General features: G+C 51.3%; 57 protein-coding genes and 2 riboswitches (2 of these 59 running past the window's edge). Of the genes, 37 read left to right on the top strand and 20 right to left on the bottom strand.

All coding sequences use genetic code 11. The features are described 5' to 3' along the window. Nucleotides 1-272: the 5' portion of a TonB-dependent receptor domain-containing protein gene (locus tag ACIDE9_RS12385; protein ID WP_411995056.1), read on the bottom strand. 1,621 nt of this gene lie to the left of the window's left edge; only the first 272 of its 1,893 coding nucleotides appear in the window; it begins with the start codon at nucleotides 270-272; its stop codon lies beyond the left edge, outside the window. A 145-nt stretch (nucleotides 273-417) separates the two neighbouring features. Continuing rightward, a riboswitch (cobalamin riboswitch) is annotated at nucleotides 418-630 on the bottom strand. A gap of 90 nt (nucleotides 631-720) precedes the next feature. On the opposite strand from ACIDE9_RS12385, the gene ACIDE9_RS12390 reads away from it, so the two are divergent. From ACIDE9_RS12390 to ACIDE9_RS12400, 3 genes are all read left to right on the top strand, one after another. Then, nucleotides 721-957: a hypothetical protein gene (locus tag ACIDE9_RS12390; RefSeq protein WP_411995057.1), complete on the top strand. Its 237-nt coding sequence runs from the start codon at nucleotides 721-723 to the stop codon at nucleotides 955-957. A gap of 2 nt (nucleotides 958-959) precedes the next feature. Beyond that, nucleotides 960-1,262: a cell division protein ZapA gene (locus ACIDE9_RS12395; protein ID WP_194740282.1), complete on the top strand. Its 303-nt coding sequence runs from the start codon at nucleotides 960-962 to the stop codon at nucleotides 1,260-1,262. Nucleotides 1,263-1,668: 406 nt separating this feature from the next. Next, nucleotides 1,669-2,565 (top strand): SGNH/GDSL hydrolase family protein, encoded by an 897-nt coding sequence (locus ACIDE9_RS12400; RefSeq protein ID WP_411995058.1) that lies wholly within the window; start codon nucleotides 1,669-1,671, stop codon nucleotides 2,563-2,565. A 35-nt stretch (nucleotides 2,566-2,600) separates the two neighbouring features. Here ACIDE9_RS12400 and ACIDE9_RS12405 read toward each other — a convergent pair whose 3' ends face one another. Then, nucleotides 2,601-2,960: a DUF2237 family protein gene (locus tag ACIDE9_RS12405; protein WP_411995059.1), complete on the bottom strand. Its 360-nt coding sequence runs from the start codon at nucleotides 2,958-2,960 to the stop codon at nucleotides 2,601-2,603. 68 nt (nucleotides 2,961-3,028) lie between these two features. Here ACIDE9_RS12405 and ACIDE9_RS12410 point away from each other — a divergent pair, with 68 nt between their 5' ends. From ACIDE9_RS12410 to ACIDE9_RS12420, 3 genes are all read left to right on the top strand, one after another. Next, nucleotides 3,029-3,493: an EVE domain-containing protein gene (locus ACIDE9_RS12410; protein ID WP_411995060.1), complete on the top strand. Its 465-nt coding sequence runs from the start codon at nucleotides 3,029-3,031 to the stop codon at nucleotides 3,491-3,493. Nucleotides 3,494-3,554: 61 nt separating this feature from the next. Then, a complete protein-coding gene (locus ACIDE9_RS12415; protein ID WP_411995061.1) occupies nucleotides 3,555-4,727 on the top strand; it encodes a diguanylate cyclase in 1,173 nt (390 codons plus the stop codon). A 414-nt stretch (nucleotides 4,728-5,141) separates the two neighbouring features. Further along, nucleotides 5,142-6,149 carry a trypsin-like peptidase domain-containing protein gene (locus ACIDE9_RS12420; protein WP_411995062.1) on the top strand — a complete coding sequence of 336 codons (1,008 nt, stop codon included), beginning with the start codon at nucleotides 5,142-5,144 and terminating at the stop codon, nucleotides 6,147-6,149. Nucleotides 6,150-6,231: 82 nt separating this feature from the next. On the opposite strand, the gene ACIDE9_RS12425 is transcribed toward ACIDE9_RS12420, so the two are convergent. Next, the gene (locus ACIDE9_RS12425) at nucleotides 6,232-6,381 is read right to left on the bottom strand and encodes a hypothetical protein (protein WP_154650038.1); all 150 of its coding nucleotides are present in this window, start codon (nucleotides 6,379-6,381) and stop codon (nucleotides 6,232-6,234) included. Nucleotides 6,382-6,606: 225 nt separating this feature from the next. Continuing rightward, nucleotides 6,607-6,689: riboswitch (S-adenosyl-L-homocysteine riboswitch) on the top strand. Between the two features lie 92 nt (nucleotides 6,690-6,781). Here ACIDE9_RS12425 and ahcY point away from each other — a divergent pair. From ahcY to metF, 3 genes are all read left to right on the top strand, one after another. Beyond that, on the top strand, nucleotides 6,782-8,191 hold the full coding sequence (gene ahcY / locus ACIDE9_RS12430) for an adenosylhomocysteinase (protein WP_194752722.1): 1,410 nt from the start codon (nucleotides 6,782-6,784) through the stop codon (nucleotides 8,189-8,191). A gap of 88 nt (nucleotides 8,192-8,279) precedes the next feature. Continuing rightward, nucleotides 8,280-8,630: a phage holin family protein gene (locus tag ACIDE9_RS12435; protein ID WP_411995063.1), complete on the top strand. Its 351-nt coding sequence runs from the start codon at nucleotides 8,280-8,282 to the stop codon at nucleotides 8,628-8,630. 33 nt (nucleotides 8,631-8,663) lie between these two features. Next, nucleotides 8,664-9,500, top strand: a complete 837-nt coding sequence (metF, locus tag ACIDE9_RS12440; protein WP_411995064.1) for a methylenetetrahydrofolate reductase [NAD(P)H] — start codon at nucleotides 8,664-8,666, stop codon at nucleotides 9,498-9,500. Between the two features lie 56 nt (nucleotides 9,501-9,556). Here the strand turns inward: metF and ACIDE9_RS12445 are convergent, their stop codons facing one another. The 3 genes from ACIDE9_RS12445 to ACIDE9_RS12455 form a co-directional block, all read right to left on the bottom strand. Next, complete coding sequence (locus ACIDE9_RS12445; protein ID WP_194740291.1) at nucleotides 9,557-10,024, bottom strand: DUF494 family protein; 468 nt, start codon at nucleotides 10,022-10,024, stop codon at nucleotides 9,557-9,559. Between the two features lie 65 nt (nucleotides 10,025-10,089). Next, nucleotides 10,090-11,205, bottom strand: a complete 1,116-nt coding sequence (gene dprA, locus ACIDE9_RS12450) for a DNA-processing protein DprA (protein WP_411995065.1) — start codon at nucleotides 11,203-11,205, stop codon at nucleotides 10,090-10,092. Nucleotides 11,206-11,217: 12 nt separating this feature from the next. Next, complete coding sequence (locus ACIDE9_RS12455; protein WP_194752726.1) at nucleotides 11,218-12,252, bottom strand: LysM peptidoglycan-binding domain-containing protein; 1,035 nt, start codon at nucleotides 12,250-12,252, stop codon at nucleotides 11,218-11,220. 169 nt (nucleotides 12,253-12,421) lie between these two features. Here ACIDE9_RS12455 and def point away from each other — a divergent pair, with 169 nt between their 5' ends. From def to ACIDE9_RS12490, 7 genes are all read left to right on the top strand, one after another. Then, entirely contained in the window at nucleotides 12,422-12,937 is a 516-nt protein-coding gene (gene def, locus ACIDE9_RS12460; RefSeq protein WP_194740294.1) for a peptide deformylase, read from the top strand. Nucleotides 12,938-12,952: 15 nt separating this feature from the next. Next, nucleotides 12,953-13,873 (top strand): methionyl-tRNA formyltransferase, encoded by a 921-nt coding sequence (gene fmt, locus ACIDE9_RS12465; protein ID WP_411995066.1) that lies wholly within the window; start codon nucleotides 12,953-12,955, stop codon nucleotides 13,871-13,873. Nucleotides 13,874-13,967: 94 nt separating this feature from the next. Further along, nucleotides 13,968-14,840, top strand: coding sequence for a zinc metalloprotease HtpX (htpX, locus tag ACIDE9_RS12470; RefSeq protein WP_194752728.1), 873 nt, complete (start codon nucleotides 13,968-13,970; stop codon nucleotides 14,838-14,840). A gap of 115 nt (nucleotides 14,841-14,955) precedes the next feature. After that, nucleotides 14,956-16,245 (top strand): 16S rRNA (cytosine(967)-C(5))-methyltransferase RsmB, encoded by a 1,290-nt coding sequence (rsmB, locus tag ACIDE9_RS12475; protein ID WP_411995067.1) that lies wholly within the window; start codon nucleotides 14,956-14,958, stop codon nucleotides 16,243-16,245. Continuing rightward, nucleotides 16,223-16,798, top strand: coding sequence for a DUF4390 domain-containing protein (locus ACIDE9_RS12480; RefSeq protein ID WP_194752730.1), 576 nt, complete (start codon nucleotides 16,223-16,225; stop codon nucleotides 16,796-16,798). Before rsmB ends, ACIDE9_RS12480 begins: the two co-directional genes overlap by 23 nt. Before the next feature lie 4 nt (nucleotides 16,799-16,802). Beyond that, nucleotides 16,803-18,965 carry a sensor histidine kinase gene (locus tag ACIDE9_RS12485; protein WP_194752731.1) on the top strand — a complete coding sequence of 721 codons (2,163 nt, stop codon included), beginning with the start codon at nucleotides 16,803-16,805 and terminating at the stop codon, nucleotides 18,963-18,965. A gap of 9 nt (nucleotides 18,966-18,974) precedes the next feature. After that, complete coding sequence (locus ACIDE9_RS12490; RefSeq protein WP_411995068.1) at nucleotides 18,975-20,237, top strand: sigma-54-dependent transcriptional regulator; 1,263 nt, start codon at nucleotides 18,975-18,977, stop codon at nucleotides 20,235-20,237. 62 nt (nucleotides 20,238-20,299) lie between these two features. Here ACIDE9_RS12490 and ACIDE9_RS12495 read toward each other — a convergent pair whose 3' ends face one another. Next, nucleotides 20,300-20,680 carry a DoxX family protein gene (locus tag ACIDE9_RS12495; RefSeq protein WP_194752733.1) on the bottom strand — a complete coding sequence of 127 codons (381 nt, stop codon included), beginning with the start codon at nucleotides 20,678-20,680 and terminating at the stop codon, nucleotides 20,300-20,302. 101 nt (nucleotides 20,681-20,781) lie between these two features. On the opposite strand from ACIDE9_RS12495, the gene ACIDE9_RS12500 reads away from it, so the two are divergent. From ACIDE9_RS12500 to ACIDE9_RS12510, 3 genes are read left to right on the top strand one after another with little or no spacing between them, the layout of a single operon-like run. Then, a complete protein-coding gene (locus ACIDE9_RS12500) occupies nucleotides 20,782-21,222 on the top strand; it encodes a GNAT family N-acetyltransferase (RefSeq protein WP_194740302.1) in 441 nt (146 codons plus the stop codon). A gap of 47 nt (nucleotides 21,223-21,269) precedes the next feature. Next, complete coding sequence (gene fae, locus ACIDE9_RS12505) at nucleotides 21,270-21,812, top strand: formaldehyde-activating enzyme (RefSeq protein ID WP_411995069.1); 543 nt, start codon at nucleotides 21,270-21,272, stop codon at nucleotides 21,810-21,812. A 58-nt stretch (nucleotides 21,813-21,870) separates the two neighbouring features. After that, complete coding sequence (locus ACIDE9_RS12510; protein ID WP_411995070.1) at nucleotides 21,871-22,278, top strand: RDD family protein; 408 nt, start codon at nucleotides 21,871-21,873, stop codon at nucleotides 22,276-22,278. 9 nt (nucleotides 22,279-22,287) lie between these two features. Here ACIDE9_RS12510 and lptG read toward each other — a convergent pair whose 3' ends face one another. Next, nucleotides 22,288-23,382 carry an LPS export ABC transporter permease LptG gene (lptG, locus tag ACIDE9_RS12515; protein WP_411995071.1) on the bottom strand — a complete coding sequence of 365 codons (1,095 nt, stop codon included), beginning with the start codon at nucleotides 23,380-23,382 and terminating at the stop codon, nucleotides 22,288-22,290. Continuing rightward, nucleotides 23,379-24,488 carry an LPS export ABC transporter permease LptF gene (gene lptF, locus ACIDE9_RS12520; RefSeq protein WP_411995072.1) on the bottom strand — a complete coding sequence of 370 codons (1,110 nt, stop codon included), beginning with the start codon at nucleotides 24,486-24,488 and terminating at the stop codon, nucleotides 23,379-23,381. Before lptF ends, lptG begins: the two co-directional genes overlap by 4 nt. Before the next feature lie 88 nt (nucleotides 24,489-24,576). On the opposite strand from lptF, the gene ACIDE9_RS12525 reads away from it, so the two are divergent. From ACIDE9_RS12525 to ACIDE9_RS12535, 3 genes are read left to right on the top strand one after another with little or no spacing between them, the layout of a single operon-like run. After that, complete coding sequence (locus tag ACIDE9_RS12525; RefSeq protein ID WP_411995073.1) at nucleotides 24,577-26,058, top strand: leucyl aminopeptidase; 1,482 nt, start codon at nucleotides 24,577-24,579, stop codon at nucleotides 26,056-26,058. Between the two features lie 6 nt (nucleotides 26,059-26,064). Next, entirely contained in the window at nucleotides 26,065-26,487 is a 423-nt protein-coding gene (locus ACIDE9_RS12530) for a DNA polymerase III subunit chi (protein WP_411995074.1), read from the top strand. A gap of 22 nt (nucleotides 26,488-26,509) precedes the next feature. Continuing rightward, complete coding sequence (locus ACIDE9_RS12535; protein ID WP_411995075.1) at nucleotides 26,510-27,448, top strand: hypothetical protein; 939 nt, start codon at nucleotides 26,510-26,512, stop codon at nucleotides 27,446-27,448. Nucleotide 27,449: 1 nt separating this feature from the next. Here ACIDE9_RS12535 and xth read toward each other — a convergent pair whose 3' ends face one another. After that, a complete protein-coding gene (gene xth / locus ACIDE9_RS12540; protein WP_411995108.1) occupies nucleotides 27,450-28,220 on the bottom strand; it encodes an exodeoxyribonuclease III in 771 nt (256 codons plus the stop codon). 196 nt (nucleotides 28,221-28,416) lie between these two features. Between xth and ACIDE9_RS12545 the strand changes: the two genes are divergently transcribed. After that, nucleotides 28,417-29,613, top strand: coding sequence for a CynX/NimT family MFS transporter (locus ACIDE9_RS12545; RefSeq protein ID WP_411995076.1), 1,197 nt, complete (start codon nucleotides 28,417-28,419; stop codon nucleotides 29,611-29,613). A gap of 196 nt (nucleotides 29,614-29,809) precedes the next feature. After that, on the top strand, nucleotides 29,810-33,523 hold the full coding sequence (locus ACIDE9_RS12550; protein ID WP_411995077.1) for an EAL domain-containing protein: 3,714 nt from the start codon (nucleotides 29,810-29,812) through the stop codon (nucleotides 33,521-33,523). A 29-nt stretch (nucleotides 33,524-33,552) separates the two neighbouring features. Here the strand turns inward: ACIDE9_RS12550 and ACIDE9_RS12555 are convergent, their stop codons facing one another. The 5 genes from ACIDE9_RS12555 to dapF form a co-directional block, all read right to left on the bottom strand. Further along, entirely contained in the window at nucleotides 33,553-34,005 is a 453-nt protein-coding gene (locus ACIDE9_RS12555) for a YiiD C-terminal domain-containing protein (protein WP_411995078.1), read from the bottom strand. A gap of 99 nt (nucleotides 34,006-34,104) precedes the next feature. After that, nucleotides 34,105-34,689: a superoxide dismutase gene (locus ACIDE9_RS12560; protein ID WP_411995079.1), complete on the bottom strand. Its 585-nt coding sequence runs from the start codon at nucleotides 34,687-34,689 to the stop codon at nucleotides 34,105-34,107. Nucleotides 34,690-34,857: 168 nt separating this feature from the next. After that, nucleotides 34,858-35,739, bottom strand: a complete 882-nt coding sequence (gene xerC, locus ACIDE9_RS12565; protein WP_411995080.1) for a tyrosine recombinase XerC — start codon at nucleotides 35,737-35,739, stop codon at nucleotides 34,858-34,860. A gap of 81 nt (nucleotides 35,740-35,820) precedes the next feature. Further along, a complete protein-coding gene (locus tag ACIDE9_RS12570; RefSeq protein ID WP_194752746.1) occupies nucleotides 35,821-36,474 on the bottom strand; it encodes a DUF484 family protein in 654 nt (217 codons plus the stop codon). Between the two features lie 21 nt (nucleotides 36,475-36,495). Further along, nucleotides 36,496-37,326: a diaminopimelate epimerase gene (dapF, locus tag ACIDE9_RS12575; RefSeq protein WP_194752747.1), complete on the bottom strand. Its 831-nt coding sequence runs from the start codon at nucleotides 37,324-37,326 to the stop codon at nucleotides 36,496-36,498. Nucleotides 37,327-37,492: 166 nt separating this feature from the next. Between dapF and metK the strand changes: the two genes are divergently transcribed. Continuing rightward, the gene (gene metK, locus ACIDE9_RS12580) at nucleotides 37,493-38,656 is read left to right on the top strand and encodes a methionine adenosyltransferase (RefSeq protein ID WP_411995081.1); all 1,164 of its coding nucleotides are present in this window, start codon (nucleotides 37,493-37,495) and stop codon (nucleotides 38,654-38,656) included. 133 nt (nucleotides 38,657-38,789) lie between these two features. After that, on the top strand, nucleotides 38,790-40,019 hold the full coding sequence (locus ACIDE9_RS12585; RefSeq protein ID WP_194752749.1) for an HD-GYP domain-containing protein: 1,230 nt from the start codon (nucleotides 38,790-38,792) through the stop codon (nucleotides 40,017-40,019). Nucleotides 40,020-40,083: 64 nt separating this feature from the next. On the opposite strand, the gene topA is transcribed toward ACIDE9_RS12585, so the two are convergent. From topA to ACIDE9_RS12605, 4 genes are all read right to left on the bottom strand, one after another. Beyond that, nucleotides 40,084-42,699 (bottom strand): type I DNA topoisomerase, encoded by a 2,616-nt coding sequence (gene topA, locus ACIDE9_RS12590; protein ID WP_411995082.1) that lies wholly within the window; start codon nucleotides 42,697-42,699, stop codon nucleotides 40,084-40,086. 110 nt (nucleotides 42,700-42,809) lie between these two features. Then, complete coding sequence (gene ttcA, locus ACIDE9_RS12595) at nucleotides 42,810-43,754, bottom strand: tRNA 2-thiocytidine(32) synthetase TtcA (protein WP_194752751.1); 945 nt, start codon at nucleotides 43,752-43,754, stop codon at nucleotides 42,810-42,812. Between the two features lie 62 nt (nucleotides 43,755-43,816). Beyond that, nucleotides 43,817-44,140, bottom strand: a complete 324-nt coding sequence (locus ACIDE9_RS12600) for a hypothetical protein (RefSeq protein WP_411995083.1) — start codon at nucleotides 44,138-44,140, stop codon at nucleotides 43,817-43,819. Between the two features lie 4 nt (nucleotides 44,141-44,144). Then, nucleotides 44,145-44,897: a pteridine reductase gene (locus tag ACIDE9_RS12605; RefSeq protein WP_411995084.1), complete on the bottom strand. Its 753-nt coding sequence runs from the start codon at nucleotides 44,895-44,897 to the stop codon at nucleotides 44,145-44,147. A gap of 42 nt (nucleotides 44,898-44,939) precedes the next feature. On the opposite strand from ACIDE9_RS12605, the gene ACIDE9_RS12610 reads away from it, so the two are divergent. Together ACIDE9_RS12610 and trmB are read left to right on the top strand one after the other, a co-directional pair. Continuing rightward, on the top strand, nucleotides 44,940-46,109 hold the full coding sequence (locus ACIDE9_RS12610) for a class I SAM-dependent methyltransferase (RefSeq protein ID WP_411995085.1): 1,170 nt from the start codon (nucleotides 44,940-44,942) through the stop codon (nucleotides 46,107-46,109). A gap of 673 nt (nucleotides 46,110-46,782) precedes the next feature. Further along, on the top strand, nucleotides 46,783-47,493 hold the full coding sequence (gene trmB / locus ACIDE9_RS12615) for a tRNA (guanosine(46)-N7)-methyltransferase TrmB (RefSeq protein WP_411995086.1): 711 nt from the start codon (nucleotides 46,783-46,785) through the stop codon (nucleotides 47,491-47,493). A gap of 45 nt (nucleotides 47,494-47,538) precedes the next feature. Here trmB and yihA read toward each other — a convergent pair whose 3' ends face one another. Beyond that, nucleotides 47,539-48,174, bottom strand: coding sequence for a ribosome biogenesis GTP-binding protein YihA/YsxC (gene yihA / locus ACIDE9_RS12620; protein WP_411995087.1), 636 nt, complete (start codon nucleotides 48,172-48,174; stop codon nucleotides 47,539-47,541). Between the two features lie 112 nt (nucleotides 48,175-48,286). Between yihA and ACIDE9_RS12625 the strand changes: the two genes are divergently transcribed. The 9 genes from ACIDE9_RS12625 to ACIDE9_RS12665 all read left to right on the top strand — a co-directional run. Then, nucleotides 48,287-48,916, top strand: a complete 630-nt coding sequence (locus tag ACIDE9_RS12625; protein WP_411995088.1) for a c-type cytochrome — start codon at nucleotides 48,287-48,289, stop codon at nucleotides 48,914-48,916. Nucleotides 48,917-49,140: 224 nt separating this feature from the next. Then, entirely contained in the window at nucleotides 49,141-51,057 is a 1,917-nt protein-coding gene (locus ACIDE9_RS12630; protein ID WP_411995109.1) for a cytochrome c biogenesis protein ResB, read from the top strand. 21 nt (nucleotides 51,058-51,078) lie between these two features. Beyond that, nucleotides 51,079-52,218, top strand: coding sequence for a c-type cytochrome biogenesis protein CcsB (gene ccsB / locus ACIDE9_RS12635; RefSeq protein ID WP_411995089.1), 1,140 nt, complete (start codon nucleotides 51,079-51,081; stop codon nucleotides 52,216-52,218). 193 nt (nucleotides 52,219-52,411) lie between these two features. Next, nucleotides 52,412-53,053: a type II secretion system protein gene (locus tag ACIDE9_RS12640; RefSeq protein ID WP_411995090.1), complete on the top strand. Its 642-nt coding sequence runs from the start codon at nucleotides 52,412-52,414 to the stop codon at nucleotides 53,051-53,053. Nucleotides 53,054-53,182: 129 nt separating this feature from the next. Then, a complete protein-coding gene (locus ACIDE9_RS12645) occupies nucleotides 53,183-53,986 on the top strand; it encodes an ABC transporter ATP-binding protein (RefSeq protein ID WP_194740326.1) in 804 nt (267 codons plus the stop codon). Next, entirely contained in the window at nucleotides 53,986-54,780 is a 795-nt protein-coding gene (mlaE, locus tag ACIDE9_RS12650) for a lipid asymmetry maintenance ABC transporter permease subunit MlaE (protein WP_411995091.1), read from the top strand. Before ACIDE9_RS12645 ends, mlaE begins: the two co-directional genes overlap by 1 nt. A gap of 36 nt (nucleotides 54,781-54,816) precedes the next feature. After that, the gene (mlaD, locus tag ACIDE9_RS12655; protein ID WP_194740328.1) at nucleotides 54,817-55,362 is read left to right on the top strand and encodes an outer membrane lipid asymmetry maintenance protein MlaD; all 546 of its coding nucleotides are present in this window, start codon (nucleotides 54,817-54,819) and stop codon (nucleotides 55,360-55,362) included. Nucleotides 55,363-55,388: 26 nt separating this feature from the next. Then, a complete protein-coding gene (locus tag ACIDE9_RS12660) occupies nucleotides 55,389-55,991 on the top strand; it encodes a phospholipid-binding protein MlaC (RefSeq protein ID WP_194752760.1) in 603 nt (200 codons plus the stop codon). A gap of 37 nt (nucleotides 55,992-56,028) precedes the next feature. Continuing rightward, nucleotides 56,029-56,140 carry the 5' portion of a lipid asymmetry maintenance protein MlaB gene (locus ACIDE9_RS12665; protein ID WP_411995092.1) on the top strand. Its footprint extends 182 nt past the window's final position, so the window shows 112 of its 294 coding nt (coding positions 1-112); it begins with the start codon at nucleotides 56,029-56,031; its stop codon lies off the right edge, out of view.

Raw genomic sequence — 56,140 nt, forward strand, 5'->3', positions numbered from 1 at the left:
CCCATGCCGCCATTGGTGGAAATCTGCAAGCCGGGCTGTAATCTGAGTAGGTCCGGCAGCGAGCTGCCTTTCACTCTTTCAATCTCGTCACGCGTGATCACTGTGATGTCACCAGTCGCCGTCTTGGTTGAAACTGGTATTCTTGCTGCGGTCACGCTCACTTCGTCCAATGACAGTGAGGCGAGATTGGAGGTGTTTTCAGAAAAAACCTCTTGAGCCAAGGACATGGCTGGGTAAAGGGCGATGAGTCCCAAAATGATTTTTTTATTCATATTTGTTTCCGATAATGCATACGACCCCGCATGCAGAACATAAAGTGGAAACCTGGGATGTGTATTGACGACTAAAAGGCAAGCAGGCACTTCAATTAAATCGAAGTGCCATTTTTTTAGAGTCACCGTCACCCCGCGGTATTTCCATGCGATTTGGTTGCGAGGCCGGTCTCCGGGCTTGCAAGTTTTGATCTATCGCCTTCCCGAGTTTGAACTCAGTGGCATGTGGATAGACCCGCACTTGCTTACCGTTGCGGGGGCAGCACAGGAATTGCGAATATTAGGTCCGCGCACCTGTTTCCCAGTTTCACCTTGCCTGTAGAAATACAGCAAAGGCACCTGACAACTGGTTGCTATTTTAGTCTAAAGCCTGCTTTTTTGCCAGCAAGCCTACTTTCGACAGCAATGCTCAAATTATCAATTTACTTTGAAAAAACGCGCTTAGCTATTGACCACACTCATTTTTTTAAAAGATAATGGGCTGATGGATGCCGATTTAAAAAGTCTTGAAGAGCGTGTGACGAAGCTGATTGCTTTGTGCGGCCAGCTGCGTGACGAAAATGTGGAGTTGCGTCAGGAGGTCACACGGCTGCATCAGGAGTCGCAATCACTCAAAGTCAATATGACGCAAGCCAGTGTACAACTGGAGCGTTTGTTGTCGGCGTTGCCTGAGGAAGGTCGTTAGTCATGGCAAGTAATCCGATTGATATCGAAATTATGGGCCGCGCGCTCAGCGTGACTTGTACTGACGAAGAGCGTGACAGTTTGTTGCAGGCGGTTGGCTATCTTGATGGTAAAATGCGCGAAATTCGTGATGCTGGCAAGATGGTGAGTGTGGAGCGGATTGCGATTATGGCGGCACTCAATATTACGCATGAGTTGCTGAATACGCGTAGCGGCGGTGTGGATGTGGGCGATGTGAAAAAACGCATTTCAACCATGCAGCAGCAGATTGATGATGTATTATCCGGCCAGCATAAACTGTTGTAATCCGCTTCAATTCACAAAATTTTCATCGTCATTTTTACTAATTGGCGTATCATAAAAACGGTGTGCTAAGGCGTTGCCTGAGTCTAAAATTCCTTGAACTAGTCTTTGTTATAGGTTTCGGCTCATCAGGTGCTGTGCGATCGCACTAAGTTGGGTGGTCTTTTAAGGCTCCCTTGGCGTGTGAACCTAATGTACCTTAGGCTGTTACCACCTGAACTTTTTGGTTCAGGATCTCGGCTCAGGTAACCCCTTAGCGCATTGTTTTCCCTTCTCTTTCTGTGGTTCCTCGCCACGTCATTACGTTTCAACTAGCTGTCGTTGTAAAGTTTCTATTGCAATCTTTAATGGATTGATTAAAAATCCAGTTGGTTACATAGATTAACAATTAACACTCAGGGAGTACGGCATGCGTAAGCTATTTTTCTGGTTTTTTGCATTTGCATTGTTTTCTCAGCAAGCGTTTGCTTATAGCGGTATCACTGCGATAGGCGATAGTTTTTTCGACGGTGGTGATCAAGAGACTGCGGTGGTCAGTTATTATAAGTTATTTGGTAGCGGACAGACGGGTGCGCCTTACAGCAACTATCGTTTTACCAATGGTCCAACAGCCGTTGAATATCTTGCGACCGAGTTAGGTTTAAATTCACCCGCTAGTTTTCAAAATTTTGCAGTTGGCGGCGCAACCACTGCGGATATGCTGACGTTTATGACGAGCTACCTGAATACCGTGCCGTCGATTGATGCTGGACATTTATATGTGCTGGATGGCGGCGGAAACGGTATTGAGACATTCTCAGCACAAGACTCTGCACAAAATATGATTGATATGGTGGCGTTATTGCATAGCAAGGGCGCCACTGACTTTTTGGTGTTAGGTTTACCGGCGCTGGTTGATGCGCCACGTTTTAGTGCTGCTGCGCCAGGCGTGGTCCAGTTTTTAGAGGATTACACGCGAGACTATAACGACTACCTGGTTGCGGGGTTAGCAGGGTTGGGGTTGCCAACGACTGCGAACCTGACTTACTTTGATACCAAAACCGAATTGGAAAACGGCATAGCCTTGGCCGTGAGCAATGGATTCACCAATTTAACAGATGCTTGTTATGACGGTGCAACGGTTTGTGCTGATCCAGATAAGTATCTTTTCTGGGATGATTTGCATATGACGACCAAAGTGCATGAATATCTTGGCCAGCGTCTGTTTGCTGCGATTTCACCTGTACCAGAGCCTACACATGCAGGGTTGCTCTTCGCTGGCCTGCTGTTGGTCTTTGCGCGACGCAGTCTGCGTCCGGCCATATAACTGGTTCGCTGCAACAGCGAGTTTGGCTGATCTGCTTATCGCAATGCGTGATACATCAGGTCGGCCAGGCTGACCACTTCCAGGCAACTTTCATCACAAGACTCCAGAATCACTGGCGGCGCATAGCCAGCTTCACTGGCATCTAGCCAACGCCTTGCACATAAGCACCAGCGATCGCCTGCTTTGAGGCCAGGAAATCCATATTCAGGCATGGGTGTGGATAAATCATTGTCTTGTGCCTGTGAGAAGGCCAGGAATTCATCTGTCATTTCTGCACACACGGTATGCCTGCCCAGGTCTTCAGGGTGAAATCCGCAACAACCATCACGCACAAAGCCGGTGATCGGGCGCATGCTGCAGGGAATGAGTAGGGTGCCAAGAACGTTTTTTGCCATGATTGTCAGCTGTACTGTAACTTGGTTTATGATACTGGCATTTGTTAGACATAAGAAGGTTTTCAGGCATGGCGCGTTACTGGTTGATGAAATCCGAGCCCTCGGATGTTTCGATTGATGATTTGGCAGGGTTCCCGAACCAGACGGTGGATTGGTATGGCGTACGCAATTATCAGGCGCGTAACTTTATGCGTGACCAGATGAAATTGGGCGATGGCGTGCTGTTTTACCACTCCAATTGCGAGACCCCTGGGATTGTTGGTCTTTGTGAAGTCAGCCAGTTGGCTTATCCGGACAGGTTCCAGTTTGTCGAAGGTCACAAGTATTTTGATCCAAAATCTACACCGGAAAATCCGCGCTGGGTGAATGTGGATGTCAAGCTGGTGCGCAAAACCCGCTTGCTGAGCTTGAAGGAAATGCGTGAAGCGCCAGAGCTGGCCAATATGCGTACGCTGCAAAAAGGGAACCGCTTGTCGATTACACCTGTCGACCCCAAAGAGTGGGCGTATATTTCGGCATTGCTGGCTAAGTGATGGTTAACCTGATCAGGACAATACCCTAAATTCCAGATGCATTATTCACGTAGAGCCGCTTATGAACAGACAGCGAAAAAATGCCGTGTTGTATATTCTGGTCGCCGGGTTTTTGATTGCTTTTGTCGGCGTATTGCTGTTTGTGTGGATTTACTTTTCCAGCATGCGTGAGATGCACCAAACCACACGCAAGCTTTATGAGCAGCCTTTTGCCGTCGCCAATGCGGCACTTGTTCTGGAGGCGGATCTTTACCAGATACGCGGCAGTTTGTTATATGCCACCCTGATTGAGGCTGATCGCAAGCAACTGGCAACCACGGTGGATTTTATTGCAGTACACGAGCAACTGGCACAGCAAAAAATTGCAATCATTGCCAGCAGTTATTCTGGCGACCAGCAGCAAGTGACACAACTCAAACAGAAACTGGCATCGCTGAATGTGGTGCGTGACCAGATCTTGCAAGCGCTGCAAACCACACGCTATGCGGATGCCAACCGCCTGATAGAAACGCAGTGGACTGAGCGCTTTAATGAGGTGGCAAGCCTGAGTGAGGCGGTGCTTAACAATGCGAATCAACGCGCAACCGAATACGTGAATGAAAGCCAGCAGCGCCTGGAAAAACACACGACGCATGGTTTAACGTATGCCGCATTACTACTCAGCTTATTTTTGGTCGTCGGTGTTTTTGTGGCCTGGCGTATCTATCAGCTGCATATTGAAGCCGACAAGTTTGCGTTTACCGACTTTTTAACCGGTATTGCCAATCGACGGCATTTTATTCACGAGCTTGAATCCGAGATACGGCGCAGTCAGCGCTACGGGTCGGCGTTTGCGTTTGCAATGGTCGATATTGACCACTTCAAGAAAATCAACGATCAGTACGGACATCATGCCGGTGACCTCATTTTGCAGAACTTCTGTTTGCGTTGTGTCAGTGCCTTGCGCACCAGTGATATGGTGGGGCGGCTGGGTGGGGAGGAGTTCGGTATTTTGATGCCGATGACGGACCTGCATGAAGCTGCGCGCGTGATTGAGCGTTTGCGCTCTGAAATAGATCACAGTGTCATGAGTGATCATGGCGAGCAAATTCACTACACGGCCTCATTCGGGCTGGTGTCTACCTCGCAACTCAGCGAGCAACAGGGCTTGGCACATTTGATGAAAATGGCCGATGCCGCCTTGTATGCCGCAAAGCAGCAAGGGCGCAATCGGGTCTTTATCGCCAATCATTAATCCTACGCCATGCTTTAGATTGAATTATCTTGGTGCATGAATACATGAGGTTTTCGCCTCATGCTTATTGATTGTGCATCCAGTTTATTAACGCACCTTAATGGTGCGTTTTGTCTTTTTTGCTTCTTTGGAAATAAGGCTGTTTCCTCTTTTTGTTTGTTGTTTTGCCTTGTTCTGCAATAACATCTGCAATCTTATCTTTTTCAGGATATTTTCATATAAATAATTGATTGTTAATGGATTAATTTAAATTATCCAGGAGGTTTCTCGTCAGGTTGTGCCTATTTTTTTGTGCATGTGGGCGGTGTTTTCAGGGTTGGAATGCATCTTGCTGAAATGAAAGTGCAGGCTTTCCAACGACACACTGCAGATTGCGGAAAACGGCCGATACGCTGTAATAGATTGGAGCACAACATGACAAAGTTATTGATTGGGTTACTGATAGGGTGCTTGAGTGCACCATTAATGGCAGAACCAGCCGATGCACTGGTTCAGGATTTAAACAGTCGTGTGTTGCGTGTCCAGGTCGGTTTGAAAAATGGTCAATACGGCTTGGGTTCCGGGGTGGTGGTGGCTGAAAACCAAGTCGTGACTAACTGCCATGTGGTCGCTAACGCCAGCAGCATCAGTGTGATGAGTGGCGGCGCGGCTTACCATGCGGTCGGCGTGAAGCCGGACTGGGAACATGATGTGTGTATGCTGCAAATGGAAGATTTGCCACTGTCCCCCGTGACCATGAAATCCAGTCGCGAGCTCAAATACGAACAACCCGTCTTCACCATCGGCTACCCCAGCTTTGTGGCTGCGCCTGTCAGCACCAGCGGTGTGGTCAAAGGTTTGTTTACCATGGATGACTCAGTCATTGTGCGGGCAACCAGCACCTTTAGGCAAGGGGCCAGTGGTGGTGGCCTGTTTGATGACAGCGGTGCACTGGTTGGCTTGATTACCCTAAAAAGCCCTGGCAAAGATGCTTATTATTACTACATGTCAGTGGATTGGGTGAAAGCCTTGATCAGTAAACCGGCAGGGCCGATTGTGGTGAAAAGTGAATTGCCTTTCTGGGGTAAACCAGCCGCTGAATGGCCATATTTCATGAAGGTGGTGTTTCCCTACCTGCATAAAGACTGGAATGGCCTGAAAGTGATTGCCGAACAATGGACAGCCCATGAGCCGCAAAACACCGAAGCCTGGTTTTACTTGGCAGCGGCAGAGTATGAAACGAAAGACTTCAGTATTGCCGAGCAGCATCTGCATCGTGTGGTGAGCATGAACGATCAACATAGCCAGGCTTTTTATTACCTGGGCATGATTGCTGAAGCGAGTGGCAAACATGGTGAAGCGATGGCGAGCGTGGATGCGTTAAAACAACTGGATGCAGAGACCGCTGAAGCGCTGACAGTCGCAATGAAGAGCTTGCCTTAACAGGTAACAGCAAAAGAATAGTAGGTTAAATAGAAAAGCGCCCAACCGGGCGCTTTTCTATTTAAATCGGGTGTGCAATCGCTTATGCCACTGCCATGTCTAGTTCTTCCACATGGTAGTAATGTTCATCATCCCACAGGGTGAAATCTTGTGCGGTGTAAATCGCTTCCTGAAAATGATGAAAGGTTGCGATGCAATGATTCTCTTCGTCCATCACTTGATACATTGTCATACGAGCCACCTTTCCTGATGTTGGTTGTCTGAGTATTGCCGTGATGACATCATGGCACAGGTGTATGACAGTGATTTTGCAGAGCAGCAAGGTGTAATGGTGTCAGTTTGAGGAATGGTGTTTTTTGGCGTCTAGCCAGTGTATTTGCGAGGGATTTCGCCCGTTGTTTCGCGCTTGGCACCAGGCGCTTTTTTGTAAAATGCCCGGGTTGGCGTATAATCCGCAACTTCTGAGGAACGCTGCGAGAGTCATCCGACTCCCAGGCTCAGAGCATTTGCTGCAAAGCATCTCAACGGCGTTCACTTTTCACTGTGCGAGCACGGAAAAAAGGTGAACAAACGTTTCCACCGGTTCTTAGAACTTTTCCTGCTCAGTTTTCATCTTTTTAAGGATTTGAAACATGAATACTGTAGCTGATATCAAAGATTACATCGTGGCCGACATGGGCCTGGCCGATTGGGGTCGCAAGGAGATTGCGATTGCCGAAACTGAAATGCCAGGCTTGATGGCGATTCGCGAAGAGTATGCAGCGCAACAACCACTGAAGGGCGCGCGTATTACGGGCTCTTTGCATATGACTATCCAGACCGCAGTGTTGATTGAAACACTGAAAGACCTGGGTGCTGATGTGCGCTGGGCGTCCTGTAATATTTTCTCTACACAAGACCACGCCGCTGCGGCGATTGCTGCGACTGGTACTGCCGTGTTTGCCGTCAAGGGCGAAACACTGGAAGAGTACTGGGATTACACTCACCGCATTTTTGAGTGGGCTGACGGTGGTTATTCCAACATGATTCTGGACGATGGTGGCGATGCCACTTTGTTGCTGCATTTGGGTAGCCGTGCCGAGAAAGATTTGTCTGTGGTGGCCAATCCTACCTCAGAAGAAGAGATTTGTCTGTTTAATGCGATTAAGGCCAAGCTGAAAACAGACCCAAACTGGTATTCAGTGCGTTTGGCGGCGATCAAGGGTGTGACCGAAGAAACCACCACCGGTGTGCATAGGCTGTACCAGATGCATAAAGAAGGCAAACTGGCGTTCCCGGCGATTAACGTCAACGATTCTGTGACCAAGTCCAAGTTTGACAACCTGTATGGTTGCCGTGAATCATTGGTTGACGGTATCAAGCGCGCGACTGATGTCATGATCGCCGGTAAGATTGCCGTAGTAGCTGGTTACGGTGATGTGGGTAAAGGTTCGGCACAAGCCATGCGTGCCTTGTCTGCACAAGTATGGGTGACTGAAATTGACCCGATTTGCGCGCTGCAAGCCGCGATGGAAGGCTACCGCGTAGTGACCATGGATTACGCCGCAGAACATGCGGATATTTTCGTTACCGCGACCGGTAACTACCATGTGATTACGCATGACCATATGGCCAAAATGAAAGACCAGGCCATCGTCTGTAACATTGGCCACTTCGACAACGAAATCGACGTTGCCGGTATTGAAAAATACCAGTGGGAAGAGATCAAGCCACAAGTGGATCACGTGATTTTCCCGGATGGCAAACGTATCATCCTGCTGGCTAAAGGCCGCCTGGTCAACCTGGGCTGCGGTACTGGTCACCCGAGCTATGTGATGAGTTCCAGCTTTGCTAACCAGACCATTGCGCAAATTGAGTTGTTTACGCAAACCGACAAATATCCGGTGGGCGTCTACACCTTACCTAAGCACCTGGATGAGAAAGTGGCCATCTTGCAGTTGAAAAAACTCAACGCGCAATTGACCACGCTGACAGACGCGCAAGCGGCTTACATCGGCGTGAGCAAAAACGGCCCATACAAGCCCGACCATTATCGTTACTAAGCTGTTTGCATAAGCCCCAAATCTGCGTCAGATGTGCTGGCGCGGGTTTGGGTGTACACTCTCCCCATGTTAATCATGGGGAATCAGCATGTTTAAACTATTGGTCGTATGGGTGTTAAATGCCTTGGCACTGATGGCGGTGGCTTATCTGGTGCCAGGCATTCATGTGGCAAATTTTACGGCGGCCTTGCTGGCGGCAGTGGTGATTGGTTTTGCCAATGTGCTGGTCAAACCAATATTGGTGATTTTAGCGTTGCCCATCACCTTGCTGACGCTGGGGTTGTTTTTACTGGTGATTAATGGCTTGCTGTTCTGGTTTGTCGGCCACCTGTTGCAAGGTTTCTCGGTCAATAGTGTGCTGACTGGTGTGATTGGTGCGCTGGTGTATAGCGTGATTGCATGGATATTGAGCGCGATTGTGCTAAATGAAAAAGACTAAGCCTAAGCCTTGGTCGCGCAACATAAATAAAAGATGAAACAAGTGAATCCTAAAACCTCTTACAGTTTTGAGTTCTTCCCGCCTAAAACCGCGGAAGGCATGGCGAATCTGCGTAATGTGCGTGATGAGTTGGCCACATTCTCCCCAGAGTTTTTCTCAGTGACTTTTGGTGCTGGCGGCTCCACGCGTGACCGCACCATGGAAAGCGTGCTCGAGATCCAAGCCGCAGGTTATGGTGCGGCGCCGCATATTTCCTGTATTTCTTCGAGTAAAGAAGAAATACGTGAGTTGCTGCAAGCTTATCAAGCCAAAGGTATCAAGCGTTTGGTGACCTTGCGTGGCGACATCCCTTCAGGTGAGGTGAGCGCCGGTGACTTTAAATACGCTAATGAATTGGTGAGCTTTATCCGCGCCGAAACCGGCGACTGGTTTCACCTTGAGGTAGCGGCATATCCTGAATTTCACCCCGAAGCAGGGTCCGCGCAAAAAGACCTCGACAACTTCAAACGTAAAATTGATGCGGGGGCGGACTCTGCCATCACACAGTATTTTTACAATGTGGATGCGTATTTCCGCTTTGTTGAGGCCGCGCAAAAGCTGGGTGTGACCGCGCCGATTATTCCCGGCATCATGCCTATCTATAATTACACGCAGTTGGCGCGATTCTCTAATGTGTGCGGTGCCGAGATTCCGCGTTGGTTACGTTTGCGTTTAGAAGCTTATGGCGACGACTTGGCGTCGTTGCGGGCATTTGGTGCAGATGTGGTCACAGAGATATGTGCCAAGCTGATAGCGTCTGGGGTGGATAAAATGCATTTTTATACGCTAAACCAGGCCGGTATTATTGGCCAGATTATTCGGCAACTATAACGCGATCAAACAAAAAAGCGCGACCTGTATAGGCCGCGCTTTTTTACGCTGAAAACTTACTGCAGTGAAAGTCCTTGTGGGTTAAACAAGGCGTCTTCGACGAACAGGTAGTCCTGTTTACGTGTTTCATCCCACAGTACCATCATGGTGATCCAGCGGATATCTTCCATGCTCAGTGTTTCCTGCGGTAGCACCATGGCGCGATCCACAATCAAGTCGCGCTCATAGGCAGTAATGATGTCGCTGCGTTGCAACAAGGTGAGAAAATTTAAGCTTTCATCATTGATTTTGCTGCGCTCCATCTCGCAAAAAATACGGATGGCTGCCGGGTCGTGCAGATATTGCGGTTGTTGTACCGAGCGGCGCAGGTCTTTGACCCAGTCTACCGCATGTAAAATGTCCTGATGATTAAATCCTGCCTGGGATAACTCGTAAGCCATGATGGTTTCGTCGGTTTCTTTCAACTCGAGCGCATCATGTTTATCCCAGTAATTTTGATAAATAAATATCAATACTTCCAACATGTATATAGTCTCCTCAAACACGCTGTTGCATAGACAGCGCTGTTGGGGTGGGTCTGAGTCTCTCTTCAGGCGAGTCGTTGGAACTGACCGCTGGCGAGATGGCTGACCACACCTTCTAATTCAAGTAGTGTTAGCATGGTGGAAACTTGTTCGGGCGTCAAGCCTGAGCGGGCTGAGATCTGTTCTGCAAACAGGGGGTCGAATCCCATGCAAACCAAGACAGGGCTTGCTTCGGCGGGTAAATTAGTCCAATCGGGTGATGGCCCGTTCGGGCTAATCGCCAACGCCTGGTTTGACAGGCGGATGTGCCGTAATTCACTCAAAATGTCGTCGGTCGATTCGACCAGTTTTGCGCCTTGCTTGATCAGGGCGTGGCAACCTTTGGCCACTGGCGAGTGAATAGAGCCTGGAATCGCAAACACTTCACGTCCTTGCTCGATGGCTTGTTTGGCGGTGATCAGCGAGCCGCTGTCAATATTGGCCTCTACCACCAGGCAACCTTCAGATAAGCCGCTGATAATGCGGTTGCGCCGCGGGAAGTTATGTGTGAGCGATGGCGTACCCAGCGGGTATTCAGAGAGAATCAGCCCGTATTGCGCAATCTGGTGCGCCAATGCCTTGTGCCTGGCCGGGTACACAATATCCAGCCCAGTACCGACCACGGCAATGGTGGCACCATCTGCTTTTAATGCGCCCCGGTGCGCGGCGCCATCAATGCCGAGCGCCAGGCCACTCACCACCGCAAACCCGGCGCGGCATAGGCTTTCGGCAAAATTTTCGGCCGTCGCTTCACCTTGCGGTGTGGCATGACGGCTACCAACAATGGCGAGGCCAGGGCGTTTAAGTGTTTGCAGGTTGCCTTTGGCGTACAACACTGGCGGCGGCTGGTCTGTATCCAGCAGTCGTTGCGGATAATAAGGGTCGCCCAGGGTGATCAGGTGGTTATCGGTTTGATCCAGCCAGGCCAGCGTGTGTGCAATGTGCGGGTCATCCATGGCGCGCTGGATACCGTCCGCGACCTCTTTGCTGACCAGGTCGCGCAGTGCTGAGTAGGGAGCCGCCAGAATAGCTTCGGGCGTTTTGAAACTAAGCAGTAACTGGCAGTAAGTGACACTGCCCAGCCCGTCGACCAGACTGAGCGCAATCCATGGGGCGTTTTGTTCAGTGGTGGCGTTGACCATTTAGTGTGTGGGTTATGGTGTGCGCACCACATCTTCTGTGTGTATCGGTTGCGATGCTTGCATCACCAACGCGTAAGAGAGCTTGGCAAAGGTCTTGAATACCATGACCAGGCCAACCGGTTCGTCTGGAAGCTCGATGGTGACCGGGTGTTTAGGATCGGATTCAGGGTCAATCATGCTTGCACCTTTGCGCAGTACGGATAATACGTGACCACGCTCCAGGCCTTGTTCTTCGCCACGGTTGAGTACTACCACGCGGCCATAGCCGGTTTCGTTAATGCCCTCACTCACGCGCGCAATCTGGCCCTGGATTTGTGCCTCTGGTGCATGTGGAATATATGACGGGCTGAGCTCATCCTCCAGCGCAATCAGCTTGTCTTTCACCGCAATTTCTTCTTTGGCTTGCGTCACCGTTAAGGTGGCTGGTTGGCCCGGGCGCAACAACCTGGCTTCTCCCAGATAATGTGCTTCATTGCCCAGGATTTCGCCATTCTCAGGATTTTTAACTGGCTCGCCTTCGCGGTAAATCGCCCAGGCACTTCTGGTCGATTCCGGCAGGTTCTGTACATAAATATGTGTGCCCGGGCTGAGTATTTCGCGTTCTTCCTGAGCTGCAATAATTCTAGGTGCTGCTTTCAGGTCTTCCGGCGAGATCAGCATGGGTTTGGTCAGGAACGGCAGAATCGTGTTCGGTTGTATCGCTGGAATCGCATCGCCTTTAATCGGCGTCACAATCACGCCGGGTTCTAGCGTCACCGATTCACGCACCAGTTTCAATACCGGTTTGCCACTGCTGGTGTCGAGTACAATCACATCGCCGGGGTAAATCCAGTGTGGGTTTTTAATGCGCTCACGGTTGAGTTGCCAGATTTGTGGCCATTGCCAGGGGTTCTTGAGAAATTTGGCCGAAATGTCCCACAAGGTGTCGCCTTTGACCACCACATGGCGGTCAGGATGTTGCGGGCGCAAAGGAATTTCTTCGGCATGTACCAACAAGCTGCTACAAGCCAGTGCAAGCGAGGTTATAATTTGAACAATTTTGGTCATGTGGCGTCTCTGTAATATGCAGTGCAAAAGAGGGGCAGCATCAATGGTGCGCACCATCTGCGCAATATCGACCAATCTAGCATGGGTTTAAAGTTCTTATCAAGGTGAAAAAGCGGGCGTTTTGCCCTGTTTTTCCCACAAACTATTTGAATGGAAAGATTTGTAGAGCATGGCACTACTTCCAATTTTGCAATATCCTGACCCGCGCTTGCATACGGTGGCCAAGCCGGTGCAAGTGTTTGACGACGCATTGCAGCAGCTGGTGAGTGATATGGCCGAGACCATGTACGATGCGCCTGGCATTGGGTTGGCCGCGACGCAAATAGATCGCCACATTCAGTTGATTGTGATAGACCTGAGCAAAGAAAAAGATGATTTGCTGGTGCTTATTAACCCGAAAATCATTGCGCAGTCTGGTAGCCAGGACTACGAAGAAGGGTGTTTATCTGTGCCCGGCATTTATGAAAATGTCACCCGTGCCGAATTTATCACCGTTGAAGCGCAGGATGCGACCGGTAAAACATTCAGGCTGGATGCTGATGGTTTGCTCAGCGTTTGTATCCAGCATGAGATGGATCACCTCAAGGGCAAGGTGTTTGTTGAATACCTGTCAACGCTCAAACGCAACCGCATTCGCAGCAAGATGGTCAAACACGCGCGCGAAATCGAACGCAATAGTTACTAAGCACGGGGAATCAGCATGCGAATTATTTATGCCGGAACCCCGGAGTTTGCCGTGCCTGCTTTGCAGGGTTTGATCGATGCCGGTCATGAGATTGTGATGGTATTAACACAACCAGACCGCCCCGCTGGCCGTGGCATGCAGTTGAAAGCCAGCCCGGTCAAACAGCTCGCGTTACAAAATGGCTTGCGTGTGTTTCAACCCGAGAGCCTGAAACCTGCCGAAGTGCAGGCCGAGGTCGCGGCGGTGAATGCCGATGTCATGATCGTCGCTGCCTATGGCCTGATTATTCCAACCGCTGTGTTGAATATCCCCACGCGTGGCTGTTACAACATCCATGGCTCATTGTTGCCGCGCTGGCGCGGTGCGGCACCGATTCATAGAGCCATCCTGGCAGGCGATGCTGAAACCGGCGTCACCATTATGGAAGTGGTGCCCAAGCTGGATGCGGGCAATATGATCAGCAAATGGGCCGTCGCTATTACCGAGACAGATACAACGCAAAGCCTGCATGATGCTATCAGCCGCGAAGGTGCCCGCTTGATGGTGGAGGCCATGCACATACTGCAAAGCACCGGTGAGCTAGCGTCTGAAGTGCAGGATGAATCGCTGGTGACGTATGCACACAAGCTGGAGAAATCCGAATCCGCCATAGACTGGACAGCCTCTGCGCAACAATTATCACGCCAGGTACGTGCATTTAATCCTTTTCCGGTGGCAACTGCCAAGTTTAAAGATCAGGTGTGCAAAGTATGGTTTGCGCAGTCTGCGACTGGCAAAGGACAGCCCGGTGCAGTGGTGGAAACACAGCCTTTGCGCGTGGCTTGCGGTGACGGTGTGCTGGAAATCCACGAGCTGCAATTGCCGGGTGGCAAGCGCCAGACTGCGCAACAGTTTGTGCAAGGGCAGCATGTGCAGGTGGGTGACCAGTTTGCTTAGTGTGCGCATCTATTCAACGGGCAGCAGCTATTGAAAAATCGCTGTCATCACCGCATATTAGGATGGCAGTGTTGAATGTATTCAAGGAGTAAGTATGTTAGGTAACTGGACCAAAACCTTTGTGCTGATGGCGGCGATTACGGCCCTGTTTGTGGCAGTCGGCGGGGCATTGGGTGGCCAGGGTGGCATGTTGATGGCCTTGTTGCTGGCAGGCGGCATGAACTTTTATGCCTATTGGTTCAGTGACCAGGCCGTGCTGAAGATGTATGGTGCGGTTGAGATTAATGCCGACAATAATTTTGGCAACGGCCAGTTCCGCAACTATTACAACATGGTCAAAGAATTGGCTGAGCGCGCCGAGTTGCCGATGCCGCGCGTGTTTGTGATGAACGAAAGCCAGCCGAATGCGTTTGCCACCGGCCGTAACCCAGAACATGCTGCGGTAGCCGCGACGACCGGCATTATGCAGATTTTGAGTGAGCGCGAGTTGCGTGGTGTGATGGCGCATGAACTGGCGCACGTAAAAAACCGCGATACCCTGATTTCGACTATTTCAGCCACCGTGGCTGGTGCGATTTCATCGATTGCACAATTTGGCCTGATGTTTGGTGGTGGCCATCGTGATGGTGAAGACAGACCTAACCCCATGATTGGTATCCTGATCATGGTGCTGGCGCCTTTGGCGGCTTCGCTGATCCAGATGGCGATTTCACGTTCACGTGAATATGAGGCCGATCGTATGGGCGCTGACATTAGTCGCGATCCAAAAGCCCTGGCTGCGGCTTTGGAGAAAATCCATAATTACGCGCACCAGATTCCTAACATGACCGCTGAGCAGCATCCTGAAACCGGGCAGATGATGATTATCAACCCATTATCTGGCGCAGACCTCAAGGGCTTATTTAGCACCCACCCGCAAACGGAAGAACGCATTCGCCGCTTGCTGGCGTTAGCCAATCAATATTAACCAGTGTGATGATTAAAAAAGGCTTTCTGAGGAAAGCCTTTTTTATTGTGCGCGTTTTTCACTGCCTAATTGAGACGCATCAAGTAGAATAGCTTTTTTTGCCCAGAGATTATCGTTGCAAGTTGCCCAGCTCATTGCCGCACATGCGGTGGCCGAAGTATTGGCCGGACATAACCTGACTGTTTCCATGCCCAAGGCCTTGCGCAAGGTCAAAGCAGCCACGCCGCAACAACAGGCCGCTGCGCAGGATTACAGTTACCTGACGTTACGTTTTTATGCGGAAGCCGCGGCTTACCTGCAAGCGTTGACGCCCAAGCCGGTCACGGATGAACGTGTGCATGCTTTATTGCTGGTGGCATTGTCACAGCTGTTGCATAGCACAGATGATGACTTCACTGTGGTCAACCAGGCGGTAGAAGCGGCCGGTAAAACCGGGCAACGTTGGGCCAAAGGCCTGGTCAACGCCGTGCTGCGCAACTTTTTGCGTCAGCGCACGGATTTGCAATCTCAGATCGCCCAGCGTGAAGAAGTGCAATTTAACTATCCACAATGGTGGATAGATACCCTTAAGCAGCAATACCCGCAAGATTGGCAGGCGATTCTTCAAGTAGGTAATAGCCATCCGCCCATGACCTTGCGTGTAAATGTGCGCAAGACAGATGCGGCGACTTATCTGCAGTTGTTGCAGACTGTGGGCATCGCCGCTAGCCATTTGGGCGGTACGGCCATTCAGTTACAGCAGCCCTTGCCAGTGAGTAAGCTGCCTTATTTTGAAGAGGGTTGGGTCAGCGTGCAGGATGCCGGTGCACAATGGGCGGCGCCCTTGCTTGATTTGCAGCCTGGCATGCGTGTGCTGGATGCCTGCAGTGCACCAGGTGGCAAGACTTGCCACGTGCTGGAAACCAGTGATGTGGAATTACTGTCGCTGGATGTAGAGGCCGAACGTTTGCGGCGTGTACACGAAAACCTGCAGAGATTGGGGCTGCAAGCCAATGTGATCACAGGGGATGCTGCCCAGTCAGACTGGTTTGATGACCAGCTATTTGACCGTATTCTGGCAGATGTGCCTTGTAGTGCCTCGGGCATTGTGCGCCGCCATGTGGATATGAAGTGGTTGCGTAGACCTCAGGATCTGGCAACATTTGCCCGTACACAGCAGGAAATTTTATCGAATTTGTGGCAAATGCTGGCAAAAGGCGGTAAATTGCTCTACGTGACATGCTCGATATTCCAACAAGAAAACGAAATGCAAATTCAGCAATTTTTAACCACGCACGCGGATGCGACAAGGTTGCCGGTCGCTTTTGATGTGTCGATATTACCTTGTCAGCATCAGATAGGCGGGCAGTTGCTGCCTGCGGCTGAGCATGACGGATTGTTTTATGCACTTTTGCAAAAACATTAATCGCTGGTTATGGATAGGGCTGCTGTTGAGCCTGACTAGCTGGATGGTATTTGCTGGCGGCAATCACGCGCATATCCGCAGTGCGGAGTTGGTGCTGCGGGATGAAATATGGACACTGGATGCTGACATTGATATCCAGTTCGGCCGCGCGTTGGAAGAGGCACTGAGTAAGGGTGTCGCGCTGACTTTTTTATATGAATTTCAAATTATTAAACCGCTCAAATACTGGTTTGATGATGAGGTGGTGACTGAGCGCCGCGCCGTGACCCTCAATTACCATGCACTCACCAAGCAATACCTGCTCAATTATCCGCAACAACAAAAAGTGTTCGATAGCCTGGGTGAGGCCAGGCGCGAATTGGGCTCTATTCACGATTGGCGGCTGGTGCCGCATGCCACGCTTGAGAAAAACCAGCCTTACCAGGCGGCGCTCAAAATGCACCTGGATACCAGCAAACTGCCCAAAGCCCTGCAACTAGATGCTCTCGGGGAAAGTGACTGGGAACTGGTCACGCCTACCTTTAGCTGGTGGGTGAAGGAAACCCAGCGCTAGCCTTATGCGTTATGTCCTGATTTTGTCTATTGCGCTGGCAGCAGCCCTGCTTTACCTGCTGTCGCTGGCCAGCGCCAATACTGCCATCAGTGGTGATTACTACCTGGTATTGCTCTATATCAATGCTGGCCTGGCCTTGCTCTTGTTGGGTGTGATTGCTTACCAGCTGCGCCATCTCTACCGCACCACCAAAGCCAAACAGGTTGGCAGTAAACTCAATTTCAGGTTGCTAGTCACGTTTGCGCTGATGGCGCTTATCCCCGGCATGATTGTTTACCTGGTATCGGTGAATTTCCTCTCGCGCTCGATTGAGTCCTGGTTTAACGTCAAGGTGGAGTCTGCTCTGGATGGCGGCTTGAATTTGGGCCAGCGGGCACTGGATATTATGCTGGGGGATGTGAAGGAGAAGGCGCAAAGCATGGCGGTGTCGCTGTCTCTGCAGCCTGCGCGTTCTCATTACAGCCAGATCAACGATTTACGCGAAAAAGCAGGCATTCAGGATGCGGCCTTGCTCAGTGCGCAAGGTGCTATTTTAGCCGTGAGTAGTTCTGACCCCAGCAGCTTTTTGCCTGAATTGCCGTCGGTGCCACAGTTGCGCCAGGCCAGGAGTGGTGTTTACGGAAAGATCGAGCCGATTCCAGGCAAGGGCCTATATATGCGTGTGCTCACCCCTGTGGAGCCACTGGGCATTACGGGTGAACTACGTATTTTGCAATTGATGCAGCCGGTGCCCAAAGCACTGTCGAATACGGCTGAGTCGGTACAGGACGTCTATCGCGAGTATCAAACGCTGTCTTATAGCCGTCAGTCATTGAAAGACATTTTCATGCTGACGCTGACCATGATCCTGTTGTTGTCGATGTTAGGCGCATTGACCATTGCGTTTGCGCTGAGCCGCCGCATGGCACAACCCCTCACCGTGCTGGCAGAAGGCACGCGCCTGATTGCCAGTGGTGATTATTCGCAGCAACTACCTTCGTTTGGTAAAGATGAACTCAGTGTGCTGGTGAAGTCATTTAACAGTATGACGCGCCAGTTGCAGGAGGCGAAAAATGCCTCTGAGCAAAGCCGTCAGCATGTGGAGTCTGCGCGTGCTTACCTGGAAGCGATTCTGTCGCATTTAAGCTCGGGCGTGATGACCATTAATGAGCGTGCAGAGTTGCGTGTATATAACCTGGCGGCCACCAATATTCTGGGGATTTCGCTAGTCGGCTTTAAAAACAAGATTTTTACCGAGGTGGCTGCTGAGAACAGGTATCTCAGCCCGTTCACCGAGCTGGTGATGCAGCACTACGAAGATACCTTGCAGTTTGACCATCATGAGCGGCACCTGACCAGCCAAATTGAAATTGAGGGCGTGCATGGTACGCAGATACTGATGTTGCGGGTGACTCGCTTGCCGGAAGGCGCCGGGCACGGTCTGGTGGTGGTGTTTGATGATGTGACCGCCATGGCGCAAGCGCAGCGTGATGCAGCCTGGGCGGAAGTGGCCAGGCGCTTGGCGCACGAGATTAAAAACCCGTTGACGCCGATACAGCTTTCGGCCGAACGCTTGCAACTTAAGTTGCAGGACAAACTGGATAGCAAAGATGCCGAGATGTTATTCAAGTCGACGGATACCATTGTGAATCAGGTGCAGGCCATGAAGAACATGGTCAATGAATTTAGTGAATACGCCAGAACCCCGGCTGTGCAGTTGGTAAAGCTGGATTTAAATGCTTTAATTCGTGATGTCAGCCGCCTGTATAACGCCTCGGCAGTCAAGCTGGTATTAACGCTGCATGAGCAATTGCCAGAGATACATGCCGATGCAACCATGATGCGGCAAATTTTGCATAACTTGCTGCAAAATGCCCAGGATGCCCTGACACAAGTGAGTGAGCCGCACATTGTTATCTTGACCGATTATGATGGCGAGCGTATAAAATTAACCGTGACCGATAACGGCAGTGGTTTTCCGACCGATGTGATGGCCAGGGTGTTCGAGCCCTATGTCACCACCAAGTCTCACGGGACAGGGTTGGGATTAGCCATTGTGAAAAAAATGATAGAAGAGCAGCGTGGACAGATTCGCATAGACAATCTGCCACAAGGGGGCGCCAGCGTCACCATCAGCTTGCCGGTAGATAAACAACAACAGCGTCGGCGCGTTGAGCGCATCGTGTAAGGAAGTACCATGGCTTCACGTAATATTTTGGTGGTCGATGACGAAATAGGCATCAGGGAGTTATTGAGCGACATCTTGCGAGATGAAGGGCATGTCGTGCGCTTGGCGGAGAACGCCCAGATTGCGAGGGACGAACGTCTCAAGCTACGCCCGGATCTGGTCTTGCTGGACATCTGGATGCCGGATTGCGACGGGATCAGCCTGCTTAAGGAGTGGGCCAATGCCGGATTGCTGACCATGCCGGTCATTATGATGTCCGGCCATGGCACGATTGATACGGCCGTTGAAGCGACCCGCCTCGGGGCATTCGATTTTCTTGAAAAACCCATCGCGTTGCAAAAGCTGCTTAAAACCGTGGGCGCAGCGATTAAACACACTGAGCACCTCGCGCATACTGAAATCAACCTCTCCAGCTTTGGCAAAAGCGCGGTGATCCAGGAGCTCAAACAGCGTCTGGAGCAATTGGCCCGCCATAAAAATACCTTGTTCCTCATTGGCAAAAAAGGCGGCAGCGTGCCTTTATGCGCCAAATTCCTACGTCCGCACAATACGCCCTGGGTGGCACTCACCGAGTATGAAAAGTTAGTCACAGCGCCTATGGAAATCCTGGAGCAGGCACGTGAGGGCGTGGTGTTTGTGGATGAAGTCACCAAGCTGGGCAAGACAGAGCAAAAAGGCCTGAGCCTCTTGATTAATAAATCGGAGAAATATGGCGTGCGCGTGATTTGTGCCAGTGAGCATGGGTTGCCGCAACTGATTGAAAAAGCCATGCTGGAGCAGTCTTTATTGCAAACGCTGGCTGGTGCTGCGGTGAAAGTGCCGTGCCTGGATGAGCACAAGGAAGATATTCCTGATCTGGTGAGTGCCATGGCGACCTTGATGGTGGAAGCCAGCAAGATTGACTATAAGTCGTTTGATGTGGCGGCGCTGAATGCCTTGCGCAATGCCGACTGGCCGGGGGATCTGGATGAGCTCGAGTCTGTGGTGCAAAACCTGCTGATGACCAGTCTGGCCGATGTGATTACGCAAGCGGATGTGCAGCGCGTGTTGGCCAACTTTCAGGGCCAGGCCACCGAGTCAGCTGAGCAGCATATGCCGCTCAACCTCGACCAGCCCTTGCGTGAAGCGCGCGATGAGTTTGAGCGTTTTTACTTTCAGTACCACATGCGCCTGGTGAAAAATAATATGAGCCGTTTGTCTGAGATTTCTGGCCTGGAGCGTACGCACTTGTACCGTAAGCTCAAGCAACTGGGTATCAAGATCAAAGGTTAACTTGATATTGCTGTAAATAAAAAAGCCAGGATTGTCCCGGCTTTTTTATTGGTGATGATTGCTTATTTTTTGCGGTTATCCAGGCTGCAAGCCGTGTCAGGATAAATGCTCAGTAGCCACATGCCACCGGCGATGCCCATGTAAGCGAAGAACGCGTCCAGTGAAGCCTGGGCCAGGATCACGGCCATAAAGGCTGCCAGTACGCCCAATACACGGGCTGACAGGCGGGTTTTAAAGCCGATGATCAGTAGCAGGCCAAATACAAATTGAACCAGGATCAGCAAAGGGGCAAACACCGCTGGCAGCCCAAACTGGCCCAGGGTCATCTGATATTGCAGGTAACCATCAGGCGTATTCAAAATCGCCATCAGTTTTAAAATTACGACCCCAAAAAACACCAGCCCCAGCAAAATCCTGGCCGCTGCGGTTTGAAAACGACACATAGCTTTTCCTCAAATCCTGTTTTTAATAAAGGACGTATGATGCCTGCGGCTAACTACAATTGCAATACAGGTACAATTGCGATATTTGATCCGGAGGGGCGATGGCCGTGCAACGTATTCAGCTCAGTATCCATCACCTGGATAGGCATCATCCCTTATGGGCGGAGTGCCGCATGATCCGGCAGCGTGTATTCATAGAAGAGCAACACGTGCCGGTGGATCTGGAATGGGATGCGGCAGATGAAACAGCCATTCATCTGCTGGCATGCCAGGATGATCAATCCCTGGCATGCGCCAGAGTGTTGCCTGACGGGCATATTGGCCGCATGGCGGTGCTCGCAGAGTGGCGCGGGCGCGGGGTTGGAGAGGCATTGTTGTTGCAGGCCATACAAGTTTGCCAGCAGTTGGATGTCAGTCATGCGCGGCTATCGGCGCAAATGCATGCAGTTGGTTTTTATCAGCAAGTGGGCTTTGAAGTGTGCAGTGAGCCTTACAGTGATGCCGATATATTACATATAGATATGCAACTTGAACTGGTATAATTGCGGTTTCCGTTTTTCTCCAACTTGCAGACATAAAAGGAATTCTCATGTCAAAAATCGTATTTAAAGCCGGTGAAGCAACCGTGTTTTCTGAAGGTAAAGATGTTACCGCCGCGATGCCGGAAATCTTGATCGGTTCTGTAGATGGCCCAGTGGGCGCTGCATTTGCCAACATGATGGCGCAGACCAAAGGCCACACAGCTATGTTTGCCGTACGTGATATCAACCAGATGGTACGCCCGGCGACCATGATGGTGCCAAAAGTAACTTTGAAAGACTCCCTGAACATTGAATTGTTCGGCGGCGTGGTGCAAGCAGGTGTGGCTGATGGCATTACCGATGCCGTGATCGAAGGGATCATTCCTAAAGAGCTGGTGAACGATCTGTGTATCGTGGCATTGCTGTGGGTTGACCCGGGTTGTGCCAAAGAGGCAAACCTGGACAAGGCTGACCTGTACAAAAACAACTACGAAGCGATCAAGCTGGCATTGAAACGTGCCTTGAACGACGAGCCTAGCATTGATGAACTGATCGCTAACCGTCACACAATCAGACACTGTATGTGGGAAGATAGCTGGGATCAGAAGTAATCCTGCTGTTTCTGCCTAACCCCGCAATTGCGGGGTTTTTGTTATGTGGACTTAAAACATGAAGCATTTAATTAAACGCTATCTGACGGTTGTGTATGAAGCGCTATTGCTGCTGGCGTTGGCGCTGGCACTGACTGCTGCGTACATCATGATCATCGGCGATGCCAGTCATGGCTGGAAAAGACTGGGTTTACAGGCCTTGTTGTGGCTGGTGATAGGGACTTATTTTGTGCGTTGCTGGGTGGTGACCGGGCAAACTCTGGCCAGTCAGACCTGGAAGTTAAAGGTGGTTGGCCAGCATGGGCAGTTGCTCGACAGGCAGCAAGCGATGATACGTTATGTGTTGGCCAGTGTGTTGCTACTGCCTGCCGGGTTGACCTTGTGGTGGGCATTGCTGGATCGCGAGCAACAGTTTTTGCATGACCGTCTGTTAGGCTCGCGCATCATTGCCTTGCCGCCAGTGTAGGCGTTGAGATTAGCGTCGCTCGACGTAGTAAAGCATGCCAAGTCCAGCCGCTAAAAAGAGTAGCGTCGGACTGATGGCGCTGACCAGTGGAGACCAGTCGTTGAGTACGCCCAGATGCACAAACACGCGGTTCATGATCTGGTAAACCACGCCCAGGAAAATCCCGGCAAAGATTTTGGCACTGATGCCCCCTGCACGCTGCTGTAAAAAACCAAACGGCAGTGCCAGCATCACCATCACCAGGCAGGCCAATGGATAGACCAGTTTGGACCACAGCGCGACCTGGTAACGGGTGCTTCTCTGGCCATTCTGGTGCAGATACTGGATAAAGCTGTACAGATTCCAGGCGGACATTTTTTCCGGCAACACCAGCAGTACATTGAGTAGCTCTGGCCGGATTAGCGACTCCCATTTGGTCTGCTTGAAGAATTGCGAGGTAACGGAGTTGTTCTGCGCCGATTTGCTGGTGTGCATTTTGGTTTGTGTCACATTGGACAATATCCAGTGGTCATCTTCAAAATAACCTTTATCGGCATGGCTGATATTGCGCAAGCGGAATTGTGCGTCAAAATCATAAATACGAATATCCACTAGGCTGGTGTCAGGCATAACGGTAGCGACATTGACAAAACTACTGCCATCCTTGATCCACAAGCCTGACTGGAAGTCCTGTGCGACCACTGAGTCTGTGGCCTGGATGCGGATGCGTTGCGCCATTTTTTCACTGATAGGCGCAATGATTTCACCGATCAAAAACGTCACCAGTGCGAATACCAAACCAATACTTAACAGCATTTTTGCGATGGTTTGCAGTGAAATGCCGCTGGTGCGCATCACAATCAACTCAGAGCTTGAGGCCATAGCGCCCAAGGTGTAAACAATACCTAAGAGTACAGCCACGGGCGCAACTTCATAAATGTGTCCAGGAATACTCAGGCCGACATAAATCAGCATGCTGTTGATGCCGTAGTGCCCACGTCCCAGGCTGTCCAGCTCTTGCAGCAGGTCAAAGAAAGAAAACATGGCGAGCAGGCCTAACAACACCAGCATGATGTTGAAGCTGATTTCTTTCCAGAAATAGCGGTTGAGGATAGTCAGCGTCATATTTTTACACGCTTTGCCCGGCGTTTAAACCAGTCAGGAATGAGTGGTTTGAGATATTTGCGGCGGTGGTAGAGATACCAGCCGAGCAGAACGAACATGAGATGGACTGGCCATAGGCCAATCAGAATCGATATCTTGCCCTGCGTGATCCAGGCCTGGAAGATGCTCAGCATATTGTTGTAGATAATGAATATCAGGATGGCAAACATGATATTCAGTGAGCGCCCAGCACGTGGGTCGACAAAACTGAGCGGGATAGCCAGCAATACCATGACAATGGTTGAAATCGGAATTGCCAGTCGCCAGTGCAGTTCGGCATGATCGGCGGCTGTCGCACCAAAAATCAATGACTGTGTTGTTCTGGTCTGTGCAGTACTGGAAGGGGGCGCCGCCTCTTTAATTTCTACACGGATGTCGTAGCGCTCAAATTCGGTGGTCATTACCTCTAGTGTATTGGGCGTAATTTCATAACGTCTGCCGTGCTCCATACGTAAAAAATTATCGCCATTCGGGGCTTTATAGCGCGTTCCACTGTTGGCTGTGATGATGCCGGTTTTACCATTTTGCTTGGATTGCACAAAGATGTTTTTGACCTCGTAGCCCAACTTATCAAAGCTTTCAATAAAGTAAATCCGTTCGCCGTTGTTGGACTCTTTGAATGTGCCAGGGCTGATGGAGGACAGCTCATCACGCTTTTTCAACTGTGCGCGATAATTGTCTGCTTTTTCATTTGCCCAAGGCATGATGATCAGGCTGAACAAACTGATGATCAGCACAATCGGTGTAATGAAGCGCAGGATCGGTAGTACCCATTGACGTAAGCTGAGCCCGGCATTCATCCAGATGACCATTTCTGAGTCGCGATGCCAGCGGGTCAGAGTTAGAAGCACCGCCAGGAAAATGGCGAGCGACAGCATCATGGGCATGAACTGCACCAGGCTGAAGGTCAGGATAGTGCCTATGGCATCGTTGGGTAAAATGCCTTTAGATACTTGGCGCACGATGTTACCGGCGCGTTGCGCCACGACAATACCCAGGATAATCAGGAAAATGGCAGACGCTGAGGACATCAGCTCTGCAGACAATGCACGTTTGAATATTTTCAATTTAAATGCACCGCTTTGAAATCAGCATAAAACACTAGATAATACAACCATCACTCAGGCAAATTGCATGGAATCACAAAGGATAAAGATGGAATTTAGCATAAAAAGCGCTGCCCCGGAAAAATTGCGTACGGATTGTTTACTGGTCGGCATTTATGAAGGCCGGAAACTGACGGATTTAGCTAAATCACTGGATACGGTGAGCGAAAAAGCCATTTCGGCCGCGCTGAAATCTGGCGATATGGAAGGTAAAACCGGTAGTACGCTGTTATTGCGCCAACTGGCTGGTGTGGTGGCGCCGAGAGTGATGCTTGTGGGGTTAGGCAAGACGGACGATGCAAGCCTAAAAAGCTTGCGTAACAGCTTCCGCGCTGCGGTGAAAGCACTGCCGGCTGGCGTGGAGAATGTGGCGACAGATTTTGCTAGCCTGAGTATCAAAAAAACAACGGTGCAGCAAAAAGCGGCTGCCCTGGCTGAAGTGGCGCTGGACGCTACTTATAAAGTGAATGCGGTGAAAGAGAAGTCTGTGGAGCCGCATCCACTTAAACAAGTAATCGTACTGGCGGAAAAAACTGAGCAGGCGGCTGCGACTGAGGGCGTTAGCCAGGGTAGCAGTGTAGGGCAGGGCGTGGCATTGGCTAAAGATCTGGGCAATTTGCCACCGAACATTTGCACACCTAGCTATCTGGGCAAGCAAGCTGAGAAATTGGCCAAAGAATACGGCTTCAAGGTCGAGGTGCTGGAGCAGGCCGCGATTGAGAAGCTCAATATGGGCTCTTTTTTAGGCGTGACGCGTGGCAGCGAAGAGCCTCCACGCTTTATTGTATTGCAGCATCTGCATGGCAAAAAATCGCAAAAACCTGTGGTGTTGGTGGGCAAGGGCATTACGTTTGATACCGGTGGCATTTCGCTCAAACCGGGCGCCGACATGGATGAAATGAAATATGACATGTGCGGTGCTGCTTCTGTGCTGGGCGTGTTTAAAGCCTTGGGCGAGTTGAAGCTGCCACTGAATGTGGTGGGCTTGATTCCGACCTGTGAAAACATGCCGAGTGGCCGTGCGACCAAACCAGGTGATGTGTTGACCAGTATGTCTGGCCAGACCATTGAGGTGTTGAATACGGATGCAGAAGGCCGTTTGATTTTGTGCGACGCGCTGACTTACGCAGAGCGTTTTGAGCCAGCGGCAGTGATTGATATTGCCACGTTGACCGGTGCTTGCGTCATTGCGTTAGGGCATCATGTCAGTGGCCTGTTTGCCAATAATGATACTTTGGCCAAGGCCTTGCTGGCGGCGGGCGAGCAAGCAAATGACCGCGCCTGGCAAATGCCATTGTGGGACGATTACCAAGGTCAGCTGGACAGCAATTTTGCTGATATCGCCAACATTGGTGGCCGTGCCGCAGGCAGTATTACCGCGGCTTGTTTCTTATCACGCTTTGCCAAAAAGTATGACTGGGCGCATCTGGATATCGCGGGCACGGCCTGGAAATCTGGCAAGGAAAAAGGCGGCACGGGCCGTCCGGTACCATTGCTGGTGACGTATTTGCTGGATCAGGCAGCCAAATAACGCGTCATGACCAAAATCCGTTTTTACACTGATGTCACTGATCCACCTGCGTTGATACAACATCTGGTGAGCCAGGCGTTATCACGGCAGCGCAGTGTGACCATTTATGTGCCTGACCGTGAGCAGGCACAAAGGCTGGGTGATCAGTTATGGCAGCAAACGGCGGACAGTTTCTGGCCGAATGCATTGGCTGATGCCGAGTACGCCGCATTGACGCCGGTGCAACTGGCCTGGCAGCCGGAGCAAATTCGCCAGGATGATTTGCTGTTTAACTGCCAGGCGGTCCTGCCTAAGTTTTTCAGCCGTTTTCGCCATGTGTTTGAGTTGATAGGCACCGAAGAGGCTGACAAAATGGCCGGGCGGCAGCGGTGGGCATTTTATCGTGACCGTGGTTACGAGATTCAGCACATGAATAAGCAAACGCAATAACAAGCCTTGCAAAGGGGATGGTGTGGATATTTCAGAAATTCCGGTATTAACCAAAGTTGTTCAGAAGTCAGCGGCGCCTGCGATTGAGATGGATGAGTTGGTGGCGCAGCTTAAACAGGCTTTGTTACCGGAAATCACGCAATTGGTGGCTGCACAACTGGCCGAGCATAGTCCAGGCACCCTTGCGGCCGGACAGCAATCTCTTGCCGACTACGCCAATACCTTGCAACAAGAAGTGCTGGCGAAGGCACAGTCGCAGGTCGGTGATAGCATTCAGGCGATAGAACAAGCCTTCCGCGAGGCCATGGGCAATGTCAGCAAGCAGCAATTGCAAGTGTTTGAAGAACAGATCGGCCGCTTGAACGAAACGCAGCAATCGCAATTGCAGGCCAATGAGCAATCATTCCAGGCCGCATTGGAAAACAATATCCAGCAACAATTACAGGCGGTTGAAGAGAAGTTGTCGCAGTTGGGTGACACCCAGCAGCAATTGCTGGCAGCCACCGAGCAAACTGTGCGCGACACGGTGGATAAAACCGGCCATCAATGGTTGGGTGAGACCTTGTCACCGCTGATAGATGCGCAACAGGCGCAGATGGAAAGCCGTTTGCAATCTTTGCGTGAGCAGCTTGAGCAGGGCCTGGTCGATCATTTGCAACAATTGCAAGAAACCAATAAACAAACCTTGTCTGATAGCCAGGCATCAGCTGCTACCACGCTGGTGGCAGACTACAAGCAATCACTGCAAGAGGCATTTGCCGAGTTAAACGCTGCACAAATGGCGGAGTTTAAGCAGAGCATGCAAGCTGAGCTTGCGGCATCAGCGCCTGCCTTGGAGGAAAAAGTGGCAGCAGTGGTCGCCGTGCAATTGCAGGAAATGGAGGCCGAAATGAACAAGCGCCTCAAGTCACGCATTCTGGAAGTGTTGCAGGGCATCAAGTTTGTGATGCCTACGGTTTAATTTACGCGTTTGCCAGTGTCAGCATAACTGGCGTGTGGTCGCTGGGGCGCTCCAGTTTGCGTGGTGCCTTGTCTATCACGCAGCTATCGCACAGCGGCTTTAAGGCATCACTGACCAGAATGTGGTCTATGCGCATGCCCATGTTGCGGCGGAATGCGGCCATGCGGTAATCCCACCAGCTAAACTGCCCGGCCTCGTCGTTAAACAGGCGAAAGCTATCGTGTAAACCCAGTGCCAATAATCGCTCAAAGGCTTCCCGTTCGGGCTGGCTCACCAGCACTTGCCCTTCCCAGGCAGCCGGGTCATGGCAATCTCTATCATCCGGCGCAATATTGTAATCCCCTAACAGTGCGAGTTTTTCGTGTTGTTTCAACTCGTCCGTCACCCAGTTCTGCAGAGCCGCCAGCCAATTGAGTTTGTATTGATATTTATCTGAATCCAGCGCCTGGCCATTGACCACATAGGCGCAAATTATACGTACGCCCTGTATCGTAGCCGCAATAATACGCTTTTGTTCATCGGCAAAATTTGGCAGGTCAACATGGACATCTTGCAGTGGATGCGGGCTGATAATCGCCACGCCATTATAGGTTTTCTGGCCATTATGCACCGCATTAAACCCGGCTTCTTGCAAGGCAGCATAGGGAAACTTGCTATCTTCCTGCTTGGTTTCCTGTAGGCATAACACATCCGGCTGGTTGGCAGCCAGCCAGTCCAGCACATGTGGCAAGCGCACAGTCAGGGAGTTGACGTTCCAGGTAGCCAGTTTCAACAAAGTTCTCCACAAAAGAATCAGCAAAATGCGCTTGCAATGCGCCAAGGATGCACGCGCATTTTACACGACTCTTTTATCGCTGCCTGCCACGTAGGTGTCGACACGCGCTGCCATATCAGACAAATGGCGTATTTTTCAATCGCACGCTCCCCGTTACAGTGAGGTTTGCATGGTTTGAGATCAGGAGCAAAAGATGAAAAATAGTCAGGGAACCCTTGCGGGTTTCTCTAAAACGGAGTGGTGGTTAGTGTTGGCGATTGTGCTGGTAGCAATAGGTCTGCGGCCGGGGATTGTTTCCATGGGGCCTGCGTTGCCTGCCATCATCGACGCCTTTCAATTGAGTCACGCCATGGCCTCGATGATGACGGCGATTCCTGATGTATTAATGGGGGCATTGGCGTTGCCTACGCCGTGGCTGGTACGCCGATTTGGCGTCAATAACGTGCTGATGTTTGCGTTGAGTGTGCTGAGTCTTTCGATGTTAGTACGCGCTTACTCTGCCGGAAGTGGTTTGCTCATGACCAGCACCGTCGGCGTAGGGGCTGGTATTGCCGTTGCCGGCGCCATGTTTGCAGGCATCGTTAAAGCCAGTTTTGCCAATCGAGCGGCATTCATCATGGGCATTTATGCTACCGCCTTGTCATTGGGCAGCACTTTGTCGGCCGGGTTGACGGGCTGGATATTGCAAGCTGCGGGCTGGCGGGTCGCGACCGGCTTGTGGACAGTGCTGGGGGTGATTGCCATGGTGGCCTGGTGGCAAGTCATACGCAAATCAGTCACTACTCGCGCAGTCAATGTGACTTCGACACAGGCAGCACCCTCGCGCCTGCCTTTACGCACCCCTGTGGCCTGGATGATTGCCTTGTTCTTTGCCTGCGTTAACTTCCTGTTTTATGCCATTCTCACCTGGACGGCGGCGATGTATCAGGAAAGTGGCATGCCTGCTGCCGAGGCCGGCGCCGTCCTGGCCAGTTTTACGTTTTGCTTTATGTTGGCCAGCCCGGTGGTTGGCATGTATAGCAGACACCCTGATCGACGTGGTTGGCTCGCGGGATGTGCCTTGGTTTCTACTATTGGCCTGGCAGGCATGGCAACACCTGGTGCCTGGCCGTGGCTTTGGGTGCCGCTGACGGCGTTTGGTCTCGGCGGGGCATTTACGTTGGCCATGACCTTGCCGCTGGACAATACGCATACGCCGGATGCGGCCAATCGCTGGAATGCGTTCGTATTAACGGTTGGCTATCTGATTGCTGCGTGTGGCCCTTTTATTGTCGGTCGCATGCGCGATGTGAGTGGTCACTTCGAAGGTGGTTTTCAGTTGTTATGCCTGGTGTCTTGCCTGATGTTTTTGCTTGCATTTACCCTGAAGCCTGGCCAGGCCGCAGGGTAGTGATGAATCACTGATGATGCTTTCAGCACGCGTGATGGATGGGGGCTAAAGAGCATAGTCGTCAATTCGATTGATACAGCTATAAATTGTTGTCTGTTTGCTTAATGTGATGAGCCTGCTGTGCGGTATAAACACAGTTGGATGAGATTGGCCGTGATCGGCTAATCCAATGTTTTTTCACGTTGTTCGGATACTCATGAAGCGCGGATTGATTCTTACATTATGCAAATGGCTGCTGGCATGCGTGTGCCTGGCGATTGCGACTGTGACCGCTGCGTCCGAGCATATCAAGTTACAACTCAAGTGGCATCACCAGTTTCAGTTCGCCGGTTATTATGCGGCCCAGCAACAGGGCTATTACCGTGATGAAGGGCTGGACGTCGAGATCATCGAAGGCAGCAAGGATAGGCCGCCTTTACAGCAGGTGTTGTCAGGCCAGGCAGACTACTCGATTGGGGATTCAGAGATCCTGGTCTCCCGCGTTGCTGGTAAACCTGTGGTCGCGCTGGCCGCCGTTTTTCAGCACTCTCCTTATGTCATGCTCAGCTTGAATGAAAGTGGCATATACCAGCCTGAAGATCTGATCGGCAAACGCATCATGATGTCTGGCGATCAAGGCGGCCTGCAGTTTAAAGCCATGTTGCTCAAACGCAATCTAGATATCAGGCAGATGACCATTTTGCCGCATAGCTGGCGTTTGCAGGACTTGATTGATGGCAAGGTGGATGCGATCTCGGCCTACGCCATGGATGAACCTGTGCAATTACAGCAAATGGGATACTCGCCTGCCATCATTAGTAACCAGGGCTATGGCGTGGATTTTTATGGTGATATTTTATTCACGACCGAGCGAGAATTGGCCATGCACCCGGAGCGCGTGGACGCTTTTCTGCGAGCGACTAAAAAAGGGTGGGCATACGCATTCAATCATAAAGAGACGCTGGTCGAGCAGATTGCCGCTATGCCTGGGGTATCCAAACGTGGGATCACCAAGCAAACGCTGATGCAGGAAGCCCGTTTGATGGTGCCCTATGTGTTGTCAGAAGTGGTCCCCTGGGGGCATATGAATGAAGACCGTTGGGATAGTATTGCCAGCACGTTTGCTGAGCTCGGGCTGATTCCGGCGCAATACAGCCTGAAAGGGTTTGTGTATCAGGGCGATGTGCTGGTGAAACGGCCCTATATGCTGTGGTTCACGCGAGGTGTGGCTATTCTGTTGCTGGTATTAGGGGTGACTTTTCTGTGGAACTTGCAGATCAGGCGGCAAGTGGTCCATCGCACCCAGGCATTACAAAACGAAATTGACCGTCGTACACAAGCGGAGTACTTGCTCAAGGTGGCAGGCAGCGTGGCGAAAATCGGCGGTTGGGTGATAGATCTTAAAACCAACCTTATACATTGGTCAGACGAAGTGGCCATTTTGCATGATATGCCGCCGGGTTACTCGCCAACGGTAGAAGAAGGCTTAAGTATGTTTGTGCCTGAGTATCAGGCATTGATGTGTAGCGCGATTCGACAATGTATTGATGAAGGCATGCCTTATGACCTGGAAATGGAAAAGATCACGGCCAATGGTCGCCGTTTCTGGGTGCGCGCCATGGGGCGGCCGGTGCGCGATAGCGAAGGCAATATCGTTAAACTGCAAGGATCATTGCAGGATATTACCGCACACAAACAGCTCGCGGCTATCAAACAGGGGCAAGATAGAATTCAGGCCATGATGCTGGCCGATGTAGCGTTGCCAGACATTTTGCACGCTGCCGTGTTACTTATCGAACAGCATTTCCCGGATGTCAGTTGTGCCATGTTGCTGCTGGATAAAGAAGGCCAGCATTTGCGCCGTGCCGCTTCTGCCAAGCTACCTGCGGCCTATGCAAAAGCCATTGATGGCCTCGAGTTGGGCACTTGTGGCATTGCCGCGCTGACAGAAGGCCGCGTGATTGCTGAAGATATCAGTACGCATCCCTTATGGCGGACATGCAGTGAACTGGCCATCACCCATGGATTGCGCGCCTGCTGGACCATGCCGATTTTATCGCGCAGCCGTCGTGTACTGGGGGTGCTGGCCATGTATCGCCAGCAACGGCATAGCCCGCACGTGACAGAACTGGATTTTATCGACAGCTACGCCCAGATCCTCGGGCTGGCGATTGAGCGTGAACAGTCAGATGAGCAACTGCATTTGTTGCGAAATGGAGTGTCCAGGCTCAATGATATTGTGATGATTACCGAATCGCCGCTGCACGCGCCCATGCAGCAAAAGATCGTGTTTCTGAACGACGCATTTACCCGTATTACTGGCCGATCAGTCGACTTACTAGGGGGTATTTCCCCCTTTGAGTTATTTCAGGAGGCGACACCAGGGCGTGAACTGGAGCGCATCAAAGAAGCCTTCCAGCACATGCGCCCAGTCAAAACCGAGGTGGTGACTGTGAATGAGGACGGCGTAGGCATTTCACTTGAAATGGATGCACTGCCGTTGCTGGATAAAGGGGGCTTGGTCACCCATTGGGTGGCGGTGCTCAGGGATATTACTGAACGCAAACAGGCTGATGCGCAAATTCGCCAACTGGCTTATTACGACACCATGACCGGCTTGCCTAACCGCATGTTGTTGCAGGAAAAGCTGGCATCCCATGTGCGCAAAGCCATGCGCAAGGAAACCGGCGGCGCCTTGCTGTTTATTGATATCGATAACTTTAAAACACTCAATGATACGCATGGCCACGATGTGGGGGATGCCTTGCTGGTTGAAGTGGCCAAGCGCATCAAACAGTCAGTGCGACGCTTTGATACTGTCAGCCGCCTGGGCGGCGATGAGTTTGTCGTCGTGCTCGACAGCTTGCATCATGATGCCGCACAGGCCGAAAAGCAGGCCAGACGCGTGTGCGAAAAGATTCTGGCTGCGTTTAAAAAGCCATTTAACCTCAAGCATTACCAACACTACACCACGCCCAGTATCGGCGTTGTGCTGTTTGATCCGGAACACATGAGCCAGGCAGACGAGCTGCTGCGCCGTGCCGACATGGCGATGTATAAAGCCAAAGAAGCCGGACGCAATGGTTATCAGTTCTTTGATACGCAAATGGAAACTGAGCTGCGCCAACGCGCGGCGCTGGAAGCTGATTTGCACATTGCGCTTGAAAAACAGGAGTTCATCCTGCATTTTCAGCCGCAATACGACCAGCAACACCATATCGTGGGTGCTGAAGCACTTGTGCGCTGGCAGCATCCTGACCATGGCGTGATTATGCCGGGGCAATTTATCAGCCTGGCAGAAAATACCGGCCAGATTGTGGCGTTGGGCCGCTGGGTATTGCAAGAAGCATGCGGCATGTTGCAGCGCTGGGCCGATCACCCGGCGCTACGTCACCTGGTGCTGTCGGTTAATGTCAGTCCCAAGCAATACTTGCAGCCAGAGTTTGTGGCAGAAGTGCAGCAAATGCTTGCTGACACAGGCATAGACCCCGGCAACCTCAAGCTGGAACTGACGGAAAGCATGCTGGTCGATAATGTGGAGGACATCATTGCCAAGATGGCTGCCCTCAAGCAAACCGGTGTCTGCTTCTCGCTGGACGATTTTGGCACTGGGTATTCTTCGTTGTCTTACCTGAAACGCTTACCGTTTGACCAGTTGAAAATCGACCAGTCTTTTGTGCGCGATATGCTCAATGGCCACGACCACGAAAGTATCGTCAACGCCATCATTTCACTGGCGCAGAGCCTCAAGTTGGAAATCCTGGCCGAAGGTGTCGAAACCGAAGCGCAGCTCAATGTACTGCAGGACCTAGGTTGCGAAATTTTCCAAGGCTATTACTTTACGAGGCCTTTGCCCTTAGAGATGTTTGAAGCCTGGGTTGCCCAGTCGCAACAGCCTGCCAGGAGCAACGCTGCCTTACAGGCCATATAAGAGCCATGTCTGTGCAGCGTGGAGGTGACTCAGCTCGGTTGGTATAACACAAACACACCTTGAAACGTGGACGTTACTCTGGCTTCGCACAGAATGTGCGCATTCACGACCAGTTTGGCCCGTCCACGCTGGCGGTAACTGTCCAGGAATAATGGCCAGTCCTGCACGGATTGCAAGGTCGCCACACACTCAAAATCGCTATGCACTGGTAGCAGGAACTTGATCTCCTGCTGCTTGATCACCAGATTTCCCGTCAGTCCGGCTTGCTGTATTTTGTGTTGCAGCAATGACCAGGCCGTCGTGATCGAAATGGCGGCAATACTGCCACCAAATACAATATCCAGATGATTTTTATTAAGCGCATAAGAGCCACGCACGTGCAGTTCGGTGTCTGCAATCTGCGTGATCTGGATACCCAGATTCCTGGTTTGCGGGATCAGTTCAAACAGCTTTTGTTCAAAGGTGGTTTCAAGAGTGGTCATTGCTTGTCCTTATGGCGGCGGCTTAAAAGTAAAAAGCCTCAAGCAAGGCTTGAGGCTTTTAGAGGCTAGCCATTGTTGATTGCTCAACAATAGTCGACATTAAGCCGCGAAATTCTTCGCCGCGAATTCCCAGTTCACCAGGTGATTCAGGAATGTTTCGACAAATTTTGGACGCACATTGCGGTGGTCGATGTAGTAAGCGTGTTCCCATACGTCGATAGTCAGCAAGGCAGTGTCGCCAGTCGTCAGCGGGGTGCCTGCGGCGCCCATGTTGACGATATCAACAGAGCCGTCCGCTTTTTTCACCAGCCATGTCCAGCCTGAACCGAAGTTACCCACGGCTGAAGCCTGAAAAGCCTTTTTGAACTCTTCGTATGAACCCCATTTGGCGTTAATGGCTGCTGCCAATGCACCGCTTGGCTCGCCGCCACCGTTTGGAGACAGGCAGTTCCAGAAGAACGTGTGGTTCCAAACCTGGGCTGAGTTATTGTAGATGCCAGCAGAAGATTTTTTGATGATGTCTTCCAGCGCCGCATTTTCAAACTCGGTCCCTTTGATCAGGTTGTTGAGGTTGGTCACATACGCTTGGTGATGCTTGCTGTAGTGGTAGTCAAATGTTTCTTCTGACATGTGTGGGGCCAATGCATTTTTTGCAAATGGCAAAGCTGGTAAGGCGTGTTCCATGGAGTTTCCTTTTTTGGTTTGTTGAAATGGTTGCCTGCTTTTGTAAGCTAAGACGTTGCGACATTAGAGTCACGAGACTGGCAAAGGTTTACCAATTTAGTAGGGTTATTTTGCCATATTTTGCGGTCTAGCAAAACCTTGACTGCGCCATCATTGTGCAGAAGGGGGTTATTTCTTGCGTGCACGCGGATGGGCAGCGTCGTAAATTTTACTCAAATGTTGAAAGTCTAGATGGGTGTAAACCTGGGTGGTGCTGATATTGGCATGTCCCAGCATTTCTTGCACGGCACGTAAATCACCGCTACTTTGCAAGACATGACTGGCAAAGCTGTGGCGCAACATGTGCGGGTGCACATGATTATGCAGCCCTTGTTTTGTGACCCAGTGGTTGATACGGGTTTGCACGGTGCGGGCATGGATGCGGCGGCCTTGCTGGCTAACAAAGACGGCCATTTCTGCTGGACGTTTAGTGAGCCACAGCGACCTTATGGCCAGCCAGTCTTTGAGCGCAGAGATGGCTTTGCTGCCCAAGGGCACCATGCGGGTTTTGTTGCCTTTACCAATCACTGTGATCAGGCCTTCTTGCAGGTCCAGTCTGTCCAGATTCAGGCCAACCAGCTCGCTCAGGCGCAGGCCTGAGGAGTAAAACAGCTCCAGCATGGCACGGTCGCGTTGCGTAATCGCTTCATCCCCTTCAATCTCGACCAGTTTGATCGTTTGTTCAATCGACAGTGCGTGTGGCAAAGATTTTGGTGCTTTAGGTGCGCGCAAACCAATCACGGGATTGGCCGGAAAATTTTTATGTAACACCAGGTAGCGGTAAAAACCACGCCAACTGGACAAAATACGTGCGATGCTGCGGCCATGCATGCCCTGGCTGTTGAGACTGGCTATTTGGCGACGAATGTCTTGCGGGGTGAGTGACTGCAGTTTGTCTGCATGTTGTTGTAACAAGCGCTCAATATCGCGCTGGTAGTTATTGCGCGTGTGCTCGCTGAGCCCACGTTCAAAGTGCAGGAAGTCGAGGTAGTCATCCAGCAGCTCATGCATGATGACCGCCTCTAAGAATAGGCCCTACGCTGACAATTGCCGCAAGAATATCCCTCTTGGCGGAAACCTCAGCGGGGGCTTTCATATGATGTATCTGGCCAGAGAAGCGCTGACCAACTCTCCGATACGGTTGAGGAACAGGGTGCCCATGCCCGCGTAGAAGCGGCTACGTTGTTCACTGGGGATCGCCATCAGGCCAAAAGTGACCTCCTGGTAGCGCATAGGGATCACTGCCAGTGACGCAGGGGTATCCGTAAACCAGCCGGCGATATCCATGGTGGGCAAGGTGCCGCAATAAGGCTGGCTCAGGTCTTTGGCCCAGTTTTTGAGTGAGTCTTCTGCGTCTATGAACAGGTGGTCAGCAGCATGACTGTCGTTGACCCAGAGCTTGAGTTGCGCATTAGGCAACTGGAAGTGTGTCGCCAGAAACTCCACCAGGTGGGTATGAAGTGCGGCGACATCCTTGGCAAATAACAGCCCAAGTGTCAGCTCGTGCACCTTGTTTGCCGTGGCTTCGTTTTCTTCGGCGGTTAAAATCAGCTCGGTAAAGCGTGATTCGAGTACGCGTATTTTGTCGCGCTGGGCAATCTGCTGGCGTTCTGCCAGTGAGATGGTGCCTTTGCCATGTGGGCTGGGTAAAAAGAGCTCTGCCAGCAAGTGTGCATGACTTTCGAAAAAGTCTGGATGCGCCTTGAGGTAGTGCTTGATATCGCTTTCGTTAATGCTGTCTTCCATGATACTGCTGTTCTTATCTCTCTAAATCTCGATTTCGCCGTCAAAGACAATCTCTGCCGGTCCTGTCATCATGACCGGTGCGTGATCGCCCGCCCATTGAATGGTTAAAATGCCGCCACGGGTGTGCACTTTGACCGGGCTTTGCAATGCGCCCAGTTGTATGCCACTGACTGCCGCGGCACATGCCCCTGTGCCACAGGCCAAGGTTTCACCACTGCCGCGTTCATACACGCGCAGGTTGATTTCATGCTCGTTAAGTACCTGCATAAAACCCGCATTCACCCGTTGCGGGAAGCGTGGGTGAGATTCGATTTGTGGCCCCAGGCTAGCGACTTCGGCCGTGTGTACGTTGTCTACCAGCATGACGGCATGCGGGTTACCCATGGATACCGCACTCACGGTCACGGTTTCGTGGTTGAGCGGGAGTTCGTAAGAGGTGGCTTGTGCCTCGGCCTCAAATGGAATCTGCTTGGGGACAAAGCGCGGTGCGCCCATGTTGACCGTCACTTGCCCATCATCCTGCAGCATTAGCGTAATGACGCCGCTGGCAGTTTCAACTTTAATCTCATGTTTCTGTGTCAGGCCTTTTTCAACCACAAAGCGCACAAAGCAACGCGCGCCGTTGCCGCATTGCTCGACCTCACCACCATCGGCATTAAAAATGCGGTAGCGAAAATCCACGCCAGCGGTTTCCGTTGATTCGACCATCAGCAACTGGTCGCAACCGACGCCGAAAAAACGGTTGGCAATGTGCTGAATTTGGCTATGAGAAAGCTGTACAGGCGTTTTGGTGGCATCAATCACGACAAAGTCATTGCCCGCGCCCTGCATTTTGGTAAATCGTAATTTCATAGCTCAAGATGATACTCCATCGTGCCGTTGAAGGCATCCATAGAACGAAGATTTATTCCTTGGTATAAATAATCTCAGGTAGAATCTTTGTTCCCAATTTTGGGTGCTGGCTTCAGCCTTTAGTCAGTACCATTTATTAACTTTATTACTTTTCAAGGCGTCAAACATGAGTGAATATCTTTTTACTTCGGAATCCGTGTCCGAAGGCCATCCCGACAAATTAGCTGACCAGGTGTCTGATAGCATTCTGGATGCGATTTTAGCCCAAGACCCAACTGCGCGTGTCGCCGCAGAAACCCTGGCCAATACCGGCCTGGTTGTACTGGCCGGTGAAATTACGACCACTGCCAATGTCGACTACATCAAGGTCGCACGTGATGCGATCAAACGCATCGGCTATGACAATACCGAATACGGTATCGACTACAAAGGGTGCGCGGTATTGGTGGCTTATGACAAGCAATCTCCAGATATCGCCCAGGGTGTGGATAACGCCAACGATGATCCGCTGGATCAGGGCGCGGGGGACCAGGGCCTGATGTTTGGCTATGCCGTGAATGAAACGCCACAATTGATGCCATTGCCTATCTGGCTCAGCCACCGCGTGATGGAGCGCCAGTCCCAGTTGCGTAAAGATGGCCGTCTGCCATGGTTGCGCCCGGATGCCAAGTCACAAGTGACCATTCAGTATGTGGACGGCAAACCATTCAAGATTGATACCGTCCTGGTTTCTACGCAACATGCGCCAGAGATGTCTCTGGAGGCTATTCGTGAAGCAGTGATTGAAGAGATCATCAAGCCAACCTTGCCTGCCGAGTTGATTAAGGGCGAGATTAAATATCTGGTGAACCCGACCGGCCGCTTTGTCATCGGTGGTCCGCAAGGCGATTGTGGTCTGACTGGCCGCAAGATTATTGTAGATACCTATGGTGGCGCCGCGCCACACGGTGGTGGTGCATTCTCGGGTAAAGATCCTTCCAAAGTTGACCGTTCCGCTGCCTATGCAGGCCGTTATGTGGCGAAAAATATTGTTGCGGCCGGTTTGGCTGACAAGTGCCTGGTGCAGGTCAGTTACGCGATTGGTGTGGCACAGCCAACGTCTATCATGGTTGAAACCTATGGCACAGGCAAGATTTCGGATGAGCGCCTGACGCAACTAGTACGCGAGCATTTTGATCTGCGCCCAAAAGGCATCGTGAAGATGCTGGACCTGTTGCGTCCTATCTATAGCAAAACAGCGGCTTATGGCCACTTTGGCCGTGATGAGCCAGAGTTTAGCTGGGAGGCGACAGATAAAGCAGCCGCGTTGCGCGCCGCCGCAGGCTTGTAAGGCTGGCTGACATGCATGCTAAAACATGCATGTAAATGTAATTTTAAAGAGGGCTTTTAGCCCTCTTTTTTTTCATTTTTTTTCCGATATTCAATTATAAGATGTAAACATTGTGCGGGGCAGTCAGGGCGATATGTTAAAAACTATAACAGTCAAAGAGGTGCGGATGGGGATGTACATTCATGAGCTGAAAGGCCCGTGGATGGACCATCCATTTTGGCGTACCAAATTTGTGCTGAATGATCCTGTTGATCTGCAAAAGTTAAGAGCAAGCCATTTGCAGCAGGTGGTGATTGATATCAGTCAGGGATTGGATGTGCTGCCCGAGCCGGATGTTGTTGATCGCCAGCTCACGGATAAAGAAATGGCGATGCTGGAACTGGATGGGCCCGTTGTGGAAGAGAGTGCCAGCGCCGAAAAGTTGAAATCGACCACACTGGAAGCTGAACGTGAGCAGGCCGCCAAGATTATTGCTTCTTCGCGCCGCGCGATTGAGTCCATGTTTAAAGATTTACGCATGGGCAAGGCGATTGAAGCTGAGGCAGTGATGCCGCTCGTGGAAGAAATATCGGCTTCGGTTACGCGCAATGTGCATGCGCTGATTAGTCTGGTGCGTTTGAAAACAGTCGATGATTACACCTATATGCACTCGGTGGCTGTCTGTGCCCTGATGACTGCGCTTGCTAAAGAGCTTAAATTATCTGAAACCGAAGTAAAACAGGCCGGGTTGGCAGGTTTGATGCATGATATGGGCAAGGCGGGGATCCCGTTACAGATACTGAATAAACCTGGTTCACTGACCGATAACGAGTTTGATGTGATCCGCCAGCACCCTCAGTTGGGCCATGACATGCTGATCAAGGCCAATATATCTGACTCAGTGACCTTGGACGTGTGTTTGCATCACCATGAAAAAGTGGATGGGTCTGGTTATCCTGAACATTTAAGTGGCGAGCAAATGACCGTTTTTGCCAAGATGGGGGCGATCTGTGATGTTTATGACGCTGTGACTTCGACCCGCGCGTATAAACCGGCCTGGGAGCCTGGCATGGCTCTTAAACGCATGGCAAGCTGGAGTGGTCACTTTGACACTGAAGTGTTTAAGGCTTTTGTCAAAAGCCTGGGGATTTATCCGATCGGGACGGTAGTGATGCTCAAATCTGGTCGCCTGGCAGTGGTGGTCAAGCAAACGCCTGATAGTTTGCTCAAGCCAGTGGTCAAAGCATTCTTCTCAACAAAGTCGAAAATACATATCCCGGTGGAAGAGCTGGACTTATCAAAAGGCATGGATGAAATTATTGGTAATGATTCTGCCGCTACCTGGGGCGTGGGTAATATTGATCATCTGTGGTCCAATCATTGAGAGCCAGTCCATGATTTAGGGCGTAAAAAAAGGAGCTGGTGGCTCCTTTTTTAGTGTGTGTCATTTACTCTTCTGCTGATTTTTTAGTCCGCTTGCTCGTTGCCGCCTTAGTCGTGCTTGCTTTCTTGGTGGTGGCCTTTTTCACGGTTGTTTTTGTGGTCGCCGCTTTAGGTGCGGCAGCTTTCTTCGCCGCGGTTTTTTTAGCTGCTGGCTTCTTGCTGCTGGTTTTGCCACCGTCTTTGGCTGCTTTTTCTGCCAGTAATTCCAGGGCTTGTTCTACGTTGAGTTCTTCTGGTGCCACGCTCTTAGGCAAGGTAGCACGGATGCCGTTATGTTGCACATAAGGGCCAAAGCGGCCAGAAAATACTTCAATACGACCTTCGCCCGATGGATGTTCGCCCAAGTCGGCCAACGGGGTCGGCCCATTGGCAGCAGCCAGTAGTTTCACGGCGCCTTCAAGGTCTATGCTAAATACACTCTCGGTTTTGGGGATGGACTTGAACTTGCCATCATGATTCACATAAGGACCAAAGCGACCAATGTTGGCGACAATCTTTTTGCCGGTTTCCGGGTGCTGGCCCAGGTCGCGCGGCAGACTCAGCAGCATGTGCGCCGTGTCGATATTAATCTGGCTCAGCGGAATTTCTTTAGGGATGCTGACGCGTTTGGGTTTTTTCTTGTCGCCTTCGACTGGCTGCCCCACCTGTAAATAAGGACCATACGGGCCATTCATCAGGTAAATGTCTTTTTGTGTGTCGACGTCCTGCCCGATCACCACTGGCTCGCTGGCGGCATTGGCTTCGCCATCCAGGTTGCGTTTGTAATCACATTTTGGCGTGGCGTTATAGCCAGTACAGCCAATAAAGCTGCCGTAGCGACTGAGTTGTTTTTGCAACTGGCGGCCGCATTTCGGGCACATTTCATCAATGAGCTCGTTGCCTGGGCGTTCTACGTCGGCCTTCACCTGAATCTGCTGGTTAAAGCCCTGCCAGAACTTGTCCATGACCGGCACCCAGTCCAGATTGCCTTCGGCAATCTCGTCCAGCTCGTTTTCCAGCTTGGCAGTAAAGTCGTAATCCACGTACTGCGTGAAGTGCTCGGTGAGGAATTTATTGACCACGCGGCCGACATCAGTGGGCGTAAAGCGCTTTTTATCCAGCACCACATATTCGCGGTCTTGCAGCGTTGAGATAATGCTGGCGTAAGTCGAAGGGCGGCCAATGCCGTATTCTTCGAGTGCTTTGACCAGGCTGGCTTCTGAATAACGCGGTGGCGGCTCGGTAAAATGTTGTTCGCCGAAAATTCTCTCAACCGTCAATACCTCGCCGGTTTCCAGATGCGGCAACTTGGCTTCGGCGTCTTCGTCCTCTTTGTCGTCGTCTTTGCCTTCCATATAGACGGCAATAAAACCAGGGAATACCAGCGTTTGACCGGTGGCACGGAAGAGGTTGGCATCTGTGCCGACCGCTAAATCCACACTGACAGCATCATATTTGGCCTGTGTCATTTGGCAGGCCAGGGTGCGCTTCCAGATCATTTCATACAGTTTGAACTGCTCGTCGTTCAGGTACTGGCGCACGCTGGCAGGGGTACGTGTAATATCGGTCGGGCGAATCGCCTCGTGCGCCTCTTGCGCATTTTTGGCTTTGGTTTTGTACATGATGGGCGACTTGGGCAGGTAGTCTGCATCAAAGTGCTTTTTCACGTAATCGCGGATCTGCATCACGGCCTCAGCCGCCAGGCTGAACGAGTCGGTACGCATATAGGTAATCAAACCGACCGTGCCGCTGCCGACGTCCATGCCCTCGTATAATTGCTGCGCTACGCGCATGGCGCGGCTGGTGGTAAAGCCCAGTTTTCGCACGGCTTCCTGTTGTAGCGTAGAGGTAGTGAATGGCGCTGCCGGGCTGCGGCTACGTTGTTTTTTCTCAACGCGGGTCACCGTCGTTTTGCCAGCCGAGGCCAGTAATAGCTTGCCGACAATGTCGGCTTGCTGGTCATGGTTGGTGACCGTGAACTGTTCTACTTTCTGGCCGTTGAGCTGCACCAGTCTGGCATCAAAACCATGGGCATGCTTGAGCGCACCCATGTGGATGCTCCAGTATTCCTGGCTGGTAAAGGCTTCAATTTCCAGCTCGCGCTCTACAATCAGGCGCAGCGCCGGGCTTTGTACGCGGCCTGCTGACAAGCCGCGACGGATTTTTTTCCACAACAGGGGTGACAGATTAAAGCCGACCAGGTAGTCGAGTGCGCGGCGGGCTTGCTGTGCATTGACCAGGTCCATGGAAATATCACGTGGGTGGTCAATCGCGTGTTTTACCGCGGTTTGTGTAATCTCGTTGAACTCTACGCGTTTAATCAGCTTGTTTTTGACCAGTTTTTTTTCTGCCAGGATCTCGGCAATATGCCACGAGATAGCCTCGCCTTCGCGGTCCGGGTCGGTTGCCAGGTAAATGCTGTCAGCACTCTTCACGGCTTTGGCAATCGCATCTACATGCTTGCTGTTGCGGTCTATGATGTCGTACTTCATGGCGAACTGCTGCGTCGGGTCGACGGCGCCATTTTTAGGGATCAGGTCGCGCACATGCCCGTAAGAAGCCAGGACCTCAAAATCACCACCCAAATATTTTTTGAGGGTTTTGGCCTTGGAGGGTGATTCAACGATCAGCAGTTTTGACATTGAGCGGTCTGTGTAAGAGTTGGCTAGATAATAGCAAGCGTTTTAACAACTAGACAATATATCGGTGCGGAAAGTCATGAATTAAAGCCTTTCCACCCCAAAACGTTGTGTTATTCCTCAGTGCTGACTGCAACCGGGAACGGTTTGCGCGCAAATTCAATGCGTTTGTCATCTTGAGAGGCAATCGATAACGCCATGTCGTTGCCAGCAGAAAACTTTTCGTGGTCAAACATCGGGTCTTCGTCTTCTTCCTTGGCCTGGCTCAGGTGTTTGAAGTCATACAGGTCAAAGTCAGCCAGATGTGAAGGTTCTACATTGCCAATGGCACGGAAAATATTATTGATGCGCCCCGGTTGCTCGCGCTCCCAGTTGTTGAGCATATCCTTGATTTTCTGGCGTTGCAGGTTTTCCTGGCTACCGCACAAATCACACGGAATAATTGGGAACTGCATGCCGCGCGCATAAGCCGCGATGTCTTTTTCAGCACAATAGGCCAGTGGGCGAATGACCATGAATTCACCACGGTTGGTGGCCAGTTTTGGCGGCATGGCTTTCATTTTGGCGCCGTAAAACATATTGAGGAACAAGGTTTGCACGATGTCGTCACGGTGATGACCCAACGCGATTTTATTGGCACCCAACTGTTGTGCAGTGGTATAGATAATGCCACGGCGCAGGCGTGAGCACAGGCTGCAGGTGGTTTTACCTTCGGGGATTTTTTCTTTAACGATGGAGTACGTATCCGCTTCTACAATACGGTATTCCACGCCCAGTTTTTCCAGGTAGGCAGGCAAAATATCTGCCGGAAAACCTGGTTGTTTCTGGTCCAGGTTCATCGCAATCAATTTGAAGTTGATAGGCGCGCGTTCTTGCAATGCCAGCAAAATCATCAACATGGCGTGGCTATCCTTGCCACCACTCATGCACACGAGCACGGTGTCGCCGTCCTCAATCATGTTGTAATCGCCAATGGCTTTTCCAGTCGCGCTAATCAGTTGATTGCGCAGTTTGAGGAAGTTTTGGCTGACGTCGTCTGGATAATGTTTGGTCTTCATGGCGCGCATTATAGCGGAAAGCGATGTAAAGTCACGCTAAGTCTTTGATTATTCGAATTGATTTATTCGGCCAGTGCAACATCAGCATCACAGGCCGTATCCGCTGCAATCCAGCGTTTGAAGATGCGGCTGGCAATGTCGTTCATGCCCGCTGGCAACCAGCTGAGAAAACGGGCAGGTTCACTGACCATGCCACATAAATAACGTTGGGCTGAGTCGCTCCAGATCAGCGCCCGGCACGGGGCTCGGTGTGGCCAGAGTAATACCAGGCTGACCGGGCAAGGTTCGGCGGCACAACACACGCCACAACCGTTACATGTTTCACCCAATGCGGGCTTTGCTGGCGCTTGTGCGTGGATGGTGATGACTTGGGTATTTGTCCCCATGACGCTATAAACTTAAATTGCGTCCGCCATCTACCGCCAGTACATGGCCGGTGATAAACGGCGCATCATCAATCAGGAATTTGACCGCCTTGGCAATGTCGGATGGTTCGCCGGTGCGTTTGAGCAAGGTTTGGTTCACCACTTGCTGGCGGTAATCTTCATCAAACTCCTGGTTGTCATCCGGCCATAGCACCGGGCCTGGGGCGACTGCATTCACCCTCACATCGGGCGCCAGTTCCTGTGCCAGCGATTTGGTCAGGCTGACCAGTCCCGCCTTGGCGGCACTGTACACAATATAGTGTTTCTTGGGACGCTCAATATGCATATCAGTAATATTGACAATGCAGCCCTGGCTGGCGCGCAAGGCATCCGCAGCCGCCTGGCTTAGAAATAAGGGCGCTTTCAGGTTGCTGCCCATGAGCTCTTCCCATTGCGCTGCATCAATCTGGCCGAGCTGGGTAGGGTAATAGCTGGAAGCATTATTGACCAGTGCATCCAGCCGGCCGAAGTGCTGCAGTGCCGTGTCTACCAGTGGCGGTAATGCAGCCAGATCGAGCAGGTTAGCCTGCGCCACCACCACGCTGCCAGCGCGCACCTGGTTGAGTTCAGCTTGCAGCGCAAGCGCTTCTTTGGTGCTGGTGTGGTAATGCAGCAAGATATTCGCACCCTGGCGATGCAGCTCGCGGGTGATGGCGGCGCCAACACGTTTGGCACCACCGGTAATCAGCACAACTCTGGATGCAGAATGGGAATTCACGATGCTCTCTTTATTCTGGACTGGTCACATTATAATGGCTGAATGACTGCTCAACCGAATTCTTCTCGCTTACCGGCATTGGATGCCGCGGCGCAACAGCACAGCGACACATTACTCGCACATATTCAACAGCAGGTGCAGCAACAGGGTGGCTGGATCTCGTTTGCCGACTACATGCAAATGGCGTTGTACACGCCCCACCTTGGCTATTACAGCGGCGAGGCCAATAAGTTCGGTCGTGGTGGCGATTTTGTCACTGCGCCCGAGATTTCACCTTTATTTTCACAAGCCTTGGCCAACCAAGTGGCGCAGGTGCTACAGACGACTGCGGGTCATGTGCTAGAGCTAGGGGCCGGTACGGGTAAATTAGCAGCAGGCTTATTGCTGCGGCTGGCAGAACTAGAGCAGATACCGCAGCACTATTATATTCTTGAGGTGAGTGCTAACTTGCGTCATCGGCAGCAAGAGTACTTGCAAGGTATATTGCCAGTAGCCTTATATTCTCGCCTACAGTGGCTGGATACGTTGCCAGAAACCTTGACGGGTGTTGTGGTCGGTAATGAAGTGCTGGATGCCATTCCTGTGCATGTCGTTGAATGGCGAGCAGGGCAGTGGCTGGAGCGTGGTGTCGGTTTCGATCCGGAGTTGATGTGGCAAACCCGGCCTCTGCAAGACCTGTCGCTGGTGGCGGCAATCGATACACATTCACTGCCAGATGGTTACGTCACTGAGGTGTGTCCTGCTGCACAAGGCCTAATCGCTAGTCTTGCCACGATGTTAACGCGCGGCTTGATATTGATGCCTGACTATGGGTTTGCTGCAAGTGAGTACTACCATCCGCAGCGCGCGCAAGGGACATTGATGTGTCATTACCAGCATTACGCGCATGATGATCCATTGATTTATCCCGGTCTGCAGGATATCACTGCCCATGTGGATTTCACTGCGATGGCCGAAACCGCATTGGCTAATGGGCTGGACTGTGCGGGGTATACCAACCAGGCGCAATTCTTAATCAATTGCGGTATTTTGCAATTGTTGCAACAGGTGCCGCCAGAAGAGAGTGCGCGCTATTTGCCTATGGTGGCGGCAGTGCAAAAATTGCTATCCCCGGCGGAGATGGGGGAGTTATTTAAAGTGTTAGCGTTGAGTAAAGGACTGGCATTGCCGTTGATGGGATTTTTGCAGGGGGATAAGCGGCATCAGTTGTAATGGTTGTTTTTTTGATTTGGTGTAGAAGGTAATTCTTTAGGTCTTTGATGTGACGTTGTGTTTCGCTTTTACAGCGAGTTACTTTTCTTTGCTTGCCCAAAGAATAAGTAACCAAAAGAAATGCACCCCAACTTCCGCTTTTTCCTTGCGCTACTCGGTTTGCCGGGCGTCCATCGAAACTCGCCCTGACAAGCCACACACTTCGTGGCTTGTTGCGGAACTCGGACAGTCGATGGCCGAAGACTCCCGCCAACCCTGCGTTGCTCGGCGCGGCAGATGGGGACCCCCGAACACCAAGAGAGCGCCATCCTTTAGCGGGTTTAATAAAAGAATCTGGTTTTTAAACCGTCCGCATTTATGCGACGTGAGTTTGACGAGATAAATCCCATTCCATCACGCTGAGTAGCGGAGACAAAACAAGAGAGAAGGGAGCGACTGTTTGAGCACCGCGGCAGCTTGCGTCGTGTGTGAGCTGCCAGGTTGAGTTTCGTGACCGGCTTATTTTGTTGAGCAACGCAAGGGAGCCTTTAGGCAGTGATGGCTGGGTGCCCTCTTCTTTGGTTACTTTCTGAGGGGCAAGCATCAGAAAGTGACTCGCCTAGAGGCGAAAAGGGTATTTCAAATTAATACGCTATGTAGGGTAAATAAAAGCACTTAAAGTATAATGCGCCCCATGACCGAAATCGACCCAACTCCAGAATCTTCCGAAGCGCCTTACCAGCGCCGCATCCGCAGTTTTGTCTTACGTCAGGGGCGTTTAACTAAAGGCCAGGAGCGGGCCTTGCAAACAGCTTGGCCGACATTCGGCATTGAATATACCGATCAAGCACTGGATGTGAGTCAGGCGTTTGGCCGCACCGAGAGCAAAAAAATTCTCGAAATCGGTTTTGGTATGGGTGATGCCACGGCCAAGATTGCACAAACCTTGCCGGATTGTGATTTCCTCGCAGTCGAGGTACATACGCCGGGTGTGGGTAGTTTGCTTAAATTGATGCAGGAAGGTGATATTCAGAATATCCGTATCATTCAGCATGACGCGGTGGAAGTGCTGCAGAATATGCTGGCGGATGCGTCACTCGATGGTGTGCATATTTTCTTCCCGGATCCGTGGCACAAGAAGCGTCACCACAAGCGTCGCCTGATTCAGGCTGAGTTTGTCCAGCTGCTTTGCGCTAAATTGAAGGCGGGCGCTTACATTCATGTAGCCACTGACTGGCAGGAGTATGCCGAGTGGGTGCTGGAAGTGTTGCAAGGTGAGTCGCAATTGCAAAATACCGCGTCGGATTATGCTGAGAAACCGTCTTACCGGCCGTTAACCAAGTTTGAGAATCGTGGCTTGAAGCTTGGGCACGGGGTTTGGGATCTGGTGTTTAAACGCGTGTAATGCCTTGCATGCAAAATAAAAAAAGCAGACTGATGTCTGCTTTTTTTATTCGCTGGCAGCTGGTTCGTCCTGCGCGTTAGTATCGGTGCCGAAAAACCATTCGCCTAGTACTTTTTCTGCTTCGTCTACGCCTAGTTTTTTCAGGCTGGAGAACAATTGCACGGTAATTTTCTCGCCCCAGCCTGTGTGTAGTTCTTTGCGCACTTTGCCGAGCAGGATGGTGGATTCGCTGCGCGACAGTTTGTCGCTCTTGGTCAGTAATACGTGCACCGGTTTGCCGGACGGGCAAAACCAGTCCAGCATTTGTCTGTCCAGCGGGGTGAGCGGGTGGCGGCTATCCATCACCAGTACCAGTCCGGCCAGGCTTTGGCGCTCGCTAAGGTAGCGCGACAATACATTTTGCCAATGCATGCGCATGGCTTCAGGGACTTTGGCGTAGCCATAACCAGGTAAGTCGACCAGGTGTTTGTCGTCCCCCAGCGTGAAAAAGTTAATGAGTTGCGTACGGCCTGGCTGCTTGCTGACAAAGGCCAATCGGTTATGGTTGGCCAAAGTGTTTAAAGCACTGGATTTGCCCGCGTTGGAACGCCCGGCAAAAGCGACCTCGATGCCACTGGCGGGCGGAAGGTCACGGAGATGGTGTGCCGACAGGTGGAAGCGGGCATTTTGAAAAACTGGCATGATCGAATTGAGTTGCCTCAAGGTTTTATGGACTATTCAACTGCGCATGCTATCACGAACAGGGTTTGTTTGATAAAATGACGCCCAATAAAAATGTTGGGGCATTATTATCATGTTGAATAGTTTGAAAGCAGGCTTGTTTGTATTGCTGGCCATGGGCGTACAGCCTGTATTTGCTGAAGAAGCCGCCTCTGCCGAAGCAGCGCCAGCAGTGAATGGGCCGGAAAAGGTTGTCCAGAACGTGTGTGCAGCCTGTCATGGTGCAGACGGTAACAGTGTGATTACGACCAACCCGAAACTGGCTGGTCAGCATCCTGAGTATTTGCTCAAGCAGTTGAGCAACTTTAAAGATGGCACACGTGCTAACCCGGTGATGGCTGGGATGGCTGGCGCGTTAAGTCAGGAAGACATGGAAGGCGTGGCGAAATACTTCTCCAGCCAGAGCATCAAGCTGGCCAAGGCTAAAAGCAATGGCAAGGGTTCTTTAGGTGAGAAGATTTATCGTGGCGGTATTGCAGCGACCCAAGTGCCAGCCTGTGCGGCTTGTCATGGTGCGACAGGTGCCGGTTTGCCTAAACAGTTCCCACGTTTGGCTGGTCAGCACACAGATTACACTGTGCAACAGTTGAGAACGTTCCGTACTGGTGAGCGCGCCAATGCACCGATGATGATGACCATCGCGGCAAAAATGAGCGATGCCGAGATGCAAGCAGTTGCAGATTACATTCAAGGTCTGCGCTAGTGTTTGCTGATTGAAAAAAGGTGGCTGCGGCCACCTTTTTTACTGTAGGGCTATGCAACCTTTTACGGTGGATGTCGTCCACAATTGCGCGTCTTGCGTTGTTGTCATATTTGACGCGTCCAATCAAAACCTTAAAAGCACAACCTTAACTAGTCAATTTTAAAGAGATTGTTTTGAAAGCTCCCATTTCCTTATCGCAGCGTGTGTATGAGCTATTGAGCTCCATGCGCTTTGCTGTGAGCCTGTTGACACTGTTGGGTGTGGCTTCGATTATTGGTACCGTGCTCAAACAAAATGAGCCTTATACCAATTACATCGTCAAGTTTGGCCAGTTCTGGTTTGAGCTGTTTGAAATGCTGGGCTTGCTGGATGTTTACCACGCGGCCTGGTTTTTACTCATCCTGCTGTTTCTGGTGGTGTCGACAACCTTGTGCGTGATTCGTAATGCGCCGCTCATGGTTAAAGAGTGGCAGGTCTATAAAGAGCACGCTACTGAAAAGTCGCTACGTTTGTTTGGTCACCAGGCCAGTGTGACAACCGCGCAGCCGGTGGCAGCGCTGCAAACACAATTGGGTGATTTTTTAAGCGCAGAACGTTATACCTTTAAAACGCGCCAGCAAGACAATGGTGATGTGTTAATCGCCGCCAAGCTGGGCACGCACCAGCGCCTGGGCTATATCTTTACCCATGTGGCGATTGTCGTGATCTGTTTTGGCGGTTTGCTGGATGGTAACCTGCCATTCAAAGTGCAGGAGTTGCTCGGTTGGAAAAAAATCGAGACGCGTGATATTTCTTCACGCAAGGTGCCCGCAGAAAGCCGCCTGGGTGTCGATAACCTGTCGTTCCGCGCCAATATGACTTTGCCGGAAGGTGAGCGCGATAATGTGGCGTTTGTTCGGGTGCGTGATGGTTACCTGGTGCAGGATTTGCCATTTACAGTGGCGCTCAAGGATTTTCGCATTGAGCATTACGCGACCGGCATGCCAAAGTCGTTTGAGAGCGATATCGTCATCACCGATCCTGAGTTGACTAAGCCGATCGAAGCGACGATACGCGTCAACCATCCTTATACCTATAAAGGCATTGCCATTTACCAGTCCGACTTTCAGGATGGTGGCTCAGAACTCAAATTCAAATTATGGGACTTGGCCGCCAGCAACCAGGATGGCTTTGATGTCGATGGCGTCGTCTCGCAGAAAGGCTCACTGGGCGACGGTGCACAAAAAATGACAGTGGAATTTAACGAGTTCCGCCAGTTTAATATTTTGAATTTGTCTGCCGACGGCAAAGGCAAACCGCATAATGTAGGCCCCAACACCACTTTGAAGCTGCGTAACGCCAGCGGTCAGGCACGCGAGTACATGAGCTATATGCAGCCACTGCAGCTGGATGGTCGTTCTTACTTTGTCTCTGGTATGCGCGAAACCGTGCAGGATGAGTTCAAATATTTGCGGATTCCGGCGGATGATGCACTGGAAATCAACGGCTTTATGCATTTACGCCAAACCTTGCGTAACGAGCAGGCGATCCGTGATATTGCCAGCCAGGTGGCCAAGCAAATGCCGGGCGATAATGCGCCTTTAAAAGCACAGTTTGAGCAAAGCCTGCAACATTTGCTGGTGACATTCAAACAGGGCGGGTACAGTGAGTTATCGCGCATTATTGAAAGTGCTGTTCCGAAAGACCAGCGTGAGCAGGCTGCGCAAACGTATTTGAAGCTGTTGAACCGCGCCGCGCTGCAAGGCTACCAGATGAGCCGTGCCCAGCGCCAGTTGCCACCGGCGCCAGAAACCCAGGAAACGGCAATGTTTATTCAGGATAGCCTGAATGCCATGAATGACTTGTTCTTTTATGGCACGCCGTATTATTTCCAGCTCAAGAATTACACGTTGAAACAGGCCAGTGGCTTCCAGTTGACACGTTCACCTGGCCAGAACTGGGTATATTTTGGCTCAGTGATGTTGGTGCTGGGTATTTTTGCCATGTTCTATATCAAGGAACGTCGCCTGTGGTTATTGATCAAACCTGCACAGCAAGAAGTATTGCTGGCAATGTCGTCTAACCGTAAAAATATGGATCTGGATCAGGACTTTGCGCGTGTACAGCAGCAATTGACAGCGCTGCTGCAAGCGACGGCCTGACGGAATGAAGAGGGGAATGCGATGAATACATTATCAGTGAAGCCAACATCGTTTTGGCAATCATTAAGCAAGTTTGACTGGATTTACGCCGTGCTGTTGCTGGCGGGCGGGATTTTCTCTTACCAGCGTTATGCAGGCTTTATGGATATCTATGAAGTCAGCTTTCTGTTTGGTGCGGTCGCCTTGTTCAGTTACCTGGGCTGGCGCTGGTCAGCGATTGCACGGCTGGTGCTCGGTGTGGCCGTATTGAGTTTAATCGGCGTCTATAGCTACCACGGTGACCTGGCGAATGGTGGTCAGCGCTTTCTGCTGAAATTTTTACTGGCTAGCCAATCCGCGGTCATGTGGATGAATGTGCTGTTTGTGCTGGCCATGCTGACCTATTGGCTGGCGCTGTTCCAGAAATCGGCGTTTACGGCAAAAGTGGCGTCTGCACTGACATGGGCTGCGACTCTGTTCGGTTTTGTTGGTCTCATGGTGCGCTGGTATGAGTCTTACCTGATTGCGCCGGACGTCGGTCATATCCCGATCAGCAACCTGTATGAAGTCTTTATCCTGTTTTGCCTGATCACGTCTTTGCTGTATCTACATTACGAAAAACTGTTCAATACACGCCAGTTAGGCGGCTTTGTGCTGGTGGTGATTAATGCCGCGGTGGGTTTTATCCTTTGGTATACCTTTGACCGTCATGCCAATGAGATTCAACCGTTGGTGCCTGCTTTGCAAAGCTACTGGATGAAGATACACGTGCCAGCTAACTTTATTGGTTACGGCGCATTCTCACTGGCGGCCATGGTGGCCGGTGCTTACCTGCTGGCAAAGCATGGTGTGCTGGCTAGCCGCCTGCCTGCACCGCACGTGCTAGATGATTTGATGTACAAGGCGATTGCGGTTGGTTTTGCATTCTTTACTATTGCCACCATTCTGGGCGCGATGTGGGCAGCCGAAGCCTGGGGCGGTTACTGGTCATGGGATCCTAAAGAAACCTGGGCGCTGATTGTGTGGTTGAACTACGCCGCCTGGTTGCATTTGCGCTTAATGAAGGGCCTGCGAGGCACTGTGCTGGCCTGGTGGGCGCTGGTTGGTTTGTTGGTCACGACCTTTGCCTTCCTTGGTGTGAATATGTTTCTCAGTGGCCTGCACTCCTACGGCACGCTCTAACCTTTGATTGACGCTTAATGACGGGCGGATGCAGATGCATCTGCCCGTTTTCTTTTGTTTTTCCTGAATTCTTCCATCAAACAATATTAACAATTATTAATTAATGTTAATATTGTTTGGGTCGGCATCATATGAATGCTGATGCCGGCAAGGTAATACTTCTTACAATGATTCGGTAACAGGAGGATTCAAAATGAAAAAGCAATTAGGATTTAGCTTGATTGAATTGGCCATCGTGCTGGTGATTGCAGGGTTGTTACTCGCCGGGGTGATGCGAGGGCAGGAGTTGATTGCCAATGCCAAAGTAAAAAGTCTGGCCAGTGATTTCAGAAACATACCCACTTATTTTTATGGCTATCAGGACAGGTTTCGCGTGTTACCTGGTGACGACCATGCAGCAGCTACACATGTCGCAGGCAACAATGCCAGCACCAATGGTCAAGTGCAGAATGGCTTGATACAAGGTGGCTGGAACTCGACGACCGATACGGACGAGTCATTTTTGTTGTGGCAGCACTTGCGGCTGGCGGGATTGGCAACTGGTACGACTGATATTACTAACCCGGCGCAATATGTGCCGCACAATAGCGAGGGCGGTCAGCTGGGGGTAACTAGTGTGGCGGCGCTGGCGGCCGTCACTGCGGGCACCTTTAATACCGCACATGCCATGTGTTCAGATGCTATTCTGGGGCGCTACGCGCTGCAACTTGATACCATGCTGGATGATGGCGCAGGCAATACCGGCGTCATGCGCATACTGGTGAATGGGACGCCGGGTAGTGGGGAGGCGGCTCCTGCGGCGGCGACTCCTTACTTAGTCTGCATGAGTTTTTAGTGTAGAATACAACATAAATTTGTAACAAAAGGCCTGGATTTTCAGGCTTTTTGTTTTATGTCGGATACATTCAACGTTTGAGACACATTCTGTTTTAGAATGGTAGCCGTTTTAGATCACCCACTTCCTATGGCAAACGCAATTGTAGAAATTCAAGACCTGTCTTTCGGGTATAAAGGCCGCTTGTTGCATAAAGGCATCAATATGACCTTTCCTAAAGGCAAGGTAGTGGCCATTATGGGCGGCAGCGGCAGCGGCAAGACCACCTTGCTGCGCCTGATTGGCGGCCAGCTCAAGCCCACCAAAGGCCAGGTCCAGGTGGGTGGTGAAGTGGTGCATCAGCAGGACCGTGAAGGCATTTACCGCTTGCGCCGCAAAATGGGCATGTTGTTTCAGCACGGCGCCTTGTTCACGGATTTGTCTGTGTTTGAAAATGTGGCGTTCCCGATGCGTGAGCACACCAATCTGCCTGAGAGTATGATTCGCGACCTGGTGTTGCTCAAGTTGAACGCCGTTGGTTTGCGTGGCGCACACGCCTTGATGCCGACCGAGCTTTCTGGCGGTATGGCGAGACGTGTCGCCCTGGCACGCGCGATTGCGCTGGATCCCAGCATTATCATGTATGACGAGCCGTTCGCTGGTTTGGATCCGATTTCGATGGCAGTGATTTGCGACCTAATCCGCAGCCTGAATGACGCGTTGGGGGCTACCTCAATTATCGTGACGCACGATGTTGAAGAGACTTTCCAGTTTGCCGACTATGTGTATTTTGTGGCGGATGGTGTCGTGGCTGCCGAAGGCACGCCAGATGACCTCCGCAATTCTGAATTACCGTTTGTGCACCAGTTTGTGCATGGCGAAAAAGATGGCCCGGTGCCATTCCATTATGCGGCGCCTGAATATCACGCCAGTTTGTTAAGAGGGGCGCGTTAATGGTGCTGCATAAAATCAAACGCCTGCTTAGCAAGCTGGGGGCTGGCTGTATCAATAAAATCTGGCGACTGGGTGCCGGTGGCCGTTTGTTCTGGCTGACCCTGATTTCATCTGGTGAAAGTTTCCGCCGTTTTAGATTAACCATCCGTGAAGTGTATTTCACCGGTGTACTGTCGCTGATTATTATCCTCGTTTCGGCCTTTTTTGTCGGCATGGTATTGGCATTGCAGGGTTACCACACCTTGCAAAAATATGGTTCTTCGGAAGCCATTGGTGTGCTGGTCGCCCTGGCACTGGTGCGCGAGCTCGGTCCGGTAGTGACCGCGTTGTTGTTCGCTGGCCGTGCAGGCACCGCGATTACCGCAGAGATTGGCCTGATGAAGGCGACCGAGCAGTTGTCTGCCATGGAGATGATGGCTGTGAGCCCGATTGCGCGCGTGATTGCGCCACGCTTTTGGGCGGGTGTGATTGCCATGCCGGTGCTGGCGACCTTATTTTCCATGGTGGGTATTCTGGGTGGTTACCTGGTGGCTGTGCCTTTAATCGGGGTCGATGCAGGCGCGTTCTGGTCGCAAATGCAGGCCAACGTTGACTGGGAATTTGATATTTTGAATGGTGTATTCAAAAGTGTGGTGTTTGGCGTGGCCTGTACCATGATTGCCTTGTTTGAAGGCTATGACGCGCCGCCAACAGCGGAAGGCGTGAGCCGTGCCACGACCAGGACAGTCGTCACTTCATCACTGGCCGTATTGGGGCTGGATTTTATATTAACGTCGTTCATGATCGCGGTTTAGCATCAGGGCGTACGGGTTACTCGCGGGGAATAAACAATGGAAAGAACAACAATTGATTTGTGGGTGGGCATTTTTGTTGCGCTCGGATTTGCAGCCTTACTTGGCCTGGCTATGAAAGTGGGTAATCTGACCACCAGCAGTATCGGCCAAACGTACCTGGTGACTGCGAACTTTGAGAATATTGGTGGCCTGAAACCACGTGCACCAGTGAAAAGTGCTGGCGTGGTCGTGGGTCGCGTGAGTGAAATTGTGTTTGATCCGAAAACTTATGAGGCCGTCGTGAGTCTGAACATCGACACGCGCTACAACTTCCCTAAAGATACGTTTGCCAATATCTACACGGCTGGTCTGTTAGGTGAGCAATATATCGGCCTGGAAGCAGGTGGTGACGAGGTTAACCTCAAAAACGGCGACAAGATTTCACAAACTCAGGATGCTGTGGTGCTGGAAAAACTGATTAGCCAGTTCCTGTATAGCAAGGCGACTGAAAGTGATGATAAACCTGGTAAAACAGCAGCTACATCAACCGAATCTGGGGTTGATGCGTTAGATGCCAGTCCATTGGACAAAATTGGTAAGTAATTCAATCAATTGATAAAGGGAACACAATGAAAAAGTGGTGGATGGCAGTTGCCATGTGGCTGTTAAGCGGTGTGGCAATGGCTGGCATGACGCCGGATCAACTGGTGAAAAAAACTGCGGATGATGTGATTGAAGTCATTAAGAATGACAAAGACATCCAGGCGGGTAACCAGCAAAAGATTTTTGCCTTGGCAGAAGAAAAAATTCTGCCTAACTTTGACTTTGAAAAAGTGTCGCGTTTAGTGTTGGGTAAAAACTGGACCAATGCGACTCCTGAGCAGAAAACCGCTTTCCAGGCTGAGTTCAAGACCTTGTTGCTGCGTACCTACGCCACTGCATTGTCCAAATATAAAAATCAGACGATTGAGTACAAGCCTTTCCGTATGGAAGCGGGTGCTGAGTCTGCAACGGTGAAAACGGCGATTCAGCAACCGGGTGGTGATCCAATCAGTGTGGATTACAGCCTGGGTAAAAAAGCAGATGACTGGAAAGTATTTGATATCGTGATTGAAGGGGTGAGCCTGGTCACCAACTACCGTAGCCAGTTTGCGCAGGAAATCCGCCAGAATGGTCTGGACAGCCTGACCAAGAAACTGGCCGATAAAAACAAGGCGGCTACCGGTAAGTAATTACCCGGACGGCACTCAGGCATTTTTGGAGAATTTTGTGGCGCAAATTACGCAACAGGAAAACACTTTGCAGTTCAGTGGTAACTTGCTGATTACCAATATCAGCGAAACCGTGAACCAGTTGCAAACCTTGCGTCTTGAGCCGCCGT

It is taken from the genome of Methylophilus sp. 'Pure River' (assembly GCF_046765995.1).
Taxonomy (GTDB): domain Bacteria; phylum Pseudomonadota; class Gammaproteobacteria; order Burkholderiales; family Methylophilaceae; genus Methylophilus.

Excerpts from the sequence above, each read along its gene's own strand:
- ttcA (WP_194752751.1), bottom strand. The coding sequence starts at position 43,754 with ATGAAGACCAAACATTATCCAGACGACGTCAGCCAAAACTTCCTCAAA.
- ACIDE9_RS12495 (WP_194752733.1), bottom strand. The coding sequence starts at position 20,680 with ATGTGTCGTTTTCAAACCGCAGCGGCCAGGATTTTGCTGGGGCTGGTG.
- mlaE (WP_411995091.1), top strand. The coding sequence starts at position 53,986 with ATGGTGCTGCATAAAATCAAACGCCTGCTTAGCAAGCTGGGGGCTGGC.
- ACIDE9_RS12510 (WP_411995070.1), top strand. The coding sequence starts at position 21,871 with ATGAAGCATTTAATTAAACGCTATCTGACGGTTGTGTATGAAGCGCTA.
- ACIDE9_RS12395 (WP_194740282.1), top strand. The coding sequence starts at position 960 with ATGGCAAGTAATCCGATTGATATCGAAATTATGGGCCGCGCGCTCAGC.
- ACIDE9_RS12560 (WP_411995079.1), bottom strand. The coding sequence starts at position 34,689 with ATGGAACACGCCTTACCAGCTTTGCCATTTGCAAAAAATGCATTGGCC.
- yihA (WP_411995087.1), bottom strand. The coding sequence starts at position 48,174 with ATGCCAGTTTTTCAAAATGCCCGCTTCCACCTGTCGGCACACCATCTC.
- ACIDE9_RS12415 (WP_411995061.1), top strand. The coding sequence starts at position 3,555 with ATGAACAGACAGCGAAAAAATGCCGTGTTGTATATTCTGGTCGCCGGG.
- ACIDE9_RS12570 (WP_194752746.1), bottom strand. The coding sequence starts at position 36,474 with ATGGAAGACAGCATTAACGAAAGCGATATCAAGCACTACCTCAAGGCG.
- ccsB (WP_411995089.1), top strand. The coding sequence starts at position 51,079 with ATGAATACATTATCAGTGAAGCCAACATCGTTTTGGCAATCATTAAGC.
- ACIDE9_RS12400 (WP_411995058.1), top strand. The coding sequence starts at position 1,669 with ATGCGTAAGCTATTTTTCTGGTTTTTTGCATTTGCATTGTTTTCTCAG.
- fmt (WP_411995066.1), top strand. The coding sequence starts at position 12,953 with ATGCGAATTATTTATGCCGGAACCCCGGAGTTTGCCGTGCCTGCTTTG.
- lptG (WP_411995071.1), bottom strand. The coding sequence starts at position 23,382 with ATGACGCTGACTATCCTCAACCGCTATTTCTGGAAAGAAATCAGCTTC.
- ACIDE9_RS12625 (WP_411995088.1), top strand. The coding sequence starts at position 48,287 with ATGTTGAATAGTTTGAAAGCAGGCTTGTTTGTATTGCTGGCCATGGGC.
- def (WP_194740294.1), top strand. The coding sequence starts at position 12,422 with ATGGCACTACTTCCAATTTTGCAATATCCTGACCCGCGCTTGCATACG.
- ACIDE9_RS12425 (WP_154650038.1), bottom strand. The coding sequence starts at position 6,381 with ATGACAATGTATCAAGTGATGGACGAAGAGAATCATTGCATCGCAACC.
- ACIDE9_RS12435 (WP_411995063.1), top strand. The coding sequence starts at position 8,280 with ATGTTTAAACTATTGGTCGTATGGGTGTTAAATGCCTTGGCACTGATG.
- metK (WP_411995081.1), top strand. The coding sequence starts at position 37,493 with ATGAGTGAATATCTTTTTACTTCGGAATCCGTGTCCGAAGGCCATCCC.
- ACIDE9_RS12630 (WP_411995109.1), top strand. The coding sequence starts at position 49,141 with ATGCGCTTTGCTGTGAGCCTGTTGACACTGTTGGGTGTGGCTTCGATT.
- ACIDE9_RS12405 (WP_411995059.1), bottom strand. The coding sequence starts at position 2,960 with ATGGCAAAAAACGTTCTTGGCACCCTACTCATTCCCTGCAGCATGCGC.
- ACIDE9_RS12530 (WP_411995074.1), top strand. The coding sequence starts at position 26,065 with ATGACCAAAATCCGTTTTTACACTGATGTCACTGATCCACCTGCGTTG.
- ACIDE9_RS12610 (WP_411995085.1), top strand. The coding sequence starts at position 44,940 with ATGACTGCTCAACCGAATTCTTCTCGCTTACCGGCATTGGATGCCGCG.
- dprA (WP_411995065.1), bottom strand. The coding sequence starts at position 11,205 with ATGGTCAACGCCACCACTGAACAAAACGCCCCATGGATTGCGCTCAGT.
- ACIDE9_RS12490 (WP_411995068.1), top strand. The coding sequence starts at position 18,975 with ATGGCTTCACGTAATATTTTGGTGGTCGATGACGAAATAGGCATCAGG.
- ACIDE9_RS12640 (WP_411995090.1), top strand. The coding sequence starts at position 52,412 with ATGAAAAAGCAATTAGGATTTAGCTTGATTGAATTGGCCATCGTGCTG.
- trmB (WP_411995086.1), top strand. The coding sequence starts at position 46,783 with ATGACCGAAATCGACCCAACTCCAGAATCTTCCGAAGCGCCTTACCAG.
- ACIDE9_RS12645 (WP_194740326.1), top strand. The coding sequence starts at position 53,183 with ATGGCAAACGCAATTGTAGAAATTCAAGACCTGTCTTTCGGGTATAAA.
- xerC (WP_411995080.1), bottom strand. The coding sequence starts at position 35,739 with ATGCATGAGCTGCTGGATGACTACCTCGACTTCCTGCACTTTGAACGT.
- ACIDE9_RS12500 (WP_194740302.1), top strand. The coding sequence starts at position 20,782 with ATGGCCGTGCAACGTATTCAGCTCAGTATCCATCACCTGGATAGGCAT.
- ACIDE9_RS12585 (WP_194752749.1), top strand. The coding sequence starts at position 38,790 with ATGTTAAAAACTATAACAGTCAAAGAGGTGCGGATGGGGATGTACATT.
- ACIDE9_RS12445 (WP_194740291.1), bottom strand. The coding sequence starts at position 10,024 with ATGTTGGAAGTATTGATATTTATTTATCAAAATTACTGGGATAAACAT.
- ACIDE9_RS12545 (WP_411995076.1), top strand. The coding sequence starts at position 28,417 with ATGAAAAATAGTCAGGGAACCCTTGCGGGTTTCTCTAAAACGGAGTGG.
- fae (WP_411995069.1), top strand. The coding sequence starts at position 21,270 with ATGTCAAAAATCGTATTTAAAGCCGGTGAAGCAACCGTGTTTTCTGAA.
- ACIDE9_RS12555 (WP_411995078.1), bottom strand. The coding sequence starts at position 34,005 with ATGACCACTCTTGAAACCACCTTTGAACAAAAGCTGTTTGAACTGATC.
- ACIDE9_RS12525 (WP_411995073.1), top strand. The coding sequence starts at position 24,577 with ATGGAATTTAGCATAAAAAGCGCTGCCCCGGAAAAATTGCGTACGGAT.
- mlaD (WP_194740328.1), top strand. The coding sequence starts at position 54,817 with ATGGAAAGAACAACAATTGATTTGTGGGTGGGCATTTTTGTTGCGCTC.
- ACIDE9_RS12485 (WP_194752731.1), top strand. The coding sequence starts at position 16,803 with ATGCGTTATGTCCTGATTTTGTCTATTGCGCTGGCAGCAGCCCTGCTT.
- ACIDE9_RS12410 (WP_411995060.1), top strand. The coding sequence starts at position 3,029 with ATGGCGCGTTACTGGTTGATGAAATCCGAGCCCTCGGATGTTTCGATT.
- ACIDE9_RS12660 (WP_194752760.1), top strand. The coding sequence starts at position 55,389 with ATGAAAAAGTGGTGGATGGCAGTTGCCATGTGGCTGTTAAGCGGTGTG.
- ACIDE9_RS12480 (WP_194752730.1), top strand. The coding sequence starts at position 16,223 with ATGCACTTTTGCAAAAACATTAATCGCTGGTTATGGATAGGGCTGCTG.
- ACIDE9_RS12600 (WP_411995083.1), bottom strand. The coding sequence starts at position 44,140 with ATGGGGACAAATACCCAAGTCATCACCATCCACGCACAAGCGCCAGCA.
- ahcY (WP_194752722.1), top strand. The coding sequence starts at position 6,782 with ATGAATACTGTAGCTGATATCAAAGATTACATCGTGGCCGACATGGGC.
- htpX (WP_194752728.1), top strand. The coding sequence starts at position 13,968 with ATGTTAGGTAACTGGACCAAAACCTTTGTGCTGATGGCGGCGATTACG.
- metF (WP_411995064.1), top strand. The coding sequence starts at position 8,664 with ATGAAACAAGTGAATCCTAAAACCTCTTACAGTTTTGAGTTCTTCCCG.
- ACIDE9_RS12550 (WP_411995077.1), top strand. The coding sequence starts at position 29,810 with ATGAAGCGCGGATTGATTCTTACATTATGCAAATGGCTGCTGGCATGC.
- ACIDE9_RS12455 (WP_194752726.1), bottom strand. The coding sequence starts at position 12,252 with ATGACCAAAATTGTTCAAATTATAACCTCGCTTGCACTGGCTTGTAGC.
- ACIDE9_RS12420 (WP_411995062.1), top strand. The coding sequence starts at position 5,142 with ATGACAAAGTTATTGATTGGGTTACTGATAGGGTGCTTGAGTGCACCA.
- dapF (WP_194752747.1), bottom strand. The coding sequence starts at position 37,326 with ATGAAATTACGATTTACCAAAATGCAGGGCGCGGGCAATGACTTTGTC.
- topA (WP_411995082.1), bottom strand. The coding sequence starts at position 42,699 with ATGTCAAAACTGCTGATCGTTGAATCACCCTCCAAGGCCAAAACCCTC.